54 protein-coding genes (2 of these 54 running past the window's edge) are annotated in these 57,671 nt (G+C 38.3%); 24 read left to right on the top strand and 30 right to left on the bottom strand.

The features are described 5' to 3' along the window. Window positions 1-1,354, bottom strand: partial view of a TonB-dependent receptor gene (locus LV716_RS09170; protein ID WP_163417442.1) — the 5' portion only. Its footprint begins 1,388 nt before the window's first position; the window shows 1,354 of its 2,742 coding nt (coding positions 1-1,354); its start codon is at window positions 1,352-1,354; the stop codon falls past the left edge of the window. A gap of 101 nt (window positions 1,355-1,455) precedes the next feature. Between LV716_RS09170 and LV716_RS09165 the strand changes: the two genes are divergently transcribed. Further along, entirely contained in the window at window positions 1,456-2,496 is a 1,041-nt protein-coding gene (locus LV716_RS09165) for an endonuclease/exonuclease/phosphatase family protein (protein WP_163417441.1), read from the top strand. A 30-nt stretch (window positions 2,497-2,526) separates the two neighbouring features. Here the strand turns inward: LV716_RS09165 and LV716_RS09160 are convergent, their stop codons facing one another. The 8 genes from LV716_RS09160 to uvrC form a co-directional block, all read right to left on the bottom strand. Beyond that, complete coding sequence (locus LV716_RS09160) at window positions 2,527-2,964, bottom strand: hypothetical protein (protein ID WP_163417440.1); 438 nt, start codon at window positions 2,962-2,964, stop codon at window positions 2,527-2,529. A 92-nt stretch (window positions 2,965-3,056) separates the two neighbouring features. Then, on the bottom strand, window positions 3,057-6,284 hold the full coding sequence (locus LV716_RS09155; protein ID WP_163417439.1) for a TonB-dependent receptor: 3,228 nt from the start codon (window positions 6,282-6,284) through the stop codon (window positions 3,057-3,059). A gap of 169 nt (window positions 6,285-6,453) precedes the next feature. Further along, window positions 6,454-8,091, bottom strand: a complete 1,638-nt coding sequence (gene pgi, locus LV716_RS09150; RefSeq protein WP_163417438.1) for a glucose-6-phosphate isomerase — start codon at window positions 8,089-8,091, stop codon at window positions 6,454-6,456. Window position 8,092: 1 nt separating this feature from the next. Then, on the bottom strand, window positions 8,093-9,370 hold the full coding sequence (locus tag LV716_RS09145) for a peptidoglycan DD-metalloendopeptidase family protein (protein WP_163417437.1): 1,278 nt from the start codon (window positions 9,368-9,370) through the stop codon (window positions 8,093-8,095). Between the two features lie 9 nt (window positions 9,371-9,379). Next, window positions 9,380-10,342, bottom strand: coding sequence for a tryptophan 2,3-dioxygenase family protein (locus tag LV716_RS09140; RefSeq protein WP_163417436.1), 963 nt, complete (start codon window positions 10,340-10,342; stop codon window positions 9,380-9,382). Between the two features lie 4 nt (window positions 10,343-10,346). Next, the gene (locus tag LV716_RS09135; protein ID WP_163417435.1) at window positions 10,347-11,126 is read right to left on the bottom strand and encodes a DUF3108 domain-containing protein; all 780 of its coding nucleotides are present in this window, start codon (window positions 11,124-11,126) and stop codon (window positions 10,347-10,349) included. 425 nt (window positions 11,127-11,551) lie between these two features. Continuing rightward, on the bottom strand, window positions 11,552-13,831 hold the full coding sequence (locus LV716_RS09130; protein ID WP_163417434.1) for a patatin-like phospholipase family protein: 2,280 nt from the start codon (window positions 13,829-13,831) through the stop codon (window positions 11,552-11,554). Window positions 13,832-13,834: 3 nt separating this feature from the next. Beyond that, window positions 13,835-15,625, bottom strand: coding sequence for an excinuclease ABC subunit UvrC (gene uvrC / locus LV716_RS09125; protein ID WP_163417433.1), 1,791 nt, complete (start codon window positions 15,623-15,625; stop codon window positions 13,835-13,837). A 566-nt stretch (window positions 15,626-16,191) separates the two neighbouring features. On the opposite strand from uvrC, the gene LV716_RS09120 reads away from it, so the two are divergent. After that, window positions 16,192-16,752, top strand: a complete 561-nt coding sequence (locus tag LV716_RS09120) for a 5-formyltetrahydrofolate cyclo-ligase (RefSeq protein ID WP_163417432.1) — start codon at window positions 16,192-16,194, stop codon at window positions 16,750-16,752. On the opposite strand, the gene LV716_RS09115 is transcribed toward LV716_RS09120, so the two are convergent. From LV716_RS09115 to ileS, 4 genes are read right to left on the bottom strand one after another with little or no spacing between them, the layout of a single operon-like run. Beyond that, window positions 16,749-17,384 carry a lipoprotein signal peptidase gene (locus LV716_RS09115; protein WP_163417431.1) on the bottom strand — a complete coding sequence of 212 codons (636 nt, stop codon included), beginning with the start codon at window positions 17,382-17,384 and terminating at the stop codon, window positions 16,749-16,751. The two genes, LV716_RS09120 and LV716_RS09115, sit on opposite strands and share 4 nt — an antisense overlap. A gap of 32 nt (window positions 17,385-17,416) precedes the next feature. Then, complete coding sequence (locus LV716_RS09110) at window positions 17,417-18,037, bottom strand: hypothetical protein (RefSeq protein ID WP_163417430.1); 621 nt, start codon at window positions 18,035-18,037, stop codon at window positions 17,417-17,419. Between the two features lie 30 nt (window positions 18,038-18,067). After that, window positions 18,068-18,451 carry a TraR/DksA C4-type zinc finger protein gene (locus LV716_RS09105; protein ID WP_163417429.1) on the bottom strand — a complete coding sequence of 128 codons (384 nt, stop codon included), beginning with the start codon at window positions 18,449-18,451 and terminating at the stop codon, window positions 18,068-18,070. A 5-nt stretch (window positions 18,452-18,456) separates the two neighbouring features. Next, a complete protein-coding gene (gene ileS / locus LV716_RS09100) occupies window positions 18,457-21,858 on the bottom strand; it encodes an isoleucine--tRNA ligase (protein ID WP_163417428.1) in 3,402 nt (1,133 codons plus the stop codon). Between the two features lie 182 nt (window positions 21,859-22,040). Between ileS and LV716_RS09095 the strand changes: the two genes are divergently transcribed. After that, window positions 22,041-22,394, top strand: a complete 354-nt coding sequence (locus LV716_RS09095; RefSeq protein ID WP_163417427.1) for a hypothetical protein — start codon at window positions 22,041-22,043, stop codon at window positions 22,392-22,394. Window positions 22,395-22,462: 68 nt separating this feature from the next. On the opposite strand, the gene LV716_RS09090 is transcribed toward LV716_RS09095, so the two are convergent. The 4 genes from LV716_RS09090 to LV716_RS09075 form a co-directional block, all read right to left on the bottom strand. After that, entirely contained in the window at window positions 22,463-24,877 is a 2,415-nt protein-coding gene (locus LV716_RS09090; protein WP_163417907.1) for a TonB-dependent receptor, read from the bottom strand. Window position 24,878: 1 nt separating this feature from the next. After that, complete coding sequence (gene recO / locus LV716_RS09085; protein ID WP_163417426.1) at window positions 24,879-25,598, bottom strand: DNA repair protein RecO; 720 nt, start codon at window positions 25,596-25,598, stop codon at window positions 24,879-24,881. A gap of 180 nt (window positions 25,599-25,778) precedes the next feature. Further along, window positions 25,779-27,122, bottom strand: coding sequence for an NADP-specific glutamate dehydrogenase (gene gdhA / locus LV716_RS09080; protein ID WP_163417425.1), 1,344 nt, complete (start codon window positions 27,120-27,122; stop codon window positions 25,779-25,781). A 132-nt stretch (window positions 27,123-27,254) separates the two neighbouring features. Beyond that, window positions 27,255-28,409 (bottom strand): cystathionine gamma-synthase, encoded by a 1,155-nt coding sequence (locus tag LV716_RS09075; RefSeq protein ID WP_163417424.1) that lies wholly within the window; start codon window positions 28,407-28,409, stop codon window positions 27,255-27,257. Between the two features lie 85 nt (window positions 28,410-28,494). On the opposite strand from LV716_RS09075, the gene LV716_RS09070 reads away from it, so the two are divergent. Next, window positions 28,495-29,238, top strand: coding sequence for a DUF3298 and DUF4163 domain-containing protein (locus LV716_RS09070; RefSeq protein WP_163417423.1), 744 nt, complete (start codon window positions 28,495-28,497; stop codon window positions 29,236-29,238). 54 nt (window positions 29,239-29,292) lie between these two features. Here the strand turns inward: LV716_RS09070 and LV716_RS09065 are convergent, their stop codons facing one another. Next, window positions 29,293-29,844 (bottom strand): conjugal transfer protein TraO, encoded by a 552-nt coding sequence (locus tag LV716_RS09065; protein WP_163417422.1) that lies wholly within the window; start codon window positions 29,842-29,844, stop codon window positions 29,293-29,295. A 163-nt stretch (window positions 29,845-30,007) separates the two neighbouring features. Here LV716_RS09065 and LV716_RS09060 point away from each other — a divergent pair, with 163 nt between their 5' ends. The 4 genes from LV716_RS09060 to LV716_RS09045 all read left to right on the top strand — a co-directional run bounded on the left by LV716_RS09060 (window position 30,008) and on the right by LV716_RS09045 (window position 32,484). Then, window positions 30,008-30,310 (top strand): helix-turn-helix transcriptional regulator, encoded by a 303-nt coding sequence (locus tag LV716_RS09060; RefSeq protein WP_163417421.1) that lies wholly within the window; start codon window positions 30,008-30,010, stop codon window positions 30,308-30,310. 190 nt (window positions 30,311-30,500) lie between these two features. Next, window positions 30,501-31,193, top strand: coding sequence for an aspartate/glutamate racemase family protein (locus tag LV716_RS09055; RefSeq protein WP_163417420.1), 693 nt, complete (start codon window positions 30,501-30,503; stop codon window positions 31,191-31,193). Window positions 31,194-31,240: 47 nt separating this feature from the next. Further along, window positions 31,241-31,594, top strand: a complete 354-nt coding sequence (locus LV716_RS09050) for an arsenate reductase family protein (protein WP_163417419.1) — start codon at window positions 31,241-31,243, stop codon at window positions 31,592-31,594. Beyond that, window positions 31,591-32,484 carry a DMT family transporter gene (locus LV716_RS09045; protein ID WP_163417418.1) on the top strand — a complete coding sequence of 298 codons (894 nt, stop codon included), beginning with the start codon at window positions 31,591-31,593 and terminating at the stop codon, window positions 32,482-32,484. Before LV716_RS09050 ends, LV716_RS09045 begins: the two co-directional genes overlap by 4 nt. 15 nt (window positions 32,485-32,499) lie before the next feature. Here the strand turns inward: LV716_RS09045 and LV716_RS09040 are convergent, their stop codons facing one another. Continuing rightward, window positions 32,500-32,973 carry a thioesterase family protein gene (locus LV716_RS09040; protein WP_163417417.1) on the bottom strand — a complete coding sequence of 158 codons (474 nt, stop codon included), beginning with the start codon at window positions 32,971-32,973 and terminating at the stop codon, window positions 32,500-32,502. Window positions 32,974-33,090: 117 nt separating this feature from the next. Here LV716_RS09040 and LV716_RS09035 point away from each other — a divergent pair, with 117 nt between their 5' ends. Continuing rightward, window positions 33,091-34,065 carry a nitronate monooxygenase family protein gene (locus LV716_RS09035; protein ID WP_163417416.1) on the top strand — a complete coding sequence of 325 codons (975 nt, stop codon included), beginning with the start codon at window positions 33,091-33,093 and terminating at the stop codon, window positions 34,063-34,065. 7 nt (window positions 34,066-34,072) lie between these two features. Here LV716_RS09035 and LV716_RS09030 read toward each other — a convergent pair whose 3' ends face one another. Together LV716_RS09030 and LV716_RS09025 are read right to left on the bottom strand one after the other, a co-directional pair. Continuing rightward, the gene (locus tag LV716_RS09030) at window positions 34,073-35,728 is read right to left on the bottom strand and encodes an FAD-dependent oxidoreductase (protein WP_163417415.1); all 1,656 of its coding nucleotides are present in this window, start codon (window positions 35,726-35,728) and stop codon (window positions 34,073-34,075) included. Window positions 35,729-35,731: 3 nt separating this feature from the next. Beyond that, window positions 35,732-36,007, bottom strand: coding sequence for a UBP-type zinc finger domain-containing protein (locus tag LV716_RS09025; RefSeq protein WP_163417414.1), 276 nt, complete (start codon window positions 36,005-36,007; stop codon window positions 35,732-35,734). A 90-nt stretch (window positions 36,008-36,097) separates the two neighbouring features. Between LV716_RS09025 and LV716_RS09020 the strand changes: the two genes are divergently transcribed. From LV716_RS09020 to LV716_RS09010, 3 genes are all read left to right on the top strand, one after another. Continuing rightward, the gene (locus tag LV716_RS09020) at window positions 36,098-37,114 is read left to right on the top strand and encodes a bestrophin family protein (RefSeq protein ID WP_163417413.1); all 1,017 of its coding nucleotides are present in this window, start codon (window positions 36,098-36,100) and stop codon (window positions 37,112-37,114) included. Further along, a complete protein-coding gene (locus LV716_RS09015; RefSeq protein ID WP_163417412.1) occupies window positions 37,114-38,073 on the top strand; it encodes a YheT family hydrolase in 960 nt (319 codons plus the stop codon). Before LV716_RS09020 ends, LV716_RS09015 begins: the two co-directional genes overlap by 1 nt. A 132-nt stretch (window positions 38,074-38,205) precedes the next feature. Continuing rightward, a complete protein-coding gene (locus LV716_RS09010; RefSeq protein ID WP_163417411.1) occupies window positions 38,206-38,685 on the top strand; it encodes a c-type cytochrome in 480 nt (159 codons plus the stop codon). A 74-nt stretch (window positions 38,686-38,759) separates the two neighbouring features. Here LV716_RS09010 and LV716_RS09005 read toward each other — a convergent pair whose 3' ends face one another. Beyond that, entirely contained in the window at window positions 38,760-39,902 is a 1,143-nt protein-coding gene (locus LV716_RS09005) for a hypothetical protein (RefSeq protein WP_163417410.1), read from the bottom strand. Window positions 39,903-40,016: 114 nt separating this feature from the next. Between LV716_RS09005 and LV716_RS09000 the strand changes: the two genes are divergently transcribed. From LV716_RS09000 to LV716_RS08985, 4 genes are all read left to right on the top strand, one after another. Then, complete coding sequence (locus LV716_RS09000) at window positions 40,017-41,297, top strand: hypothetical protein (protein WP_163417409.1); 1,281 nt, start codon at window positions 40,017-40,019, stop codon at window positions 41,295-41,297. 10 nt (window positions 41,298-41,307) lie between these two features. After that, the gene (locus LV716_RS08995; protein ID WP_163417408.1) at window positions 41,308-42,021 is read left to right on the top strand and encodes a membrane or secreted protein; all 714 of its coding nucleotides are present in this window, start codon (window positions 41,308-41,310) and stop codon (window positions 42,019-42,021) included. A 34-nt stretch (window positions 42,022-42,055) separates the two neighbouring features. Then, window positions 42,056-42,415: a YciI family protein gene (locus LV716_RS08990; RefSeq protein WP_163417407.1), complete on the top strand. Its 360-nt coding sequence runs from the start codon at window positions 42,056-42,058 to the stop codon at window positions 42,413-42,415. A 69-nt stretch (window positions 42,416-42,484) separates the two neighbouring features. Then, window positions 42,485-43,009: a DinB family protein gene (locus tag LV716_RS08985; RefSeq protein WP_233759268.1), complete on the top strand. Its 525-nt coding sequence runs from the start codon at window positions 42,485-42,487 to the stop codon at window positions 43,007-43,009. Between the two features lie 2 nt (window positions 43,010-43,011). Here the strand turns inward: LV716_RS08985 and LV716_RS08980 are convergent, their stop codons facing one another. Then, complete coding sequence (locus tag LV716_RS08980; RefSeq protein ID WP_163417405.1) at window positions 43,012-44,595, bottom strand: SulP family inorganic anion transporter; 1,584 nt, start codon at window positions 44,593-44,595, stop codon at window positions 43,012-43,014. A 255-nt stretch (window positions 44,596-44,850) separates the two neighbouring features. Beyond that, window positions 44,851-45,771: a nicotinic acid mononucleotide adenyltransferase gene (locus tag LV716_RS08975; protein ID WP_163417404.1), complete on the bottom strand. Its 921-nt coding sequence runs from the start codon at window positions 45,769-45,771 to the stop codon at window positions 44,851-44,853. Window positions 45,772-45,896: 125 nt separating this feature from the next. Here LV716_RS08975 and LV716_RS08970 point away from each other — a divergent pair, with 125 nt between their 5' ends. Further along, window positions 45,897-46,898 (top strand): NAD(P)H-dependent glycerol-3-phosphate dehydrogenase, encoded by a 1,002-nt coding sequence (locus tag LV716_RS08970; protein ID WP_163417403.1) that lies wholly within the window; start codon window positions 45,897-45,899, stop codon window positions 46,896-46,898. A gap of 2 nt (window positions 46,899-46,900) precedes the next feature. On the opposite strand, the gene LV716_RS08965 is transcribed toward LV716_RS08970, so the two are convergent. Next, window positions 46,901-47,434, bottom strand: coding sequence for a LytTR family DNA-binding domain-containing protein (locus tag LV716_RS08965; RefSeq protein ID WP_233759267.1), 534 nt, complete (start codon window positions 47,432-47,434; stop codon window positions 46,901-46,903). A 340-nt stretch (window positions 47,435-47,774) separates the two neighbouring features. Here LV716_RS08965 and LV716_RS08960 point away from each other — a divergent pair, with 340 nt between their 5' ends. After that, window positions 47,775-49,100, top strand: coding sequence for an alpha/beta fold hydrolase (locus tag LV716_RS08960; protein WP_163417401.1), 1,326 nt, complete (start codon window positions 47,775-47,777; stop codon window positions 49,098-49,100). On the opposite strand, the gene LV716_RS08955 is transcribed toward LV716_RS08960, so the two are convergent. The 3 genes from LV716_RS08955 to LV716_RS08945 all read right to left on the bottom strand — a co-directional run bounded on the left by LV716_RS08955 (window position 49,097) and on the right by LV716_RS08945 (window position 51,518). Next, entirely contained in the window at window positions 49,097-50,764 is a 1,668-nt protein-coding gene (locus tag LV716_RS08955) for a glycerol-3-phosphate dehydrogenase/oxidase (RefSeq protein WP_163417400.1), read from the bottom strand. The genes LV716_RS08960 and LV716_RS08955 overlap by 4 nt on opposite strands. Window positions 50,765-50,851: 87 nt before the next feature. Further along, the gene (locus tag LV716_RS08950) at window positions 50,852-51,160 is read right to left on the bottom strand and encodes an antibiotic biosynthesis monooxygenase (RefSeq protein WP_163417399.1); all 309 of its coding nucleotides are present in this window, start codon (window positions 51,158-51,160) and stop codon (window positions 50,852-50,854) included. A gap of 1 nt (window position 51,161) precedes the next feature. After that, entirely contained in the window at window positions 51,162-51,518 is a 357-nt protein-coding gene (locus LV716_RS08945; protein ID WP_163417398.1) for a hypothetical protein, read from the bottom strand. 61 nt (window positions 51,519-51,579) lie between these two features. Here LV716_RS08945 and LV716_RS08940 point away from each other — a divergent pair, with 61 nt between their 5' ends. The 6 genes from LV716_RS08940 (at window position 51,580) to LV716_RS08915 (ending at window position 56,472) form a co-directional block, all read left to right on the top strand. Further along, window positions 51,580-52,113: a CvpA family protein gene (locus LV716_RS08940; RefSeq protein ID WP_163417397.1), complete on the top strand. Its 534-nt coding sequence runs from the start codon at window positions 51,580-51,582 to the stop codon at window positions 52,111-52,113. 186 nt (window positions 52,114-52,299) lie between these two features. After that, on the top strand, window positions 52,300-52,812 hold the full coding sequence (locus LV716_RS08935) for a CAP domain-containing protein (protein ID WP_163417396.1): 513 nt from the start codon (window positions 52,300-52,302) through the stop codon (window positions 52,810-52,812). A 119-nt stretch (window positions 52,813-52,931) separates the two neighbouring features. After that, entirely contained in the window at window positions 52,932-53,471 is a 540-nt protein-coding gene (locus LV716_RS08930) for a 3-hydroxyanthranilate 3,4-dioxygenase (RefSeq protein WP_163417395.1), read from the top strand. A gap of 5 nt (window positions 53,472-53,476) precedes the next feature. After that, window positions 53,477-53,848 (top strand): DUF1304 domain-containing protein, encoded by a 372-nt coding sequence (locus tag LV716_RS08925; RefSeq protein ID WP_163417394.1) that lies wholly within the window; start codon window positions 53,477-53,479, stop codon window positions 53,846-53,848. A gap of 75 nt (window positions 53,849-53,923) precedes the next feature. Continuing rightward, window positions 53,924-55,477 (top strand): aldehyde dehydrogenase family protein, encoded by a 1,554-nt coding sequence (locus tag LV716_RS08920; protein ID WP_163417393.1) that lies wholly within the window; start codon window positions 53,924-53,926, stop codon window positions 55,475-55,477. A 437-nt stretch (window positions 55,478-55,914) separates the two neighbouring features. Continuing rightward, window positions 55,915-56,472: a hypothetical protein gene (locus LV716_RS08915; RefSeq protein ID WP_163417392.1), complete on the top strand. Its 558-nt coding sequence runs from the start codon at window positions 55,915-55,917 to the stop codon at window positions 56,470-56,472. Between the two features lie 30 nt (window positions 56,473-56,502). Here LV716_RS08915 and LV716_RS08910 read toward each other — a convergent pair whose 3' ends face one another. Then, a complete protein-coding gene (locus LV716_RS08910; RefSeq protein ID WP_163417391.1) occupies window positions 56,503-57,498 on the bottom strand; it encodes an acyl-ACP desaturase in 996 nt (331 codons plus the stop codon). A gap of 56 nt (window positions 57,499-57,554) precedes the next feature. After that, window positions 57,555-57,671: the end of a metallophosphoesterase gene (locus LV716_RS08905; protein WP_163417390.1), read on the bottom strand. 609 nt of this gene lie beyond the right edge of the window; only the last 117 of its 726 coding nucleotides appear in the window; its start codon lies off the right edge, out of view — the gene reads right to left on this strand; the stop codon is at window positions 57,555-57,557.

The following is a 57,671-nucleotide window of genomic DNA, read 5'->3' as shown; positions in this document are numbered from 1 at the left end:
CCGCTACCACATCATCATAAAGTAAATAGGCTGCTTTTCCTTCTGAAGAAGTATTGGAATTGACAGTATAGATTTGAGACCACTGGATTTGTGGATTTTCCATGAGCCCATTTTTTGCTAAAGAGGCATTGGTAAAATCGGCACCAATGGAACTATTGATATAAAAACTTGGCAAATATCTGTAATAGGTGGGATCTGGGTTTGGAGCATTGTAGTAGCCTAACCTACTCCTACTGTTTGTTCCAAATTGATACGCAATGCCCGTTGTCAACTTAAATCTATCTGATTGCAGAAAATGATTCAGCATAACTAACGGTTCAAAAATGGTGCGTTCCCTCGAATTTCTTATGTTCCCATCTTGACTTCCCCAATAGGGATTGTAACGGTTTCCCATCAAATCAAAGACTTCTTCTGTAACCGCAGAGGAACGACCACGTCTATTTTTTGCCACTATAGCCGTCAATGCGAGACTATTTTGGTCATTCAATTTGTATTCCAACGCACCAAAAAAAGAATAGGCATCGTATAAAGTGCCTTCCATATAGCCCGTCTTTGCCCATCTTCTAGATGAAGAAATGGTATAAGCCAATCCGTTGGCCTGCACTCCAGAGTTATATGTTGCCATAAGCCGTCCCCTATAAGTGCGATTAGATGCGGAACTTGAAACACGTATTCCCGGTCTTAGTTGTGAAGGTCTGGTATTGATATTGGTATTTCCCAATATCCCTCCAAAAGTGTACCGGTTCGGTGCCAGTCCACTTGAGAACTCTTGGTTTCGGATAACATCGTTCAATCCACCCCAGTTGTTCCATTGCGGCCTACCATCAAAAAACTTGTTCATAGGAATGCCATTGAGCAGTACTTCACCATAACTGGAATCGTATCCCCTTACCCTGAAAAATGCTTGCCCAAAATCGAAGGCGGCCCGATTCAAAAAGATATCCTTTGTGGATTGCAATAAACCTGATGCGCCCGAGACAGCTGCATCATCCTCAGCCAGGTCATTATCCGTTAAGGTGATGAGATTAGCCGTCTTTTCTAAAGTAATGTCCTTTTCCAAAAAGATATCTCCCAAGTTTATGGGCACTCCATCTAAAACAATCATAAATTGTTTGGATAAAAAATCAAGTGCTGAGATTTTTAGGTATTTTTCCCCTATTAAAGAAGTCGTTACTTCAAAATGCCCTTCGTTATCCGTAAAAAACTCTTTGGACGAGCCATCAATCTTAATTACAACATTCTGAACTGGATTTTTTGTGGCAGCATCTTTTATGCTTCCAGAAATGGTAGTGACTCCTTGCCCCCTCAAAAATGTGGTACAACAGAGCACCACCAAGAACAACGAGATTCTCATAGGCTTTGCAGTAGGTTACTTTCGTAAAATTGGGGTTATTGTCTTTATTCTTTGTAAGAAAAAACAATCTTACTTATTTTCGGATTAAAATCAAAATATAAATGAAGTTTTTACGATACCTACTAGTAAGCCTCGTTGTGCCCTTTCTTGCCCAATCCCAAAAATCCTTTACCATACGGACCATTGCTTTTTACAATGTTGAAAACCTTTTTGATACGGTAAATGATACCTTGGTCTTTGATGATGAAAGAACTCCCGAAGGAAGCTATCATTGGAACCAGAAACGATACGATAAGAAAATTGAACACATCTCAAAAGTATTGTCCGAAATTGGAATGGATGTAACGGAAACATCCCCAGATGTCATTGGACTGTGCGAAGTTGAGAACAGACAGGTTCTCGATGATTTGATAAACCATCCCAATCTACAGGATAAGGAATATGGCATTGTACATTTTGATTCTCCCGATAGGCGCGGTATTGATGTTGCGCTGCTGTATAAAAAAGCTGCTTACCTACCCACTTCTTTTAAAAGTCATAGGCTTTTGTTGTTTGATGGGATAGGGGAAAGAATATATACGAGAGATCAGTTGGTCGTAGGTGGCGTGCTGGACGATGAAGCACTTTATTTTATCGTTAACCATTGGCCTTCTAGGAGAGGTGGGTCGAGTAAAAGCAAGCCCAACCGTGTAAAAGCAGCCTTATTGAACAAGCGTATTATCGATTCCATTCAAAAGCTACATTGGGACGCCAAAATCATAAGCATGGGCGACCTAAATGATGATCCTAGGGACGATAGTCTAAAAAAGATATTGAAAACCTCTGGTAAAGCAACCCAACTGGACAGTCTTACACTTTTTAATCCTATGGAACGGCTTTACAAAAAAGGACTGGGGTCGTTGGCTTACCGGGATAAATGGAATCTTTTTGACCAGTTTTTTATGACCTCTAATCTTATCCACAAAAGTGAAGACGTATATTTTTATTGGAAAGCTGGAATATTTTCTCCTGATTATTTGAAAACCTCTGATGGCAAGTTTAAGGGATATCTCTTTAGAACGTATTCTGGTACCAGTTACACAGGAGGGTATAGCGACCATTTTCCGGTGTATTTGTTTTTGATTAAAGAAGCTAATCACTGAGAGATTACCACCTACGCGGGAATGACAAAACTAATTGAACCACTGTGCCCAGGGAATACGGCTTAGAATCAAAAGCAATCCCAAACCATAGAAAATAGCGATACTTTTAAACTTTGCACTGCTTTCCAGCTTCTTTTTATGGCGTGACCATCCTATGGTTATAAAAGCGATTGCAATGATGTTGATCAAGGGATGTTCCAAAGCCAACAGACGAGCAGCTGAGTTTAAACCTCCCATACCCAATACCTGTATCGCCTTTAGGCCATTTGCAGATACAAAGTAAAGAATTAGGCCAATTAAAAGTTGAATATGGCTCAAAATCAATGCAAATAGACTAATTCTTAAGTCTTTCTCCATGGCAAACTCTTTTTTTCCAAGCCACCCTATTAAGGCATTGAAAAATGCGAAAATCAATATGGCCAATACCACATAGGCGAGATAGGAATGTACATTTTGAAGAATTTCCATAGGTTTGGTTTAGGGATTAAAAATAGTGATTTTTAGGGATAAAAAAACCCTTGCCAATGGCAAGGGTTTTTAAAATCTTATAAAATTAAGAATTAGTTGAAGCTATAACGTATTCCTAACTGCATTTGCCATCTTGATGAAACCAATCCTGCATCATCAATGATGTTTTTTGTGTCTTCTGCACCTGGCTCAAATGTAAACTCGGGCGTTGTACCATCATCAGCAAAACCTTCAAAGTTAAGTAGTTGTACTTGGTTAAAATTGGTAAAAGTTCTTACTCCCCATTCCTTGTTCAACAAATTAGTGAAGTTAAAGATATCTGCCGTCAGTTCAATTTTGTGTACATTTTCTCCAAATTTAATCCCGAACTCTTGGGCAAATTTTAAATCAATGATATGTGTCCAATCGGTACGACTTGCATTTCTCTCAGCAAACTGTCCACGTCTACTTTTCAAATACTCATCGCCTTCTATTGCAGCATCGAGTGCTTGCCATTGTTGATTCGCTGTAAGGACAAGATTGTCGTCATCGTCAAATAGGTCAACGAGTTGTGCTTCAGATTCATTTCCTGGCACATATACCAAAGCAGAAAAGCTTCCTGTATCTGACAATAGTCCACTACCATTATAAACGTAGCTCAGAGGTGTTCCTTCAGCTCCTTCATAAAATAGACCTATTCTGGTTTTAATATTATCCGTCCATTTAAAGGTAAGTGTAGAATTAGCAATAATCCTGTGCCCTGGAGAGAAATCAGAAGTTGATAGGTCAGGGCGATTAGATCCGTTTACTGTTTCTAAATTTCTCCATTGCGAACTGTTTTGCGAACTGGTACCATCAAAAAGTCCATCTGAATCACCATATGAATAGGAAACTTGAGTGTTTGCATCAATTTTAGGACTATAGAAATTCTTGCTCAACGTTCCCGTTATATTGTAAGAACTACCTGCACTGGTATTTGTACCTAAATAAATAGCGTCATAAGTAGAGTCTACTCGACTAAATCTATAATTAGGTCTAGACCCCGCACCTGTTGTCGTGAATTGTGGGCCTTCTAGGTTTAAATTCTCGTAAAAAACGGTATTAACGTTATCGTTCCAAATGAAGTCCGCGGAGAAAACCATATCCCAGGGTAACCTTTGGTCTATAGCGATATTCGTTTTGAATATCTGAGGAAGTTTAAAGTTCTTTGCAAATAAATCGACTTGGCCACCAACCGAACCTGAACCTTGTGGAGGATCTTGCAATTGCGTGTTAGGATCAGGATTAAATACAGGTACTGGACCGTCACTTGAAGTTCTTTGTATGAATCCGGTCGACACTCCATTGTTTGTATATTGTCCACCTGGCCAAACCAATGGAACTCTAGAAGTAAAGATTCCCAAACCACCTCTTATTTGTGTAGTTTTATCTCCATTTACATCCCAATTAAAACCAACTCTTGGAGAAAAATGCACATTTGCATCGATTCCTTGGCCTACACGGGCTCCTTGCAAATCCTTACCATTAGCTTCAAGAATAGCTACTGTTCGTGTATTGAAATCTTCATTCTCCAAACCATCTTTCCAATAAGGAACATCAATACGGGCTCCCAATGTAAATCTAAAATTATCCGTGATATCAACTTCATCTTGAATATATAATCCAAATTGAAAAATATCAAACTCCGCAGCACCTTCTGATTCATCTCCAAAACCACCTATTAAGGAATATCCATGACGATATCTATTGGCTAGTTCCCCATTTAAAAAATCATTCAGGCTATTAAATCTATAGTCCCCAAAGTTTTGACGGAAGAATACATTTCTCACAGAGGTAAATTCGTTGTTCGTACCTATTGTTATTGTATGGCGTCCTGAATAGATTTGAAAGTTATCTGTAATAGTGAAAATGTCCTGATCTAATACGTTTGCCGTTGAAAACGGTTCTGAACCAAAGAAAATTGAAGTACTTGAGGCATCAAAAATCTGAACGGAAGGAAAAGGGTTTCCAAACGGATCTCTGTCGTCACGGACCCTCGTATATCCCAATACGAAGTTATTGGACATGTTATCCCCAATCTGAGAATTCAATTCTAAAGCAGATGAGTTCGTAATAGATTCAAAATTAATTGATCTATTTAAAAAGTTGATTGTACCTTGATTTGAAGCAGCAGCATCGAACTGCACAGCTTTTACATAGCTGTGTCTAAAAGAAAGCTTGTTACTTTCATTGATATTCCAATCAATCTTGGCAATCAGTTTATCACTTGTCAATGATTCGATACTGTTTTCAAAAGTACCTGGGTTATAGCCAAAGTTATTAACTAAGAAATCAGATAATCCCAACAGATCACTTTCAGTAGCAGCTCCTCGATACGTGTCAATATCAAAAGGTTGAGGAGTTTCAACTTCCTGTCTTTCGTAGTTCACGAAAAAGAACAATTTATCTTTTATTATTGGACCTCCCAATCGAACACCATATGTATTTGCTGTAAACTCGTCTAGCTTTTCTCTTTCGCCATCATCACCTGTCAAATCAACAGGAGTTTTTCCCGAAAAGTTTTCATTCCTGAAGAGAGCATATGCAGAACCAATGATTTCGTTTGTTCCCGATTTTGTAGTGGCATTAATGCTACCTCCTGCAAACCCTGATTGTCTTACATCAAAAGGGGCAATATTAATTTGGAAAGACTCAATAGCATCTAAAGAAATGGGGCTTACTCCTGTTTGCCCACCATTTGTGCCATTGCCAGCCAAACCGAATGCATCATTATTGATAGCGCCATCTATGTAGATTGCATTAAAACGGTTGTTCTGTCCACTAATAGATATAACATCATCACCCGTAACCTTTGCTTGTGGTGTTAATCGTGCAAAATCGGCAATGTTCCTAGATATTGAAGGAAGTGTATTCACTTGCTCACTAGAAACGTTGGTTTCTGCTCCCGTTTTACCAGAATCAAAAGCACCATTAGACTGAGCAACAATAACAACCTCATCCAATGCAGTAGCAGATTCAGAAAGCTGTGCACTGAATCTTTCGGTCTGACCCAAGCCTAAATTGATATTATCTCTGACATCATCGTTGAATCCTACGTAAGATATAGTAATTTTGTACGGTCCTCCGGTCCTCATACCAGAAATACGATAAAAACCATCAAAATCCGCAGCAGCTCCGTAGGTTGTTCCTGATGGAGTATGCACTGCGATTACGCTTGCACCTGGTAAAGGCTCACCAGTTGCATCGGTTATTTTACCACCAATTGCAGACGTGGTTACACCCTGTGAAAATGCCATTGTAGCCGTTAGCATGGCGAAAATGACCAAATAAATTTTCTTCATCTTAATAAATGTTTATTAGTGTTTAATTAGCGTAGCAAAAGTCTCGCTTTTAATTCTTACAAATATTAAGATAACGTTAAGAAATACGGTATTAAAAAGTGTAGCGTTTAAAACTAAGAAGCTTTAAATCAGCATATTAAATATTTTATAGATTTTACGAAATTCTAAATCAATTCTTAAAAAATTGCAAAAGATTTAATGTAGAACTGTCATGTTTGCCAATTTCTGGATTTTCAATATCCGAAAGGATATTTTTTGCAAGTTGCTTGCCCAATTCCACGCCCCATTGGTCATAGCTGTAAATGTTCCAAATAATACCTTGAACAAAGATTTTATGTTCGTACAACGCAATAAGTGATCCCAAACTTTTAGGAGTAAGTTTATTAATCAGGATGGTGTTGGTAGGCTTATTCCCTTGAAAAATTTTAAACGGCAACAGTGCCGCTAGCTCTTCTGGATTTAAGTCTTGGCTTTGAAGTTCTTTTTTTACCTCTTCTTTGGTCTTACCGTTCATTAGGGCTTCGGTCTGGGCAAAGAAATTAGCCATTAATTTGTTATGATGACCTACATCGCCATGCAAAGATTCCTTAAAACCGATAAAATCCGTTGGAATCAGTTTTGTGCCTTGATGAATGAGCTGAAAAAAGGCATGCTGGGAATTGGTTCCCGGTTCTCCCCAGATAATAGTTCCGGTTTCATACGATATTGGATTGCCAGACCTATCCATACTTTTGCCGTTACTTTCCATAATACCTTGTTGTAAATAGGCCGAAAAGCGACTTAAATATTGTGTGTAAGGTATTATTGCTTCAGTCTCTGCCTCAAAAAAGTTATTGTACCAGACACTTATCAATGCCAATACCACAGGAATATTTTCTGAAAATGGTGCGGTCTTAAAGTGCCCGTCCATTTCGTTGGCTCCTGACAGCAGTCCATTAAAATGTTCATAGCCAACACCCAAGGCAATGGACAATCCTACGGCACTCCAAAGTGAAAAACGACCGCCTACCCAATCCCACATGGGGAAGACATTTTCGTCAGCTATTCCAAATTCCTTTATTTTTTCAGTATTGGTGGATACTGCCACAAAATGCTTTGCAATATCACTTTCGGAGGCATGTTCCAAAAACCACTTTTTAATGGTCATGGCATTGCTCAAAGTCTCTTGTGTAGTAAAGGTTTTGGACACCACAACGAATAGTGTGGTTTCTGGATTCAATGCTTTCAACACTTCGTTTACGTGATCGCCATCCACATTACTGACAAAGTGCATTTTTAAATGGTTGCCGTAGTATTTGAGGGCTTCAACGACCATTGCGGGCCCTAAATCCGAACCTCCAATACCTATATTTACTACATCTGTGAAACTCTTTCCCGTATATCCTTTTCGCTCTCCAGAAATTACAGCATCTGAAAAAACCTTTATTTTTTCTTTTACCTCATATACTTCTGGGACAACATTCGTTCCATCAACATACACCTCATCGTCCTGCTTAGCTCGTAATGCCGTATGCAAAACTGCCCTTCCTTCTGTTTGATTAATGGTATCTCCCTTAAAATAACTTGAAACCGCATCTTTTAAACCAACTTCTTCAGCCAGTTCAAATAACAATTTGAGTGTTTTCCCAGTAATACGGTTTTTCGAATAGTCAATCAGAAAATCGTTCCATTGTATGGTTAACTTCTCGCCCCTATCTTGTTCTGAGGCAAACAATTCTTTAAGATGTATGTTCTTATTTTCTTTGTAGTGGGCTAAAAGAGCGTTCCAAGCTTCTGTAGTAGTTGGGTCGATATGGGGTAATGCCATTTTATTTGTTAAGTGTTATCAAATTTTCTTTGGGTTCTGGATTTGGAGTCATGAACTCGATACAGTCCAATTGTGCTTTAAGAGGGGTAATGGTCGCTATATAATCCGTTCTAAGGGAATCTGCAATAGGTTCGGCCGCTGGCAACTTTTCTCGTAACGGGTCTACTTGGCTGCCGTTTTTCCAGAATCTGTAACAGACATGGGGTCCACCTGTATTTCCTGTCATTCCTACCCATCCTATTACGTCACCTTGCCTAACAAACTCTCCTTTTTTCACTTTCTGATTCCTCATGTGCAGGTACTGAGTGCTGTAGGTACCGTTATGTCTGATCTTTACATATTTGCCATTACCGCCCCTTCTTCTTGATTCTGTCACGGTTCCATCTGCGGTGGCAATGATGGGAGTACCTATTGGCGCGGCATAATCCGTTCCTTTGTGCGGTCGCACCTTGTATCCATAATATGCAATTCTTCGTTTTAAGTTATATCTGGATGATAATCGATACCCAAATTTTATTGGAGCTTTTAAAAATGTACTTCGTAGGTTATTGGCTTCTTCATCAAAGTAGTCCGTCATTTGTTTTAGGGAATCCGCTTCATAAGCAAAGGCGTAAATTGGTTTCCCCTTATGTTCAAAAAAAGCTGCCTCGATAGGTTCTGCGCCTGCATAAATGGAATCATTGATATAGCGTTCCTTATAGATTACCTTGAATTTATCACCTTTTTCCAATCTAAAGAAATCAATGCTCCACGCGTATATCTCGGAAAGGTTCAACGTAATATTGTAATCTATGCCCTGATCTAAAATTGCTTCTGACAATGATGTCTCTATGATTCCCGAAGCTTCACGTTCTACATACTTTACTTTCTTTTTACTCTTGTATGCACGTACGCTATCCCTCAAGTCCACTACGGTATAGTTGATACGATCATTTTGGTAAATGAATACTTCTGCAACTTCTGATGTGTCCTTCGACTTTAAAATCACATATGGCTTGCCGACCATTATTTTTCGAACATCGAAGGTATCCTTAAAATTTTCAGATATATTATAAATTTTGGGGTAGTCCACTTTGTTCTTTAGCATCAGCTCCCCAAAACTATCTCCGTTGCGTACAGTATCGTGGACCACATTGAACTCCTCTAAATTAAATCCAAAGTGCTTTACAACTTGTTTTTCAAGTGGTTCTTCTGGCGCCGTGTCCTGCACCAATACTTTTTCTTCTTTACATGACACTACAATCAAAAGTGCCAACAGTGCCCCAAAAAATTTCTGCATTGTTATTGATTACGTATTCGTTGGATTAAATATATGGTCTACCCACTGTTTCCCCCACATATTTCTTTCCTCTTCTGAGTGCAAAGTTGGGAAAAAAATTATTTTCTGAAAACTAGGTGGCAAATAAGCTTTCCAATTGGTACCACCAGTAGCATCTACATTCTTTCCTTCTTTGGCTAAATATCTATATGCTGAACCCATGTGCATCAATGGCCAATTAACGTTAGCGTTAACATCCAAGTCTTTTAAAGCGCTTATTAGCGTTTCATTTTCTCTTGATGCTGCAGGCAGTTGAAGGTACTTGTCATAAATAGTACTGTTTTTGACTTCATTGGATATCCGTAAGAGTCTAGGGGTATATCGAAACTCAAATTGTTTGAGTGTCAATGTCTTTTCTCCGGTAACAATATCGGTAGCCCCTTTTTTCCAATAGATATGTTCAAAAAGTTCTTCAATGTTATTTTTTGCGGAAAAGGAATCCCGTTCTGTATGATGTACCAAATTTTCCAAAGATGTTGCATAAATCTCAATCATTCGGTATTGCGCCGATTGAAAACCGCTGGCAGGTAGGAGTGCCATACGGTAACGCAAAAACTGTTCCCGTTGCATTCCATTGATCATAATCTTAAATGAAGATATCAATGCTTGGAAGTAACTGTTGATGCGATTTGCCTTTTCTACAAAGAAATCGAGGTTCTGTGATTTATCCTCAACAATTTGCTTTTGCTCGTGCAGGATAAGCTTAAAATACAGTTCCGTAATCTGATGGTACATGATGAATATCTCTTCATCTGGAAAGTGTGTCCTTGGGACTTGGATACTAAGCAAGGTATCTAAATGGATGTAGTCCCAATAGGTAAGATACCTCTGATAAAGAAGCCCATCGAGATAAGAGCTTAAGTCTTGACCAGAATCTTTGAACTTCTCTTCAAGCTTATTGATTTGGGATTCAATTCGCTCATCATGCTTCATTAAACTATTTCATTATTATTTTAAACTGGTTTTTGAGGCCATTGTATCCATCTAAATCAGCTTTTAGCGATCCTACGGCCAAATCGGCCTTTATTCTGATCGGAATTTTGTTCAAATCGTTTGAAACCCACAAGGTGAGACTTTCTTTTTCCTTAAAAACGCGACCTGATTGAACAATGGGTCTAAATTTAAGACATTCTACTTTCCCAAACTTGGTACGAATGATTTCTTTTCCCAAAAATTTCAGTTTGAATTTGTAAACCCCATCATCGTCAAACAGCATATCCATATTTATCGATTTACCAACTTCAAATTCATCTAGACTATACCTGTTTCGTAAATAATAAGAAGCTGATATTAAATCCTGAATATCATCGTTTACAGAGAAGTTAAATTCTTTACCATTTTTGTTATCTTTCAAAATTGCCTTGTCCTCGTTGTAGAAAAAGTCAATTTCTATGTCTTTTGTATATCCGCCTTCATTAGTTTTTCTTATAAAACGATACGGCTTCCCATCTTTTCTTCCAAAATAACTTTCGAACGTGTTGTCAACCTTAAAAAAAATACTTGCAAACCCTGTAGTCTTGCCTCTACCTACAACATGGTATACGGGGATATCGTCTATACTATCGTTGGTCAAGTTTAAGGTAGCATAGCTTGCATTTAAGAATCCGTAATGAATACGAAATTTAAGCCATTCCCCAGCTTTGTATGCAGGACGTACATTTTGCGCTGTTGCATGCATTGCAAACATTAAGGAAAAAAGTATAGCTATCTTTTTCATAAACTGTAATGTTTTGATAAAATTACTAAAATCACTCTTCCAGCAAAGTGAGTTTACATTTACATAAACAAAACTTGTTCCAAAATAGTATAAAAAAAAAGCCCAGTTTCAAAACTGGGCTTTTCCTAAATAACCAACCAAACTTTAAATTATGAAAAACCAATACTTAAAGTTATAAGGGAACCACCCCTTATGTTTTATAAAGATACATCAAGCTTTTGTAGGAAAATAAGTTTTTAACGGACTTTAACTATCCTTTTCTATTTTTGGCGAAAATCCAAGAAATAATTAGTATTGCATTAAGAAAAAATCCTAATTTTTTTATGGTTTTCCCTAGTTTTCAATGTGCTAAATCCTTTTTTTAAAGGGTTTGCTAAAAACAGGCTCAAAAGCGCTATGTAAGAAAAGTAACAACTAGAGCTGTTTCAAAACCAATATCCAACACTTATGAATACATTGCTATTGTCCATCTCTGGAGTCCATGAATAAAATATTTGGACCGGTCCTAAAAAAGATTCATAACCATACCCTATTCCGTATCCTGAAAAAGTTGGTTCAGAGAACCATTCCCCTGTTCGGAACAAGTCATCATCCACATTTGCAAAATTTGCAGAAAACATAAAATGGTTTTTGGGAGCAAAGTTATAATCCAACCTGCCATAAGCTTTTACGAAACTGTTTCCTGGTAGACTTAAAAAGTCGTACCCAAAAAAGGGAATGAAATTATTTACAAAATCATTTCCGTACCCTCCCAGAACAAAATCAAAAGAAGTAACATTGGAAGTTCCCAGCTTAAAACCTCCTTCAGCCTCTAGGTTAAGGCTTACTTTGTCAAAAAGATTGAATGCAGTACCAAGTCTGGCCTTACCTACTGAAAATTCCTTAAAATTTTCATTGAAATCCGAGGAAAGTAAATAAAAATGGAAATCACTGTCAAAGAGAAGACCTTTCGTAGGAAAGTATTTGTCATTATAGGTATCCAACGTTATCTTTCCGTAAGCGCTGAAATAATTTGAATTATCAAAAAAAGTACGATCAGAATCTATGGGAACAAAATCGTCCTCATCATTATTGACCAATTGATTTATGGTACGGGTACTATATCTTAAAAGTTTATGCTCCAAGCCTAATGTAACTGCAAATTCTTCCTGTAAAACCGTCTGCATGTAAATTTGATTGGTAAGGTCTGCCACGTCCAAATTGATTTCGCGAATGTTTGGATCACTTGGTATATTAGGAATATCAAAATTTGACCTGAGCAATTCAAAATTCACATTGGTCTCAAAGTTGGTAAATTCAGATTTTACACCAAAACTCCAATAAAATCCTTTATCCAGATAATATTCTAAATTATATCTAATATTATCGCCCAATATAAAATCGAAGGAGGCAACATCGTCTTTAAGCAGAAAGTTCTTTTTGGTAAGGTTTATCAAGGCAGCACTCTTGTACAAATCATCATAATGTGCGGACAACTTTAAAAACATTTTGGTTTCGGTCTCCTCCAGTTTCAGTATCAAATCCGTTCCCAAGCCATTAGATTCTAAATGATATCGTATTGTTTTAAAGTTACCTGTGGCCGATAAATTGCTTATTCCCTGTTTAACTTCTTCAAAAGAGATCTTCTCTGCCAAATCAAACCTGAGCTTTCCTTTTATATAGCCTCTCGTATACCTGTCATTACCTCTTATTATCAATCTATTTATGGTCAAACTGTCTGTTGGTTCAATCCTATTTTTCAATACAGGAGCGTTACCTTGGTCCTGTGCTATTTTTTGTAGTTCAGCAAACTTTTTTATAGTAGCATCTTCACCACTTAGAACAATATCTTCACTACTATCAAAATCAATCACAGAAAAATTGTCAATGTTTGGTCTGATATAGAGATCAGTATCATCGACTTTCTTTTTCATGTCGTTGACTGTCCTATAATTATTTATCTGAAGTAAAATCTCTGTAGCAGAGGATAGAGCTTCTCTATCGGACAGACCATGTTGGACATCCACCCCAATAATCAAATCCGCCCCCATTTCCCGTACTTCATTTATGGGGTAATTGTTCACGACCCCACCATCTATCAAAATTTTTCCATCTATTTCGGAAGGTTCGAACAGTGAGGGAAAAGTTCCGCTTGCCATTATGGCCTCTGGCAAATATCCTTTATCCAGTAGCACTTCTTCCCCAGTCTCCACGTTTGTGGCGATACACAGAAAAGGGATGGGCAAATCTTTGAAATCTTCAACATCTTTTACATGAAAAAGCAATTTCACCAATTCATTGTAGATATTTTGTCCTCCAGAAATTGCCTGCGGAAAGGAAACATGAAAATTTGTGAAAGGAAGGCCAAGCGCGTATCGTTCGGAATCATCTTTCTCGTAAAAAGTCTTGGCTCCCCTGGGAACTTCGTCCTGAATTAGTTTCGTAAAATCAGTTACCCTGAAGATTGAATCCAACTCGGTAGCAGAATAGCCAGAGGCATAGAGCGCCCCTACAATAGCTCCCATGCTTGTACCTCCTACATAGTCCACTTTGACCCCTGCTTCTTCGATAATCTTTAATGCGCCAATATGTGCCAGCCCCTTGGCACCACCACCACTAAGCACTAAACCAACCTTAAAATCCTCTGGTTTTTCTATAGTTTGGGATATGCCTAGAACACTAAAGAAGATAGTAAGCAGTATAGTTATGTTACGTTTTATTCTCATTTGCTAGTGAAAAGACTTATAAATTTTTTTTGCCTTTGCCATGCCTACCGACTGGGCAAGATTTTCAATAGAGGCTTCTTTAATTCGCTTTACCGACTTGAAATTTTTCAACAATTGTTCTGCGGTCTTCTTACCAATACCCTCTATATTCTCAAGCTCTGAGTTTATAGCTCCCTTGCTTCTTCTATTTCTATGGTGTGTAATTCCAAACCTATGCGCTTCGTTTCGTAATTGCTGGATAATCTTTAAGGTTTCGGATTTTTTATCCAGATACAATGGTATTGGGTCTTCTGGAAAATAAATCTCCTCTAGACGTTTGGCTATGCCAATTATAGCAATTTTTCCACGAAGGCCCAATATGTCCAAACTCTTGAGCGAAGAAGACAGTTGTCCTTTTCCACCATCTATAACAATAAGTTGTGGCAAAGGCTCATCTTCATTGAGCAATCTTTTATATCTTCTAAAGACCACTTCTTCCATACTGGCAAAATCATCTGGCCCTTCCACTGTCTTTATGTTAAAATGCCTGTAATCTTTCTTTGAGGGTTTGCCATTTTTGAAAACCACACAAGCGGCTACTGGATCGCTTCCTTGGATATTCGAATTATCAAAGCACTCTATGTGGGTCGGTTCTTTTGAAAGTCTTAAATCAGCCTTCATCTGGGCCATTATTCTCTTGGTATGCCTATCTGGATCTATAATTTTTATCTGCTTGAACCTATCCTGTCTAAAAAATCTCGCATTCCGTTCAGAAAGTTCCAATATCCTTCGTTTGTCCCCAAGTTTAGGTAGTGTTATCTTAATATTCTCTTCAACTGCTACTGGAAAGGGCAAATAAATCTCTTTGGATCGTGAGTTAAACCTTTGCCGAATTTCAATAATGGCCAATTCTAACAACTCCTCATCCGATTCCTCTAATTTCTTTTTGATTTCCATGGTATGGGACCTTATAATAGAACCATGGGAAAGTTGTAGAAAATTTACATAGCCATGGGTTTCGTCGGAGATAATCGTAAATACATCAACATTGTTGATTTTTGGATTGACCACCGTCGATTTTGCCTGGTAGTTTTCCAGAATCTCTATCTTATCCTTTACAAGTTGAGCTTTCTCAAACTCCATATTGCCGGCAAGCTCCTTCATTTGGGATTTAAAATAGTTGAGGGAACTTTTGAAATTACCTTTAATGATTTCCCGAATGTCATCAATCTGCCGATGGTAATCCGTTTCTGATTGTAATCCCTCACATGGTCCCAAGCAATTGCCCAAATGAAACTCAAGGCATACCTTATATTTGCCCGAAGTTATCTTCTCGTTGGAAAGGTCATAATTGCAGGTCCTAAGTGGATATACGCCCCTTACCAGATCAAGGAGAGTTCTTACAGTTTTCATGCTGGTGTAGGGTCCATAATATTCAGAACCGTCCTTAATATGTTTTCTAGTTGGAAAAACCCGTGGAAAGCGTTCGTTCTTAATACAGATCCAAGGATAGGATTTATCGTCCTTGAGCAAAACATTGTATCGGGGCAACAGTTTTTTGATAAGATTGTTTTCCAAAAGCAACGCATCGGATTCGGTAGGAACCACAATATGCTTGACCGATGCTATCTTTTTTACCAACACTCTGGTCTTACCATATTCCTGTTTTTTGTTGAAATAGGAGGATACCCTTTTTTTTAGATTCTTTGCTTTGCCCACATATAGAATTTTATCATCAGAATCATAAAACTGGTACACTCCCGGATTATTTGGAAGGACGCTTATTTGAATATGAATGGATGAAAGGTTGGACATAAAACCTTGGTAATTGACCTGAAAACAAAATTAGGGTTTTATACCAGTGTTTTATAGTTTAAATTGATGGATCTCTTGTTAGTTTTTACTATTCAAGGGTTTTGGTTTATGAATGGCATGTTTGAGCGCCTGGAATATTCACTTTTATAAAAAGAAATCATTTTTTCTACCAGTATTGAATTGCCCTTTACAAGATATACATGGTTAAGGCAATTTTTTTTGTAATCTTTTTCTTTTTTACTAAAATCGCATTCTTCTTTAAAAAGAGCTTTAATGTCTTTTTTTTCAATAACTTACATTCTTAATACTCTTTTAAAAAAATGTCTTTAGTGTTAAACAACTATTAAAAAAGATGCATTTCGTCGATAAAATGTGCATTTGGTAGTCAAGTTTTCAATTCTTTTACTTACATTTAACCATATAAATACAATTCTTATGGAGAACTATGTAATCGTTTTGGGAATGTATTTGATTTTGATGCTTTTCTTCAAAATCTTCTTTTCTGTGTCAACCAGAAAATAGAATAAAGGGTTCCCCAAAACACCCCAAAAAAATTTCAGCATTTAATGTTGAAGCATGAGCTAAGAAAAAAATATAAAGATTTGAGACAAGAGCTTTCGCTCGAAGAAGTTTCAGATTTGAGTATAACACTTGCGAATAGAATACTTCAAATCCCTATTTGGGATTTTTTTTATTTCCATATTTTTTTGAGTATTGATGAACAGAAGGAAATTGATACCCAACCTATACTGGCTATCCTTCAGGGGAAAGACAAAAACGTGATTATACCCAAGGTGAACGGGGAAAACATCTTAGAAAACTATTTACTTTTGGACAATACAGTTCTTAAGAAAAATAAATGGGGGATTCCTGAACCAGTGGATGGAATTATAGTTCCAGAAAACAAAATTGATGTTGTTTTTTTACCATTATTGGCCTTTGACTTAAAAGGAAACCGTGTTGGTTATGGTAAAGGATACTATGATACCTTCTTAAATAATTGTAGAAAAGAGACCATTAAAATAGGTTTATCACTTTTTGAGGCTGAAACCAGTACTCATGAAACCCATGAACATGATGTGGGATTGGATTATTGCGTAACACCAGATAGGGTTTACAAATTCTAATCCGCTGACTTAGCTTTTATACTTTTGGGAAAAGCTTTTTTATTAAATACAATCAAAATTCCAACACCCGTGCTGATTGCAGTATCGGCAATATTAAAGACAGGTTCAAAAAAACGAAACTTATTTCCCCCTACGGATGGAACCCATTCTGGCCAAGTTGTATCTATTAGTGGAAAGTAGAGCATATCTACAACTTTACCGTAAAAAAGGTTCCCATAAGGTTCACTTGAAAACAGTGTAGCCACTTGGTTACTGCTGCTGTCAAAAATAATTCCGTAAAAAACGGAATCGATAATATTCCCCAAAGCCCCGGCAAAAATGAGGGAAACGGCTAAAATTAAAGTTTTTGGCGATTGCTTTTTTATAATATCCCAAAGCCAATATCCAATACCAAAAATGGCAAAAAGTCTAAAAATAGTTAGCACCAACTTTCCCGTTGATTCCGATATTGGTAAAATATCACTGAGCTTGGTTCCCCAAGCAGCACCTTCGTTTTCAATAAAAAGAATTCTAAACCAGTCAAAAACCAATGTAGATTCACCCAGAACAAAATTAGTCTTGACATAGATTTTGCTTATCTGGTCAACTACAAGAACAATGATGATGAGCGATAGGGACTTCTTTAAATTCATGCTTTTAAAAACAGATTGCAAAAATATGGATATTATTTCGTTTTCTTTAGATAGATATTGCCTTCGACCGTATTCAGTACAAATACATTATCCCCTTTAGGAATAGTCTCGCGACGCACTTCGCCATACGTACTTTTTGCCACAACATCCCCATTCGAAGTAGAAAGAAAAATGTTTCCTTTTTGAGTATTGACTTCAACAGTTTCCCCAACGTTTTCTAGCGAACATGTACCATCGGCCAATTTTATCTTGAGTCTTTTATAGTCCCCTTCGGCTAAAACATTACAATTGGTTCCATAAACGGAAACATCTTTGTATTCTGGCAAACTTATATTCAGTTCTATAGAAATGACCTTATGTGCACTTAGTTTATCATTGGGATTAGTGAAGTTGGGCTGAAATCCTGTACTTATTAATACAGTGGCCCCCTTTTGCTCAATAGTGACCAATAAATCTTTGGAATACTCTCCTTCCATGCTCCCAGCAATAGTAACCTCTTCTTTTTTAGAGGTACCAATACTAACCTTATAACAATTTTGGGAGTCAATTTGAATAAATTGCGTTTCAGGATTGATAAAGGCTTTTTTTATCAACTTCTGACCATTCATGGCACAGAAAGAAAAAACACTAAAAAAAAAGAGCAGCGTTCTCATAAACAAAAAACGCCTTTCGGCGTTTTTTTATTATTTCTGCATGTTTTTAGCTTCAATACTGAGCGTAGCATGTGGAACCAATTTTAACCGTTCCTTGTTGATCAGTTTTCCGGTTACGCGACAAATGCCATAGGTTTTGTTCTCTATTCGTAATAGAGCATTCTTTAAATCCCTAATGAATTTTTCCTGACGGATTGCAAGTTGGGTATTCGCTTCTTTGCTCATGGTTTCGGAACCTTCTTCAAAAGCCTTAAAAGTTGGCGAGGTATCATCTGTACCGTTGTTGCCATCGTTCATATAGGAGCTTTTTAGTAAGTCCAAATGGTTTTTCGCCTTATCTATTTTCTCTTCGATTAGCACTTTAAATTCTTCCAAGTCGCTATCTGAGTATCTTATTTTTAAATCTTCTGCCATGTGTTCTAGTGTTTTTGGATAAACAATTTTGTATTCACTTCATCGAAAGCAATTGCGACGCCTTCGTCTAATTTTTCTTCAAAATTAAGTTCTGCCGTTAGTGTTTCCGTTTTTATATAATTCTCGTTACTGGAGACCGCATTTTCCACAAAACCATCTTTCAAAATCTTAATATCTATTTTATCGGTTACCTCAAATCCAGATTCCTTTCTCAGATTCTGGATTCTATTGACCAATTCTCTGGCTATTCCTTCCTTTCTTAAATTTTCATCTATGGTCACATCCAAAGCAACCGTTAAAGAGCCAGAACTTGCAACCAACCAACCCTCTATATCTTGCGAGCTAATCTCTACATCGGATAACTGTAAATTAATACTTTTATTTTCCAATGCAAGCATTAATTCGCCTTCTTGTTCAATTTTTTGGATATCTTCTTGACCTAGTTGATTTACTGCCGCCGCAATAGCTTTCATATCCCTGCCAAATCTTGGTCCTAAAACCTTAAAATTAGGTTTTATCTGTTTTACCAATATTCCAGAAGCATCATCCAACAGTTCAATTTCCTTTACATTCACTTCCGATTTTATGAGTTCGGAAACTGCCTCGATATCTTCTTTCTGTTCATTGTCCAGAATAGGAATCATGATTTTTTGTAAAGGCTGACGTACCTTTATTTTCTCTTTCTGACGGATGGATAATACAAGTGAAGATACTTTTTGGGCCAACTGCATTTTTCGCTCCAACTGCTTATTCACCATTGCGGCATCAAAAACAGGAAAGTCAGCAAGATGAACGCTTTCAAAATCCTCTTTCTTGGTCGTTGCATTCAAGTCTTGGTACAATCTATCCATAAAGAAAGGTGCAACGGGCGCAGATAGTTTCGCTACGGTAAGCAAACAGGTATATAAGGTCTGGTACGCCGAAATTTTGTCTTCTTGGTAGTCGCCTTTCCAAAAGCGTCTTCTACTAAGCCTTACGTACCAATTACTAAGGTTTTCCTGAACATAATCCGAAATCATTCTTGCCGCCCTCGTAGCTTCATAATCCGCATACGCCTCATCCACTTTCTGAATCAGGGAATGCAACTCAGAAAGAATCCATTGGTCTATTTCTGGTCGCTTGGCCAATGGTATTTGTGCTTCGGAATAATCAAATTCATCAATATTGGCGTATAAGGCCATAAAGGAATACGTATTATAAAGTGTTCCAAAGAACTTACGTTTCACTTCCACAATACCATCTATATCAAACTTGAGATTATCCCAAGGATTTGCATTGGAAATCATGTACCATCGGGTGGCATCTGGCCCGTGTTCTGGTAAAACTTGAAAAGGATCTACGGCATTGCCCAACCTTTTAGACATCTTCTTGCCTTCCTTATCAAGTACCAAACCATTGGAAACCACATTTTTATACGATACCGTATCAAAAACCATGGTTGCAATAGCATGTAAAGTATAGAACCAACCCCTTGTTTGGTCCACGCCTTCGGCGATAAAGTTAGCAGGGAATGCTATACCACCATCTATCAATTCTTCATTTTCAAAAGGGTAGTGCCATTGTGCGTAGGGCATGGAACCACTATCAAACCAAACGTCGATCAGGTCCGACTCCCTTTTCATTGCTTTTCCGGAAGGCGAGACCAAAGTAATTTGATCTACTATGTTTTTATGTAAATCGATTTTATCATAGTTGGACTCGCTCATATCGCCCACTACAAAATCTTCAAAAACATCTTTTTCAAGCAATCCAGCTTCAACGGCTTTCACCATTTCTGTTTTCAGTTCTTCTACAGAACCGATCAATAATTCTTCGCTCCCATCTTCGGTACGCCAAATGGGCAACGGAATCCCCCAATAACGGGAACGGGAAAGATTCCAGTCATTGGCATTCAACAACCAATTTCCAAAACGACCCTCCCCTGTGGCCTTTGGTTTCCAATTTATGCTTTGGTTCAGCTCGAACATACGGTCCTTAACATCGGTAACCTTAATAAACCACGAATCCAAAGGATAGTAAAGAATAGGTTTGTCCGTACGCCAGCAATTCGGATAACTGTGCACATACTTTTCAACCTTAAACGCTTTATTCTCTTCTTTTAGTTTGATGGCAATCTCAACATCAACGGAACGCTCAGGTGCCTCTCCTTCGTTATAATATTCGTTTTTTACGTATTTACCGCCAAACTCCTTAAGTTCTGGTCTAAATTTCCCTTGTAAATCGACCAACGGAACCGGATTGTTATGTTCATCCAAAACCAGCATTGGTGGGACTTCTGGTTTTGCCTGTTTTGCTACAAAAGCATCATCTGCACCAAAGGTAGGAGCAGTATGCACAATTCCAGTTCCATCTTCTGTGGTTACAAAATCGCCGGCAATGACCCTGAATGCATTCTCTGGGTTTTGATAGGGCTGAACGTAATCGATAAGTTGTTCGTATTCGATACCTACTAAATCAACTCCTTTTGTTTCAGCAATGATTTGGTAAGGTATTTTTTTATCCGCAGTTGTGTAGTTAGCAAAATCCTCCTCACTTTGCGCCTCATAGAATTTGCCGCCAAATTGCTTCCCGACCAAGCTTTTTGCCAAAACCACATAGCTAGGCTCAAAAGTATATTGATTGAAGCTTTGAACCAGAATATAGTCAATCTTTGGTCCTACGGTCAACGCAGTATTTGATGGCAGTGTCCAAGGTGTGGTCGTCCATGCCAAAAAATAGGCCTCCCCATCGATACCATCAAAAATAGCAGGCAATGTTTCTTTTTTTATCTTGAATTGAGCCGTAACCGTAGTATCCGTAACATCTTGATACGTGCCCGGTTGATTCAACTCATGGGAACTTAAACCTGTTCCCGCTTTAGGAGAGTAAGGCTGTATGGTGTACCCTTTATATAAAAGTCCTTTGTCGTAAATCTGTTTTAGCAACCACCAAACAGATTCCATATACTTGGATTTGTAGGTAATATATGGGTCATCCATATCTACCCAATATCCTATTTTCTCGGTCATCTCATTCCAAACATCTGTGTAACGCATGACCGCTTTTTTACAGGCAGCATTATATTCCTCGACCGAAATCTTTTTACCAATATCTTCTTTTGTGATGCCCAGTTCTTTCTCAACACCAATTTCGATGGGCAATCCGTGGGTGTCCCACCCCGCTTTCCGCTTTACCTGATGTCCTTTCATGGTTTTGTACCTAGGAAAGATATCCTTAATGGTACGAGCCATTACATGGTGGATTCCAGGCATTCCGTTGGCAGACGGAGGCCCTTCGTAAAAAACATAGCTTTCCTTTCCCTCTCTGGTAGAGACACTTTTTTCAAAAATCCCGTTTTCTTTCCAAAAGTTCAGTATTTCTTCTGATACTTTAGGTAAATCCAATCCCCTATATTCAGCAAACTTCATATGTATAGCTACTTCTTCTAGATTTCCAAGTTTGCAAAATTAAAAATTTACTGGGAATTATAGCTTTCCTAATCAGGTATTTGAATTTGTATAAAATGCTTAATCTAAATATGATACACCGTAAGTTCCCATTTAAACCAAAATATATATCTTCACAGTATTAACACTAAACCATTTTTAAAATGAAAAAAGTATGTATTGCAATTGTTGCGTTATTGATATCCGCAACTACAATGGTATCCTGCAAGGAAGCTTCGGATAAAGCCAAAGAGGCTACAGAGGAAGCAGCTGGGTCTTTAGAAGAGGCTGGCAATGATTTGAAAAAAGCGGCCGATGACGCAGCCGATACCATGAAGGAAGCTGGGGAAGACATGAAAGCTGCTGGTGAAAAAGCTATGGACAGTATTGAAAAAGCTGGTGAAGAAACCATGAACAAAGCCAAAGAAATGGGCGAAGACATGAAAGATACTGCCAACAAAACAGCAAATGACCTTAAAAAGGCCGCAGAAGATGCAAAAGAAAAAGTAGAGCACTAAACTGCCTACAAGCAAAGACAATTGAGGGCCTCCAAAAAGAAATTTCTTTTGGAGGCCCTTTTTTGTTTTCAAAAACTATATCCCAATCCTAAAATGAAATTTGTACCGGGAGCCACGATACCTGAAGAATACGTTCTATAACGCTGATTTGTCATGTTTTCCAAGCTTATTGTTGTCTTTAAAGCATTGGATATTCTATATTGTGACCTAAAATTTAAGGTGTACCAAGAAGGTGAAAATGGGTTGCCGTTTTCATCGGTAGCATAAATAAACTCTTTGCTGCGTTCCGAGAATGCCAAATCATTAAAACTGATTTCACCATTGTAATTTAGAAAGAAATCTGTTTTTAATCGCTGGTTCTGCCATACCAAATGAAAGTCTCCAAATGTTGGCGCCACGTGTCTTGCAGGTGAATCCGTACCATCTTCATCTTCTTCGATACCTTCGGTAATGGTAAGATTTGAAAAAAAGGACCAATTATCGCTCAAGAAAGCTTCCATACTTAGTTCAAAACCGTACACGTAAGCTTTTGCTGCATTTTGGATAGCTTGTACATTGCTCAATTCATTATTGTATATGATCTCCGATGCCCCATTGAACTCATAATCTCTTCTTACCAAAGCATCTACCAAATAGGTGTAATATGCCGCTCCTTTTAATACCAACCTATCATTGAAATTTTTTCGAACACCCACTTCTGCATTGTAAGCATATTCAGGTTCTAAATCTGGATTTGGAACTACCACAGAACCGGGTTCAGAGTCAAACACTTTTCCAATATCATCTATGTTCGGAGCTCTAAAACCTGTGGAGCCGTTCAACGTAATTTGAAGATTGGCTTTTGGAAACCAGCTAAACCCGACACTACCTGTGAAAGCGCCTGTTATCAAGTCCGCTTCATCAAAAGGAAATTGAAAGAAAGTCTTGTCAAATTGGGCATCTACCCAAACTTGGCTATATCGAGCTCCGGACAATAAGGTAAAATTCGGTTTCAGTTGCCATTCACTATTTAAGTACCCTGCAAAAGTCTGCCAAGTAGCTCCATCTGGGTATCTTGATGCCGCTGCGGTAACTTCATTAGTTTCTATATTTGTTTGGGTTCCTTCAGAATTTACTTTGTTAAAGATATACTCAGCACCATAATACAATCTAAGATCTCCAATTTTTTTGTTTTCAAAGTCCAGGTTTACGGATAGTGCATCTAACTTTTCCTCTGTAGTAAACCTATCATCCTCTTGAAAACCTCTTTCATTTCTGCTTTCTTCAAAATGCTGATAGGCTGCGGTTAGTTTAACGCCATCATAGAATTTGTTCTTTCCTTTTTTGGTCAATTGAAAATTTCCCATGAACCACTTTTGAGGACCATAAAACCACTCTGCAGAACGTAGCCCATCTCCATCACTGTTAGGGCGAATCAACCTATCGTATCTAGAGAAATTGGAAGTTTCCGAGTAATACAGTCCTAAATCATAGTTCCAGGTAGTATTGGGTTTATAGGTAAACTTTTGAAGAAAATTTATTTGATCATATCCAGAAGTAACCTGTTTTCTAGGGTCATCGTTTTGTACCAATACATCCACCCCATTTTCCCTTCTTACAAAAGTGTTCCGCAGGTACGAATCGCGACCGTGCTCTCCCATGACCAAGTCATCAAAATCATTATACGTGAAACTGGTATACGATGCCCATTTCTTTTTGCCTATGTTAAAATCTAAGTGCGTAGTACTTTCATTGTTTGCTGAAGCAAATCTATAATTGGCATTTCCTGAAAACGTGAGACTATCCGTAAAGGAAAATCTTGGCTTTTTAGTGAAAAAATTCATCACACCCCCAATGGCATCGCTTCCATAAATAACAGAGCCGGGGCCAAAGATTACTTCCGTATTTTTTATGGTAAAGGGATCTACAGAAATCACATTTTGAATATTTCCATCTCTAAAAATGGCATTGTTCATACGAACTCCGTCCACAGACAACAATAGTCTGCTTGTTGCAAACCCCCTAATCATAGGGCTACCACCACCAAGTTGACTCTTTTGAACAAAAACCTTTCCGCTATTCTGGAGTAAGTCAGCCGATGTTTGTGGTGCGGTAAAGGATACGGTTCTTGCATCAATGGATTCAATCTTTTGCGGAATATCTTTTTTTTGCTGTTCCCATTTAGACACGGACATCACTATTTCTTGTAGTTCTTCCAGTTTTAAATCTAAATAGACCCGGTTTCCTTTCTTGGCTATTTGTGCCTTGGTCGTAGCATAGGTCTGGTAACTAATATGCTTAAACAGTATCGTTTCGTTTTTGGAGAAAGCTTTTAAGTCGCATTTACCGTCAAAGTCAGAAATCGTTGTTTTGGATTTATCCTTATTGTACACCGCAATATTGGAAATTGGATTACCCGTAACCGCATCCACAACCTTGATTTCCTGAGAAAAAATGGTACAGGAAATCAATAAAAAAAAGAGGATAAAACCTTTGCTGTGCATACTATTCAAAAACTGCGTTTAAAACCGCCAAAGACTTCGGTTTCCTGAAACCGTGCAAATGTAATTCAAAATATAGAATAACTTTTTTTAGGAGCTCTTGTCGCTGCGATTTACCCATTTGTATCGCATTTAGTGCATCAAAATTTATGCCTAAAAACTTCTTGAAATGAATTAAGTCCTCATCTTGAATCAAAGGGTTGAGGGTAGGTGTTTTGGAAAAGCTTCCTTCCATTAAATCAAAAAAAAGTGCATCTTGAAAAGAAGTGTCCGGATAGAATCCTAGGTACTTGGTTATGTTCAGCAGAAACAAAATATGAAAATTGGAGTTTGAAGGATGCTCATCCAGCCAGTACAATGCATATTCAAGATATTGAAAAAGGGCTTTGTCCTCTTCTTGCTCTTGAATACTATTTCCCAACATTTCCGCTAAAAAAAGTACCATACTATTTTTGATGATATCGGTATGGAGTGTTTTATAAGGGTGGATTACCCTAACTTCTCGTATGCTTTCCAGTGTCCCCTTATTCTTATGTACCGCTACAATCTCCAACTGCATTAATGGAAGAAAATATGCAGCTTTAACCTTGCCCCTTTTTGAACTCAATACCCCTTTTAATAAATAGGACTTTAAACCATCAGAAGCAGTAAAGGCTTTAACGATAAGGCTGGTGTCACCATATTTTAACGAAGAAAGTACTATTGCCCTTGTAGTTACCTGCATTTACCGAAGTTGAATCTAGATAAAGATAATCTGAAAAAGTTTGAGGTACGAATTAAGAAATCAGATGTAGTTAGTTCGAAATATTTTGCAAGAAAAGCTTATGTCATCAAACAAAAAGACCCTTCGGATTTTAAAATCCGAAGGGTCTTCATTCGTACTTCGTATTTCTAATTTTGTACCTTAGATTACGCCCTGCGCCAACATCGCATCGGCTACTTTTACGAAACCGGCAATATTTGCTCCTTTTACGTAATTACAATATCCGCCTTCTTCTTTACCGTACTCGATACAAGAATCATGAATGTCTTCCATAATACCTTTAAGGCGTTCGTCCACCTCTTCTCTTGTCCAGCTTATACGCAAAGAGTTCTGCGACATTTCCAATCCTGAAGTGGCGACACCACCGGCATTGGAGGCTTTACCCGGAGCAAATAGTATTTTTGCATCGTGGAAAGCATGGATAGCTTCTGGGGTCGATGGCATATTGGCACCTTCGGCCACTGCTACACAGCCATTTTTTATTAAAGTTGCTGCGTCGTCTCCATTTAGTTCGTTCTGCGTTGCACATGGTAAGGCAACGTCACATGCAACCTCCCATGGTGTTTTACCTTTATAGAACTCTGCAGAAGTGTACTTATCCGCATATTCAGAAATTCTTCCTCTTCGATTGTTCTTAAGGTCCATGACAAAGGAAAGTTTTTCACTATCAATACCATCTTTGTCATAAATGTAACCGCCCGAATCAGATAACGTCAATACTTTTCCACCTAACTGTAACACTTTTTCAGCTGCATATTGTGCAACATTTCCCGATCCCGAAATAACCACTTTTTTACCTTCAAAAGAGTCGTTGTTCGTTTTCAGCATACTATCTGCAAAATATACGGTACCGTAGCCCGTAGCTTCTGGACGAATTAACGAACCACCCCAAGAGATACCCTTACCGGTAAGGACCCCGGTGAATTCGTTTCGTATCTTTTTATATTTTCCGAACAAAAACCCGATTTCACGGGCACCAACACCAATATCACCGGCAGGTACATCGGTATTTGGGCCAATATGACGGCATAACTCGGTCATGAAGGAATGACAAAAACGCATTATTTCATCGTCCGATTTACCTTTTGGGTCAAAATCGGAACCTCCTTTTCCTCCGCCCATGGGAAGGGTGGTCAAGCTATTTTTGAAAACTTGCTCAAAAGCCAAGAATTTCAAAACGCTGGCATTGACCGTTGGGTGAAACCTTAAACCTCCTTTGTAAGGCCCAATAGCCGAATTCATCTGAATCCGATATCCACGGTTTACATGAATCTCACCATCATCATCTACCCAAGCTACGCGAAAAGAAATTAAACGCTCTGGCTCGACCATGCGAAGTAAAATGTTCTTTCCATGATAGATATCATGCTTTACGATATAAGGTATAACGGTTTCCGCAACCTCTTGTACCGCTTGGATGAATTCTGGTTCATGACCATTTCGGGTCTTGACCTCATCCATAAATGCTTTGATTTTTGCTTCCATAAAACGGATTACTAGTTTGTTATCCCATCGACTCTGCTCAGGGCTGTTTTTAATAAATTAGGAATTTGACGGCAAAATTATACTATTTACATAATTAGAATGTGCCTTTTTTAAAAATTTTGCAAAATTTTACTACCCTATCGCCTGTTCCAAGTCTGCTATTAAGTCATCAGCATCCTCTATTCCCACACTTAACCTGATCAACGCATCCACTACACCACTTTTCTCCCGTTCTTCTTTTGGAATACTTGCATGTGTCATACTTGCAGGATGACCCGCTAAACTTTCAACTCCGCCCAAAGATTCTGCAAGCGTAAAAACTTCTAATTTCTCAACTATTTTAATCGCATCTTCATAACTACTTCCATCTGGAACAAAGGAAATCATTCCGCCAAAATCATCCATTTGGGCTTTGGCCACATCATGGTTTGGATGTGTCTCAAATCCTGGCCAATATACCTTTCCAATTTTTGGATGCTTGACCAGGTATTCTGCAATGGCCTTTCCGTTTTCGCAATGCCGTTGCATACGGACGTGCAATGTTTTTATGCCGCGTAGTGTTAAAAAGCTATCCATAGGACCGCATACCGCACCACTTGCATTTTGAATAAAATACAGTTTGTCAGCCAAGTCTTTATCCTTGACGACCAGGGCACCCACAACAATATCGCTATGACCTCCCAAGTATTTTGTGGCCGAATGCATCACAATATCAGCTCCTAAATCCAAGGGTCGCTGTAAGTAAGGAGTGGCAAACGTATTGTCTACCGCTAAAAGTAAATCATGCTTTTTGGCTAAAGCCGATATTGCTTTAACATCAATAACGTTCATCATAGGATTGGTAGGAGTCTCAACCCAAATAAGCTTTGTATTATTGTTGATGCGTTCCTCAATTGCGGCAACGCTTTGCATGCCTATAAAATGGAACGTAATCCCATATTTTTCAAATATCTGTTTGAACAAACGATAACTACCTCCGTAGAGATCATTGGTTGAGACTACCTCATCGCCTGGATTCAAAAGCTTTATAACTGCATCAATAGCAGCAAGTCCACTTGCAAATGCAAGTCCATATGTGCCGTTTTCAATACTCGCTAAAGAATTCTCCAATGCAGTTCTTGTTGGATTGGCACTACGGGAATATTCAAACCCTTGATGTCCTCCTGGAGTGGTTTGGGCATAGGTCGATGTTTGATAAATCGGTGGCATAACCGAACCATAAGCTTTATCTGGGTGTTGTCCCCCGTGAATGGTCTTACTGTTGAATTTTAAGTCTTTTTTGCTCATTTTTTCTAAATCTGCGTACAAATGTATCGTTATCTTTTGGAGTAATCAACGATGTATTATTTTTGAAGCCCCTAAAACCTCCAATATGAAAAAATCTATAGGCATACTCCTTCTTGTATTGATAGCCATTGGTTGCGAAAACAGTGATAAACTTACTTTTGAACCCTTACAAATAGTTGGCGAGGATTGTGCAACTTGCCCCAAAATCGACATTGACGTTCCCAAGGCCATTGACGACACTGCAATTGCAAATACGATAAACCGTAGTACCGAAGAAGAAATCATCTCATATCTTTCTTTTGATGAGGAAGAGGATATTGAAACCCTGAACGATGCAATCGTATCTTTTACTAAAAGTTTTGAAGAACTGGCTACCAGATTTCCTGAAGACACCGTTGGATGGGAGGCTAAAGTGGATGGCGAAGTTGTTTACGAAGACCAGAATATCTTGACACTTGCGATGAAAACCTATATTTATACGGGCGGTGCACACGGGTATGGCGCAACTACATTTTTAAATTTTGATAAGATAAAGGGAACAGAGTTGGAAAATTGGGAGCTTTTTGAGGATTTAGAAGACTTTCAAAAATTGGCGGAAGCTAAGTTCAGAGCTCAGGAAAGTATTCCGGAAAAAGGTAACATTAATGTTACAGGATTTATGTTCGAAGATGATGAATTCCATTTGGCCGAAAATATTGGATACACGGAAGATGGAATCCAATTTGTATACAACCAGTACGAAGTGGCTTCCTATGCAGATGGTCCTATTCTTTTAACCTTACCCTTTAAAGAAATAAATAAGTATTTGAAAAATAAGGTGAAATCCTGATCCCAATAGGTTTTTCAATATACTTTTTCTAGATACTTAGGCTAATCAAAAAGCCTAATCCAAATAATACCGCAGTCCCACACCTACCAAGAGCGCAGTTTCATTAAGGTCGCTATTGAAATGATAGAATCCCGTAACAGGAAGAATTATTGAAAACGTATCCGACAGGAAAAAATCCAGTTCAAAAGTGGCAAAGCCACCATAGATAAAGCTACTTTCCGCTTCAACTGCATCGAAGGGGAAATCGGTTTCCCCATCATTGATATGCTTATAGCCCAAAGAGGGACCACCCCCAAAATAAATAAAGAATCCCCTATTTGGCGATGTTAACACTGTTGTAAAATAGCCAAGGTCCAACAAATAGTCTTCATACGGAAACTCAAGACCACCGTCTGGCTGTTCTTTTGTTGAGGCAAAAACAAACGATACCCTAAAAAAATCCGTAGTGTTGTGATAGTAATTGATATTGGCGTTTAAACCATATCCGTTCGTTTTGTAGCTTGGCACTACATCAAAGAAAAAGTCACTTCTTTGTGAATAGACATGTTCAAAGGAAATCATGAGCATAGCCAAAAATGCCAAATAATGTAGGCAGTTTTTTTTCATATCGATAAAGATTTGGGGGGCTTGCTGCTTGTACAAATATAATTGGATTATGTAAAATCCCAATTTTCTATGTGATATACTTTTTAAAAGAGAACTTGCAATAAAATGAAAATTAACATATCTATTTATTTAGATATATAAATATTTAATTTATATTTGCCTTATGAATATTGTTGAAATCAGCAAAGTGTTATCCAATAAAACAAGGGTCAACATTCTAAAATGGTTGAAGAATCCTGAAGCGAACTTTCCTCCGCACCAGGATATCGACCATTTTGATGATGGGGTCTGTGTGGGTTTTATACAGGATAAAACCGGTTTATCACAATCCACTATTTCAACCTATTTGAACGCTATGCAAAATGCAAATCTGGTCATTCCTACACGACATGGAAAATGGACCTATTACAGAAGAAATGAAAACATAATCCAAGCGTATGTTGAAACCTTAAAAACTGAATTATAAAATTTAAAATATCATATCTATAATTAGCGAAATATAAATTTGATAATCATGGAAAACGCTATAGACTGTACTATTGAATACGATGACTTGCTAAGAGAGAAACCAAATGGCTTTCTTAAAAAAAGAATTACACATTTTCTAAGTTCTTTCAAAATTGAGAGAGCTGAACAGCTATCTAAAACGAAATAATATGAAAACTATAGGACTTATCGGAGGTATGAGTTGGGAATCCTCTAAGATATACTATCAATATGTAAATGAGATGATAAAGGAAAAGCTGGGCGGTTCCCACTCTTCAAAAAGTATACTCACCTCAGTGGACTTTGATGAAATTGAACGTTATTCCTTCTCTGGCGAATGGGATAAGATTGGTGACCTCATGGCAGTACATGCTAAAAAACTCGAAAAGGCCGGGGCAGATGTAGTAGTACTCTGTACCAATACCATCCATTTAGTAAGTGAAGTCATTACCCAAGCAATCAACGTTCCTTTTTTACATATTGCGAACGCAACTGGTGAGGCTATTGTAAAATCTGGAATAAAGAAAGTAGCACTTTTAGGAACAAAGTTCACCATGGAAAAGGATTTTTACACCAAAATCCTTAGGGAGCAGTACAATTTAGAAGTATTGGTACCAGAAGCAGAAGATATGGACATACTCCAATCCATTATTTATAATGAGCTCGTAAAAGGGATATTTAAGACCGAATCCAAGGAAATCTGTTTGGAAATCATCAAAAAAATGGAAGCTCAGGGTGCCGAAGGTGTAATTTTAGGGTGTACCGAACTCCCATTACTCATTCCAGATAACGAAGTAGCTATTGCAACTTTTGATACTACCAGAATCCATGCACAAAAAGCTGTAGATTTTACACTTTCTTAGCTAGGCATAGGTTACTTTTGATTTCTTAAAAAGAAGATAATCCTATAATGAAAAAAATTTATCATTTGGGTAGTTGCTCTACCTGCAAGCGCATTTTAAAAGAATTGGAGCCACTTGATAACGTTGTTCTGCAAGAGATTAAGTCAGAACCCATAACAGCCAATCAATTGGAAGAAATGAAAAACATGTCAGGTAGTTACGAAGCTTTGTTCAGCAGAAGGGCGATGCTCTTCCGTCAAAAGGGATTGCATGAAAAGGAGCTTACCGAAAACGATTATAAAAATCTTATTCTTGAACACTATACCTTTCTTAAGAGACCTGTTATGCTTTTTAAAGGTGAAATCTTTATTGGAAATTCCAAAAAGGTAGTTGAAGCCGCCAAAGGCAAGCTGCACTCATGAGCAAAAGAACCCTTGCCATTTTAGCTGCCATTGGCGCTACAATTATCTATGGTATAAACCATACCGTAGCCAAAGGAGTCATGCCAACCTACATAAAACCTTTCGGGTTTATTATGCTCAGGGTAATCGGTGCAGCTGTTTTGTTTTGGGGTATTTCCTTTTTTGGACCAAAGGAAAAAATTGAACGAAGGGATTGGGGAAGAATTCTTGTTTGTTCCATTTTGGGAATGGTCATCAATATGTTGGCATTCTTCAAAGGGCTGCAACTTTCCACTCCAATAAACAGTGCCGTTTTAATTACCATTACCCCTATTATCGTTGTACTTCTATCCGCATTTTTCTTAAATGAAAAAATAACCTTGAACAAGGGGCTTGGTATCATACTGGGCTTCATCGGTGCAGTGGCGCTCATACTTTTTGGCGCAGAAATACGTCAAGATGCCCCAAATATTCCTTTGGGTAATTTTCTTTTCATTGTCAATGCAACTTCATTTGGAGCTTATTTAATCATCGTTAAAAAACTGATAGAAAAATACCATCCGTTTACCTTAATGAAATGGTTGTTTACCATTGCCATTATCATCAACTTCCCGATTACACTTCCAGAACTTTTGGAAATGCAATGGTCGACCATGCCACTCTGGGCCTACGGCGCTATTGCATTTGTAATTATCGGCACTACTTTTATGACCTATCTTTTTAATGCTTTTGCCCTAACCGAGCTAAAAGCTTCAACCGTAGGGGCCTTTGTATACGTGCAACCGCTATTCGGAATATTGTTCGCTTTGGTTTCAGGAAAGGACCAACTTACATTGATTAAGGTTTTGGCCACACTTTTGGTCTTATTGGGGGTTTATCTGGCAAGTAAGAAACCAAGGCCAAAACTTTAGTGATTAATTTTCACTTTATAGATTTTTCGGAACCCTAAAAAACTTCCGCGTATCCTCCTTTGTCAAAATCTTGAACTCATCCGATTTTTCCATTGTGGCAAAAGCATCCAAAAAGACTTGAGGTAAATCTGTTAAACGACGTTCCTTTAAATCCATCCAAGCACCCATCATTTCACAACGGGCAAAGTTTTTGCCATTTGCATCATAAAAATCATGTTGGAATTCAAAAAACATCCCGTTTTCGCTCATACCTTTAAAACCAAGAGAAACCTTTACCGGTTTTCCAGGGAAAACTTCTTTGAAGTAATACATGTGCTCATAGAAGACTACCGGACCAATATTATATTGCGCCATGGATTTTTGGTCAAAGCCCAACTGTCCCAAATAAGCCATACGCGTATGACTCATAAAATTGATATATGCCGAGTTGGCTAAATGGCGATTGGCATCCAAATCGCTCCATCTTATTTCAAATTCCTTAAAAAACATAGTTGATTATTTTGTTATGCATGCATAATAATTGTAAAATTACCATAGTTTTGAAAATCTTGTCTAATCCAATCGTGGAATTAATCTTATTTTTAAAGATACTTTAACACAAAGCACATGAGCCATAAAGCCGAATTCATCAAAGACCTTTCATTACCAGCCGTAGCAGCCCCAATGTTTCTTATCTCTGGCCCAAAATTGGTCATAGAATGTTGTAAAAATGGGATTGTTGGTACCTTTCCTGCATTGAACCAAAGAACAAGTGAAGGGTTTGAAGAATGGCTCATCCAAATCAAATCAGAGTTGCAACAATTTGAAAAGGAGACCGGAAAAAAACCGGCCCCTTTTGGTGTAAATCTCATTGTACACCCCACAAACCCTAGATTAGAAGCCGATGTTAAGCTCTGTGTAAAACATCAAGTGCCGTTGGTCATTACCTCCTTGGGAGCAGTGAGCCAGGTTGTGGATGCCATTCACAGCTACGGCGGTTTGGTGTTCCATGACATTATCAAAAAAAGACATGCCGAAAAAGCAGCTGGGGCTGGTGTGGATGGATTGATTCTTGTAGCTGCCGGGGCAGGCGGACATGCAGGCAGCATAAACCCTATGAGTTTGGTAGCAGAAATAAAGAAATTCTTTGATAAGACCATATTGCTTTCAGGGTGCATCAGTACGGGTAGGGATATTGCCTCTGCCATGCAGATGGGTGCAGATTTGGCATATATGGGAACCCGGTTTATAAATTCCGAAGAGAGCAAGGCGCCAGAAGAATACAGAAAAATGATCATTGAAGCCGGAGCAAGCGATGTGGTGTACACTGCAGCCATATCTGGAGTACATGCCAATTTTTTAGCGGCAAGTCTGCAGGCAGCGGGAATCAGCGAAGAAGACTTAAAGAAAAATCACAAAATAGACTTTGGAAAAGAATTGGACACAGAAGCCAAAGCCTGGAAAACCATTTGGTCCGCAGGACAGGGTGTAACCACCATCGAGGATACAATGCCAGTTACTAAATTAGTGGATACCCTTAAATCCGAGTTTAAATCAGCAATAGAGGAACAGTCAAATTTGTTGGAAAGATATCCAAAGTAATCGACTGTTACGCTTCAACGGCTTCTACATCTTTTAAATCTGCTAAAAACTGATGGACTTGGCTCACGCACATGGAGCCTTCCCCAACTGCTGAAGCAACCCGTTTTACCGAGCCTTTTCTAACATCGCCCACAGCAAAAAATCCAGGAATACTGGTTTCTAAGGATTGTGGCTCCCTTCCGGAATAAATGGCACATTTGTGCAGTTGTTTCTGTTGAATACCGGGTCCTGTGCAAATAAACCCTCTTTCATCCGTTACAACCAGACCTTGTAACCATTCCGTACAGGGTTTAGCTCCAATAAAAGTAAATAGATTGGTAATGTTCTTTTTTGTTTTTTCACCTGACTTGTTTTCCAAAATCAGCGACTCTAAATGATGTTCTCCATGTAATTCGGTAACCTGCGTGTTGAGGTGTACGAATATGTTTTCGGCCGCTTCGATTCGCTGTACTAGGTAATCGCTCATTTTTGCACCTAAATCTCCCCCTCTCAAAACAACATGTACTTCCTTGGCATGGTCTGCCAGAAACAAGGCTGCTTGACCGGCGGAATTTCCACCTCCAACTACCCCCACTAGTTCATTTTTACAGGATGCGGCATTCATTCCAGTAGCCGAATAGTAAACACCACTACCTTCATATTTTTCAATATTATCAATGGGCAGGCTACGATAGTTTGCACCTGTCGCGGCCATAATCGCCTTTGTTTTTATTTGTTTGTCATTGGTTGCATGCAATATAAAATGGCTACCGGTATGTTCTATTTTTTCCGCCTTATGGGGAATTGAAATATTACAGCCAAACTTTTGTGCCTGTACGTAGGCCCTGTTTGCCAAATCGTTTCCGGATATCCCTGTGGGAAACCCCAAGTAATTCTCAATTTTAGAGCTTTTCCCTGCCTGTCCGCCAGGTGCCTTGCTATCAATGGTGACTACACTCAATCCCTCAGAGGCGGCATACACGCTACCCGCCAAACCAGCAGGTCCAGCACCAATTACAAGGAGATCAAAGACCTTGTCCTCAAAGTCCATGAGCACCCCTGAATACCGCGCCAGTTCTTCCAACGATGGATTCTGACACACCTTGGCCTCACTATTGATCAAAATAGGAAGATCTTCTTTGGATAGATTAAAGTTCTCTAAAAGCTCAAGTGCCGAGTCTGAAGTGTCCACATCCAAAAAATTATACCAGATATGATTTTTATCCATAAAATCACGGATGGCATAGGTTTCCTTTGAATTTCCTGAGCCTACAAGTTTTATACCTCCGGTAAACTCGGTAAGCACGGTTTCTTGGCGCAACAGGAATGCATTCAATAATACATCACTAATATCGCTATGCCTTGCAATGGCTTCTTTTAATTTTTTTGGAGTTATTCGTAGCACTGTAGTATTCTCTTTTGTAATGGCATGAAATTGTGCTCCACGGTTGGAGAGCATGCCACTGTCTCCTGTAAACTCATTTTTTTGATGGACAACGATAACTCCATTTTCGTTATAAGGGTCTTCTATCGAAACCTCTCCTTCCAGCACCACGAAAAAGTCATATTGTAAATCGCCCAGAGCAAAAATCTTTGTTCCAAGAGGGGGATTCTCAACTTCACCATAGGTTTTTAAAACATTGATTTGTCTTTGCGTAAGTTCAGGAAAACGTGGGTCTTTCATTTTTTAATATTTTGATAGTGTTTTATGGACGTAGCACCACATCCAATTTTCATTGGGTTCTGCAGAGCTTGCAACGGGATGCTTTTGTGAAGCTGAATGCTTACTTGCATGTTTATTTGGGGAACTATCGCAGCATAATGTTACTCCACATTCCTGACAAGTTCGCAAATGCAACCAGCTATCACCGATCTTTACACATTCCTCACATTCATATGCTCTTGCTTTCTTTACATCGGAAATTGCCACGAGATGTTCACATTTTTTTATACGTAAGCCCATTACTTAAAAATACAATAAACTTTACTTTCAAGATTTAAGTTAAAGTCAAATTTGAAAGATTTAAGTATTTTTAATTTCTAATCAACTGCCATGTATATAAAAAGAAATATTGGGTTTGGACTTCTTCTTAGATACGCATGGAAAAACCTTATTTTTTTCTCTCTTTACGCAACTATAGTCTATGCCCTCTATTTTGTTTTAGGATGGACTTTTATCGACTTGCCGTTTCAACCAATTTCGGTCATAGGTATTGCCGTTTCTTTTTATATAGGATTTAAAAATAGCCAAAGCTATGATCGGTTTTGGGAAGGCCGAAAAATATGGGGCGGTATTGTTAACTATAGTAGGACCTGGGGTATTCGAGTACTTTCATTTGTACATTCAGACAATCCTGAAAAAGATAAGGAAATCCAAAGAGTAATGATCCACAGACATATTGCTTGGCTCAATGCTTTGCGAGTGCAGTTGCGGCAACCCAAATCTTGGAGCATCAAGGAAAATAAATCCGTGGAAAAAATCTTTGACAAGCATGCTGAACGAAATATTTCATGCAATGAAGCTTACAATTATGTTAGCATGCGCGAGTTCAGTGATTTGAGAAAGAGGGTAAATCCTGCAACGCATTTAGTTAAAAATCAAGCACAGGATATTACCCAGCTCAGAAAAGAAAACATTTTGGATAGTTTTCAAGAATTGCAGCTACAGGGTGTTCTTGAGGAGTTTTACAATTTGCAGGGGAAATGCGAACGCATTAAAAACACTCCTTTTCCCAGACAATATGCCTATTTTTCTAAAATATTCACTTGGATTTTTATCTTGTTGATTCCTTTTGGTTTGCTCAATGTTTTTAAGGGACACAACGAAATGTACGATTCAAGCGGAGTGGATTGGCTTATTTTTTTACAAATCTTTTTCTCGATATTGATTTCTTGGATTTTCACCACTATGGAAATTGTGGGCGATAATAGCGAAGATCCTTTTGAAGGGAGGGTGAACGATGTACCAATGACTGCCTTGTGCCGCACTATAGAGATTGATTTACGCGATATGCTGGATGAAGAGGAACTTCCAGAACCTGTACAAGCTAAAGACAATATTTTGTATTAATGCCTTGTATCTCTAGCTCTTATCATCCATCATTTTTCTTGAAAAACGGACATCTTGCCACAATTTATGCGGGTCTTGTTAGAAAAGTCAACGATGTTATCCAAAAAAGGGAGCGTATTTTTTTATCTGATGGAGATTTTCTGGATTTGGACTGGAGCTATGGTTCGGCTACAACAGAACAGCTGGTAATTCTATTGCATGGTCTCGAAGGAAATGCCCAGCGTCCTTACATTACAGGAAGTGCCAAATTACTAAACCAGAACGGATTTGATGTGTGTGCTGTAAACCTACGTGGATGCAGTGGCGAGCCGAATACGCTCTATCGTTCTTATCATTCTGGAGCAACAGAAGATTTGGCCGAGGTCATTCAACATGTCATAAATTCAAGAAAATATTCCCAAATCTATTTAAAAGGATTCAGTCTTGGTGGAAATCTACTCCTAAAATATCTAGGTGAAAGAGCCCTGGTTCCAAAAGAGCTAAAAGCTGCCGTTGCAGTTTCCGTCCCTTGCGATTTGGAGGAATCGGCTAAAGAAATCATGAAACCAAAAAATGTATTGTATGCAGCACGGTTTAAAAAGAACCTATTGGCCAAGCTCAGGCAAAAACAAATACTATTTCCTGAATTAGTGAACGATTCCGATTTAGTTACCATTAAAACATTGTTGGATTTTGATGATTTTTACACAAGCCAGGCACATGGTTTCCATAATGGATTGGATTATTATACAAAATGTAGCAGTCTTCAATTTTTAAAAAACATTACTGTTCCAAGTTTGATCATCAATGCCAAAGACGATTCTTTTTTGGGTGAAGCTTGTTATCCTTTTCAGGAAGCGGACAAAAACAAAAACCTGTATTTGGAAGTCCCCAAATACGGAGGGCATGTAGGGTTTTGGGGCGAAAAAAATATCACATATACAGAAAAAAGGGCGCTTGAATTTTTTACTTCAACATAAAAAATTCACAGCCTATCCTTTTACATGTTTTTCTATGTGTATTGACTCTAAATAATGAACCTTTCAAGAAATCAGAAACATAGTACCTCTTTATTAATTAATTTAGTAGCTAGTTCTATTCAATTTGATACAATGAAAAAAGTAATCCTACTCCTTACATTGGGAGTTTTTGTTGCCAGTTGTGGCGGAAAAAAAGAAGAAAAAAAAGATGGTTTTGAGGTAAGCCGAACCAAATCCGAAGACAAAAAAGCGCAAGCCAGTGAAGCAATACCAATAGATTTGGACAACAAAGGGGTTGGGCCTATTAAAAATGTCGACTTACCAGATGAAATCGATACCGAAATGGCTTCTCTTGGAGAGGCTAAGTTCAATGCTATTTGTGTGGCCTGCCATATGGTAGACCAACGTATGATCGGCCCTGCAATGGAAGGGGTTTTAGAACGCCGTAGCCCAGAATGGGTCATGAACATGATATTGAACCCAGATGGTATGCTACGCGAAGACCCTATAGCAAAAGCCTTACTGAAAGAGTATAATAATGCTATAATGCTTAACCAAAACCTTTCAGAAGAGGAGGCTAGAGAACTTTTGGAATACCTTAGAACTTTATAAAAAAATACATGCTTAAAAAATGCCGTTACCTATCATACAAGGGTAGCGGCATTTTTTACGTAAATATTGAATCATCATTCTTCTATTAACCTTGCGATAAACCCCCAGTTCATTGCCTGATTTCTTCCTAGGTAAGGCGGATTCCCAGATGAGTTCTGCCATTCATCATCAGAACGAATCCAAAAGACCAATTTGTTTTCACCTTTATTCAGATTGAGTTCTAAAGTTTCCTCCCCATCGATTACCCGCATAAAATTATGCATATCCAGTTCACGACCATGAAAAATTATCTTATCATTTAGGGCGATAAGCAACACCTGGGTATAATCGTAAGCCAAAGTAACCTTCTTAGCTGCATCTGATGATATTGTGGTTTTGGCAAAAACAGCTTTTCCAGGATGGTCATAATAACGGGCCAGATTTATGATTCCCGTTTTATCTGCTTCAGCGGTTTTCCATTTGTGGTTTTTTTCTGCTTTTTCAAACAACTTAAAATATTGACTTTGCGAATGAATATTTCCATCCATCTGTTCAGAAATACTCCATTTTTTTAAATAGTCCCTGTTCAATTCTGGTTTTTCGATTTGAAATGGTTTCTCTAAAGGTGATACTTCAATATTGCTAAAATAGGCTTCAGCAAAGCTGGTCTTTAAAAAAATGGTCCCGGTATCCAATTCGGTCTGTAAAAGCGCTACTTCCATGTTCGGTTCTTTTTTATCCCCAATAAATATTCGCATGTTTTTTCCAAAAACTTCAATTCTTACATGGAACCATTCTTTTGGTTGAAACTCTCCTGCCGTCTCATAAACGGGTTGATTGTACAATTGCCACGGGTGTGAACCATTGAATACAGGTATGTACTGAATGGCATTGTCTTTGCCACCGGAAAATACGCGAAAATATAAAAATTCATAGTCCCATAGGTCTTTGGCCCTAAACCCAAATCCGGGCATTGCTTTTCCTGCAATATCCATATCCAGTACAAAATTAGTATGGGCGCTGTTTTTTAGTTTTGCTATTTCATGTCTACCCAAATAAATGGCATCTTTACTTTTATACTTTATTATCTTCAAATCCAACTCTTGATTATTTTCATTATCCACAACCATCCAATGTTCTGATGTTAATGGTATATTTTGGGCACTGAGCGTTTGGACAAAAATTGAACAGATTATTGCTATAAAAGTTTTAACTTGAATGGATTCTTTATAATGCATAACTTAGAAATTGAAAATTTTAATTTTATGCAATATTGAACCTTCAGCCAGTATTTAAACCATCAAAAACCGTTTATATAGGGGTCATTTTTCGTCCATTTCACTAATTATACCATGCAAGCAGCAGAAAGAGATTCCATAATATGTTGTATCACCTTAATTGAGCGGCGTTTTTTTCCTGAGCAATTTGCATTGGGAGAAAAACCAAGACAGCGTGATCTGGAATATTTGATAGAGCTGATGGAGGAAAAATCAAATATTCGAATAAGTCTTTCAACGATGAAACGGCTTTGGAAAAATGAGTTCAATCAAATTCCACATTTAAATACCCTAAATGCCCTAGCTTCGTTAATTGATTATGATAGTTGGAATGCTTTTAGGCAAGATGAAAATACCGTAGTTAAAACATCACTGCAAAAACCAAGTACAAGAAGTCTACCTATTAAAAAATACGCGCTTTTTTCGTTGTTGGGCGTGCTGGTATTTATCTCAGCCTTTATATTTATTTCCAATCGAAACAAGCCGATATCAATTCCTGATAATATTATATTTTCGGCCAATAAAACGGTAGCGCACAATGTTCCAAATTCAGTTATTTTCTCATACGACCTAAAAGGTATTGAAGCTGATAGCTTTTTTATACAGCGCTCTTGGAATCCTACTCATAAAAAGAGTATCGACCCCAGCAAAAAAACTTTTTCCGAGATGTACTACTATCCTGGTTTTCATTGGGCCAGGCTAATTGCCAATGATGAAGTCATTAAAAAAATAAGAATCAATGTAAAAACAGATGGTTGGTTTGCAACTGCCAAGGCAAATCGATTGGATTCCATTCCGTTTTATCCTGACCAATCGCAATTAATAAATGATGGCAGTTTTAGGGTGGGCGACAACATATTCGAAAACTCAAAAATAGATATTAATAAAGGCTTAATTGTTTCCTATTTTAATATACGGGAGTTTAGTGGCTTATTATCTGGAGAATATATCTTGGAAACAAGAGTCAAGTTTGATGCTATTGCCGGTATAGTTTGCCCATACATGGAAGTGAAAGTTATTGATGAAAAATCCTCTTGCTGGTTGGGCATAACGGATAAAGGCTGTGTAAGCAACTTAAATATAAAAGTGGGCGATACCATTTTAGCTGGAACCGAAAACGATTTTTCCACCTTGGGCACAGATTTATCCGAATGGCAAGATATCCGATTGGAGAGTTCCAATGGACGTTTTAAATACTTTTTGAACGATGCTCTTGCCATAGATGAACCTTTTGAAGATGACCGAGGAAAGGTCATGGGGCTTATCCTTACATTTACGGGGAAAGGCGCAGTAGATTTTGTACGCTTAAAAAATGGAGAAGGTGAAGTAGTTTATACGGAAGGATTCGACAACTAATTATAAAGTCATGGGAAGATACTTTTTACTATTACTTATTGGAATTCTTGGGGTATCCGCAAATGCACAGACCTTGATAGGTGCTTGGGAAAACACAAGTTTTTCTTCTGAAGGAAACTCCTTGAAAAATATCCTTATCATTTCTGAAGCGTATTACGCATCAACGTGGTTCAACACCAAAACAGGGGCCTTTGTGAGCACAGATGGGGGGCAATGGGCTTTGAAAGGCGATGAAATCACACATACTATTGAATTTGACTCTGGTGATTTAGAACATATTGGTGCCATAGTATCTTTTAGAATTGAGCTGCCCCAAGACAAATTGAAGATTAAGGGAAATGATAGCGCATGGACTCGAATTGATGATGGTAGTCCAGGTACCTTGGCAGGAGCTTGGTTAATGTCCGGTCGTAAACGCAATGGGGAATTCCAAACCAGGGATACCGACCGACCGCGTAAAACCATGAAAATACTTTCGGGAACCCGTTTTCAATGGATTGCGTACAACACGGAAACCAAGGAGTTTATGGGTACGGGTGGTGGCTCATACACCACGGTTAATGGAAAGTATACCGAAAATATCGAGTTCTTTTCACGAGATGATTCAAGAGTAGGCGCAAGTCTTCAATTTGATTATAGTGTAAAAGATGGAGATTGGCATCATTCTGGTTTTAGCAGTAAAGGTGACCCGCTTTATGAGGTTTGGAGTATTCGAAATCAATAATGGCTATATTTATTGGTAATCAAAACCTAACGCCATGAAAAACTTTTTAATCTTCATTGCTTTCTGTTGCCTTTCAACTTGGATTCATGCACAGGATACCGCGACAGAAAAACATTTTATCGCTTTATATACTGTTGGTGAAGGTTGGGATATGGAAAAACAGCCTGCTGAACAACCTTACTTTAAAGAACATTCAGCGTTTCTATCCCAATTGCGAAAAGAAAAAAATATTGTAATCGGTGCCCGTTATAGTGATACAGGTATGTTAGTTTTAAAAGCAAAAGACTTAGAAACCGTAAAAAAACTATTAAACCAAGATATTGCAATCCAAAATAAACTGTTTAATCTGATCATACATCCCTTTACTCCATTTTATAAAGGATGCGTTGAATAATACACAATCATGAAAAGACTTTTTCTTTACACTTTACTTTTTGTAACATTTTGCATTCAAGCCCAAAATATGAAACTCCCCTATGACGAGATTCCAGAATATCCTGAAAATTATGATTCAGGAAACATCATGACCAGAATGATCGATGGTCTTGGTTTTCGCTATTATTGGGCAACTGAGGGATTGACACAAAAAGACCTGGACTATAAACCTTCAAAAGAAAGTAGAAGTGTTCTGGAAACCTTACAGCATATTTGTAGTATGTCCGAAATGATATTGAACGCTCCGCAGGCCAAACCAAATATCCAAAAGGATTTCACCGTTTATTCTTATGACGAATTACGTAAAATGACTTTGGAAAACCTTAAAGGTGCAAGTAATTTAATGGCAGGCAAACAAGCTAAGGACTTTGAGGATTTTCAGGTAATCTTTCAGCAAGGAGAAAAACAGACGCCATTCCCGTATTGGAACTTGATCAATGGAATGCTTTCCGATTGTATTTACCATGCAGGCCAGATAACCATGATGCGTAGGGTTTCCGGTAACCCTATTAATCCTAACATTAGTGTTTTTACAGGTAAAGTGAGGAAGTAAGCCTATATTAAAGCATCATCCACAACGACCTTATAGGTAGGGTCTTCTAGAACATTGACCTCAATGATATCCTTGGCATTGTCCAAAAGCCGAATACAGTCTTTGCTCAAATGTCTTAGATGTACTTTTTTTCCCGCCTTTGCGTAACGCTCCGTTAATTTGTTCAAGGCTTCTATACCAGACATATCCGCTACACGGCTCTCCTGAAAATCGATGATGACCTCGGTTGGGTCATTTTGAATATCAAACTTTTCAGCAAACAGCGTTGTCGAACCAAAGAACAAAGGGCCATAAATTTCATAATGTTTGACACCGTTGTCATCCACATATTTTCTTGCGCGAATTCGTTTAGCGTTTTCCCAAGAGTAGGCCAAAGCAGAAATAATAACTCCAAACAGAACAGCAATGGCCAAATTATGGGTAATGGCAGTAATTAGGGTGACCAACACCATAACGATTACGTCTGAGTTTGGCATTTTTCTAAAGGTTTTAAAGCTCGCCCATTCAAAAGTACCAATGGCAACCATGAACATTAATCCTACTAATGCGGCCATAGGCAATTGCTCTATCAAGCTGCTACCGAACATGATAAAAACCAAGAGCATAACGGCTGCCGTAATACCAGATAATCTTGCTCTTGCTCCGGAAGAAGTATTGATCAGACTCTGCCCGATCATGGCACAACCACCCATCCCAGATAAGAATCCCGATAGAATATTGGCAGTACCTTGCGCTACACATTCCTTGTTTCCACTACCGCGGGTTTCGGTTATCTCGTCAATGATGTTCAAAGTCAATAAGCTCTCAATAAGTCCTACTCCTGCCACAATACCCGCATAAGGAATAATGATCATAAACGTTTCCCATGTAAACGGAATCTTGGGAATTGACAAAGGAGGGAAACTTCCTTTTATGGTCTCCCCTTCGCGCATGGTATCCGCAACCGTAAGTGTATCAATGCCAAAACCGAGTACGATGGCCGATACGACCACAATCGCCAAAAGGGATGAAGGAATCATTTTTGTTAGCTTTGGAAAGCCCCAAATAATCAACATTGTCAATAAGGTTAAACCCAGCATTGTAAGTAATGATGTGCCCGATAACAGCGTATCGGTTCCTTTCTCATAAAAGTTTGGAAACTGCGCCATAAAAATGATAATCGCCAGTCCGTTTACAAAACCGAACATTACGGGATGTGGAACAAGACGGATAAATTTTCCCAATCGCAGCACTCCGGCCAAAATCTGAAGTATTCCAGCAATAATGACCGTGGCAAAAACATAGTTCAATATCGTTGTAGGCTCTATTCCAGGGAAAGTCTTTTTAAGTTCCAAGATCAATCCAACAAAAATAACGGCAACAGCACCCGTTGCTCCAGAAATCATTCCCGGGCGACCACCCAAAATTGAGGTGACCAATGCCAACACAAAAGCAGCATATAGTCCGGTGAGGGGTGAAAACCCGGGAATCAATGCAAAGGCAATAGCTTCTGGCACCAATGCCAAAGCTACGGTCAGACCAGATAAAATTTCGGTGCGGTAGTTTACCTTTTGGGAAAAGTCAAAAAGATTAAGGTACTTTTTCATCTCTTAATTTAAAGCGCGCAAAAATACTATTAATCATTGGTTTAGCCTGAAATGCTAAAAGAATTGAGAATTTGGCAATTTAACAGAGAAACACTGGTAATGCAATAATCATTCATCTGAAGGGCTTGTCAACTTGATGAATCTGAACATGGTATCAAAAAAGAACCGCCCCAAGTAAACTACTCGAGGCGATTCTTAACTAAATAACCAACCAAAAAACTTGTTTAAATAGTCGAACACTATTCTTGTTCCTTACTATTTTTTCTGTCGGGTTACGTTCATTATGGAATTTTTAACCTTTGAACGTTTCTTACCAACAGCAGAACTCGATTTTAAATATTGCGTGTACCCTCTTCCTGTAAACTCATACGTCGTCCCACTTGCAACATGATACAATTCAATTGTACTATCATTAATAACGTAAAGCTCAAAATAATCATTGCCCAAGAAGTCATAATCCAGTGTTAAAGTTTTGAGAGTAGCATCGTTGGCTACATCGAACACCGTATAGTCACCTTCATAGTCCCATTGCAAATTCACCAATGGTATTCCTATGGCATCCACAGAAGACCTAAAGAATCCATTATTGTTATCCGGTAAAAACTGAAGGTAATTTTCATCATCAAACTCGTTCAACGCTCCCAATTCACTGGTAAACGTTTTTTCCCACGCACTATATTCCTGCAGAAAGGAATTGATATTGTCATAAAACACCATGTCATAATCAAAATTGTTACGCTGAAATCCCCTTAGAATATATGAAGTGTCCGAGCGTGAATCATACAACTCCAATGTATTGTTATTTACGGCAAAAACATCCAATAACCAAAGTTGGTCAATATCATGATCAATCTCAACTACACCGTTCAGTGTTGCGTAAGAACCAACATCTATCCCTAATCCATTCCCTGTTTTCCCAATACCCACAATGTTGTTATTGGCATACAGAACACCTCTGTTAAAAGAAACTGTGAAAGCGCGTTGTAAAAAAGGTACCTCCCCATTTCCTCTTGTGGCGTTGATATCCACATACCATAAGTCGTACGATTCCAATACCAATGCAGTATTTAAAGGTGACGCTTCAATAAAGTCATCTTCAATGATTACTTCTGTATAACATGAACTTGCTAAAAGTCCAATGAATAAAATTCCGAATAGTAGTTTTGCATTTTTCATACGCTTTGGTTTTTGGGTTCGATTAATTAAAACCAAGCACCATGCCAAAAATTATAACCTTTTGATAATCAGTATTTAATATTACAATTGATATATTGTTTAGCTTTGCCAGCTAAATTTGATGAATGGAAAGAAAACTTAGGTTTGGAGTTTTGGGCGGCGGTAGTTGGGGAACAGCTATTGTAAAAATGCTTTCTGAAAACTTGGAGAATGTTGCATGGTATATGCGAAGTGTATCTGCCATTGAACATTTAGAGAGAGAAGGGCACAATCCAAATTACATAAGTTCTGCAGAATTCGATGTTTCAAGATTGCAACTCAGCAATGATATGAATACAATTATTGAAGCTTCCGATATCTTGATATTTGCAATTCCCTCTGCTTTTTTGGAAAGTGAACTCAAAAAGTTAACGGCTTCCTTTGAAGATAAAATAGTTTTTTCCGCCATAAAGGGTATTGTACCTGAAAGTGGTTTGATCGTAGGTGAGCATTTTCACGATATCTATCAGATTCCGTTTAAAAACATAGGGGTCATCACCGGGCCTTGCCATGCTGAAGAAGTAGCCATGGAGCGATTATCCTACCTCACCATTGCTTGTGCCGATTCCGACAAAGCTGAATTAGTGGCCGACCAATTGAAAAGTCATTACATACGCACAAAAATTTCCGATGATATTATAGGAACAGAGTATGCTGCCATGCTGAAAAATATTTATGCTATTGCTGCCGGGATTGCCCATGGCCTAGGCTATGGGGATAATTTTCAAAGTGTACTCATGAGCAATGCCATTCGTGAGATGAAAAGTTATATAGCCAGCGTATACAGGATGAAACGCAACATCAACGATTCTGCATATCTGGGCGATTTATTGGTTACAGGGTATTCTACCTTTAGCCGCAATCGAATGTTCGGAAACATGATAGGCAAAGGATATACCGTAAAAAGCGCCATGATGGAAATGAATATGGTTGCCGAGGGATATTATGCTACCAAAAGTGCTTATCTGTCCAACGAGAGCCGCGAAAAAAAATCCAAAACACCGATAATCAAAGCGGTTTACAATGTGCTTTATCAAGAGAAGAATCCGAAAAAAGTCTTTAAAAAACTAACCGAGAAACTGGATTAATATTATAGGGACAACAATTCGTCCGGTACGTTTTTACCCCTTGGAATTGATGTATCCGCTATATCAATAGAAAGAGCATCATATGATTTTATGTGGTTTTTGTTTACGATATAGGATTTATGGACTCGGTCAAAGTTTTGCGGAAGCTTCTCCAAAGCAGCTTTAATTGTTCCATAACTGGTAATCTTAGTTTTATTGACCAAATGATAGGTTACGTAATTACCCAAACCTTCTACAAAGAGGATTTTGTCCATGGGAATTCTATAGGTCTTTCGATTTGAGCGAATTTCCAGAATCTCATTTTTGTCCTTTGTGTTTTTTTCACGCTCAATAACCCAGAGTTGGAATATTTTGATGCTCAAAACCAAAAGTGCCGTAGTATTTATCAATACGACAGCCCTCACCAATAGCATAATATTGAACAACCCCGTACTAGAATCATTCAATAAAAGTTCTTCATAAAACAGATGTATAAAGACTCGTTGCAGTATCCCACCACAAAAAAGAACCAATGTATAACCTAGTAAGAAAAGCATGTACTTTTTTTGCATCAAAAACTTTGGCAGTAAAAAATAAATAGTGGTATAAACGGCCAAAATACGAATAGGCAGTAATATAAACTCTAGGTAAAACGAGGCCAAATAACCTTTATCCCCAACCCAAATAACCCCGAACAGGAGATAATACAGCATCCAAAATATTACGTGGGTCGCTATCCTTGAATTAAACAGATACAAATTGTGTTTTTGTTCCATTGTTGTTTTTTCAAATCATGAAAATCTTTCTTTTCACATAAAAAACCGATACTTTGATATAAATGGGAAACGAGCTAAAAATAGACATTCTAATTTTAACCAAATCCTAAAAATCTCAAAGATGAATCTTAAAAGAAACGTTGGTTGTTCACTAATTGCAGTTGTTCTATTCTGTTCTTCCATACAAAGCCAGGTCTTGGAACGAAGGGCTTCTTGGGAAGCTGATATAAGTGGTCCTAAAGAAAGTCCGGGAGCAGAAATTATAAGTATAAATGAAAATAGTCCTTTGGCAAAAGCTGGTTTTTTAGTAAAAGATTTACTCGTAGAAGTAGACGGTATCGTACTAACGGATGAAAATATATGGAGTGATATATCCTATGGGCTGAGAGCGAATAAAAAAACAAAAATAAAAGCTGTTCGCAACACCAAAGTCATAGAAGCAGAAGTATTCTTCCATCCTCTTGGGAGAGAAAAGCACACAGATTTGGATACGTTTTATGAGGAAATCACAAGTTCTTATGGAATTACACAAAGAACCATTATCACCAAACCTAAAAAATCTGGAAAACAGCCAGCAGTAATTCTTATAAGTGGCCTTAGTTGTTCCAGCATTGAAACGTATAAAGGGCGAAGAGGCAATAATTGGGGGCAGACCATCAAGGATTTGGTGGAAAAATCCGGTATGGTGGTCATGCGTGTTGAAAAACCGGGAGTTGGTGATAGCGAAGGTGATTGCAGTACTTCAGATTTTTTAATGGATTTGGAAGGTTACAGAGCGGCAATCAAAAACTTAAAATCAAAGTCCTACGTAGACCCTTCAAGAATTGTAGTTTACGGCTCCAGCATGGGAAGCGCATTGGCGCCGTTACTCGCCAATGAATTTAATCTGGCCGGGGTTATTTCTGATGGAACCTTCTTTAAAACATGGTACGAGCATATGCTGGAGATTGAACGCCGCATTCTAAGTTTTAAAGGTAATACCGAATCCCAAATTGTTGAAAAAATGAACAACTATTATATTCCATTGTATCATGGCATGCTCATAAAAAAGCAGAGCTATCAGGAAGTAATCAATGACTATCCCGCTCTTGCCGAATACAACTATCATTCCCCAGAGCATATGTATGGACGCTCAATGGCATATTACCAGCAGCTACAAGATTTTGACCTTGCCGGAGAATGGGAAAAAATAACAGTCCCTGTTCGAATTTTAAGGGGCACCAACGATTGGATTATGTCCGAGTTTGATAATAAAATGATTATTGAAGTATTGGAACGCAATGGACATAAAGACCATATTCTCTACGAGTATCCTGATTTAGACCATTGGAATACCATACATAAAAGTCCAAAGGATTCTTTTGAAGGAAAACCTGGTAAATGGGATGAGGGCACCATAAACCTTATTATAAAATGGGCGCAAGAAATTGTTAGATCGACCGTTTAAACCCTTTCAAGAGAAAAGTTGGAATGGGAGTCCAATTCTTCTTCCAGCTTTTCCTTAAAAGAAAGTATTTGAGCATCGTCGTAATTGTATGCGTTTTTGAATTCTTCTAGAACGGGTTGCATGTAGTTACGAATGCTCTCTATATCGAAATAAAGCCTTCCCGTTCTTCTAATAAAGAAATCCATTGGGTTTAGCGCCATTTCATAGGCAATAGAAAACTGCACCTCTGCGAGAAGCATTTTCAAAAAGACATCTTCCTGCTGTAGTTCAGCATAGTTTTTCAAGATAGCTTCGGTTTGTTTTCCATAGTTGGTTACTAGGTACCAAGCATCGTAATCTGTAAATCCATCGGTCTTGATTCGTTCAAAAATTTCATCAATATATTTTTTGACCTGCTTGAATTTTTTGAAATCGCTTCCGCAAAGTGGAATCTTATCTGTTTTACATTCAGGAACTTTAATTTCATGGTCCTCTTCCATTTTCTTCGCTATGCGGTTGACGACACGCTCGGCCATTTTGCGATAGCCCGTTAATTTGCCGCCAGCAATACTTACCAGTCCGGTATCCGATGTAAAGATTTCATCTTTTCTGGAAAGTTCAGATGCGGATTTTCCTTCTTCATGAATCAATGGTCGCAGACCTGCCCAAGATGAGATGATATCCTCCATCTCCAAATTAATATCTGGAAACATATTATTGACAGCAGAAATTAAATAAATGGCATCCGCTAAATCAGTTGTGATATTGTCCTTGTCTAGATTGAAATTGGTATCGGTCGTACCAACATAAGTGATTTTACCTCTTGGGATGGCAAACATCATCCTACCATCCGGAATATCAAAATACACCGACTGCCTTACAGGGAGCTTCTCTCTTGGGAAGACCAAATGAACCCCCTTTGTCAAGTGTAAACGTTTCCCTTTTTTTGAGTTATTTACGCTTCTTAGTTCATCTACCCAAGGTCCTGCTGCGCTAATGACATACTTTGATTTAATTGTAAACTCTTCTCCTGTAGTCTCATCATTTACGATGACCCCAGCTACCTTATCACTGTCATAAAGGAAGTCTGTTACTTTAGCATAATTCAATGCTTCTGCACCGTGTTGAAGGCTTGTCTTAATATTTTCAATGGTCAGTCTTGCATCATCTGTTCGGTATTCTGCATAATATCCTGCCCCGTTCAATATTTTTTTTGGAAGGAGTGGTTCTAGTTTCATCGCCTCTTTTTTCTCCAACATTTGCCTTTTGTCATCTCCTGTAACCTGTGCGAGGATATCATACACTTTTAGACCAATGGATGTTAACCATTTTCCATAGGAACCTCCTTCGATAAGGGGAAGAAGCATTTTCTCTGGAAGCACTAAATGTGGTGCCAACTTATGCACAATGGCCCTTTCGGAACCAACTTCCTTCACCAACCAAAAATCGAACTGCTTTAAATACCTTAGGCCTCCATGAATAAGTTTGGTAGATTTACTGCTCGTACCAGAAGCAAAATCACCTTTTTCCAATAAGGCTACCTTCATTCCCCTTGAAGCAGCATCAAGTGCAATTCCACCTCCAGTAATTCCACCCCCGATTACAACAAGGTCAAAATGTTCTTTAGAAATTCTTTGGATGGTCGCTGTTCTATCCAGATTGGAAAATCGCATATTCTCTTTCATACCTATTGACAATTTGTGTAAGCCAAATATCAAAAATACATAAAATGTAAACGTTTACAGTGCTGTCAAATTAACTTTGCATTAATTCTACTTTGTAAACTCGTATTCACGCTCTACCAAACAAACTCTGACCTTGTACCAAGAATACCATTCCTTTATCCCTTTATTTTGGGCCACTTTATGGTCGATGTTTGCTTTCCAATTGGCAATGGCTTTCAAATTTTCCCAATAGCTGACAGTTATGCCCAATCCGTCCCTAGCACTTTCAACACCTATAAAACCGGGTTGTTGGCGTGCAAGTTCTTCCATTTGGATTGCCATTTCCACATACGCGTTATCTCCTTCGGTTCGGGTGCTGGTGAAAATTACTGCATAGTATGGTTTTTGCAGCTCCATTTTAGCTTATGTATTTTTTTTCAAGAAAATATTGGACCAGGGCTTCTTTCATTAAAACAGATTGTTCTCCAGCTTTTAATGGTGGCAACTGCTCTTTGACTTTGTAATGTGGCCAACCATCTTCATCAAAGAAATCAAAATCATAATATCCGTAAGGTTCCAGCAATCTACAAATGGCAATATGCATCAAATTGACTTTCTCATCTTTTTTAAAGCTCCTGTGAAAGCTCCCCAACTCCTGTACTCCTACCAAATAGATAATTCCGTCAATCTCTAAAGGGTCGCCATCAGAAAATTGATTGGATAGTTTATCCACTAACAGATCCCATCTTTCCTTAAGTTTTTCATCTCTGGACATATGCTTTTTTAGAAGCTTCAAAGGTACAAATCAATATCCTATATTTGTTGAAAACCCATTTATGAGCTTTTTGGATATTGTTATAGGTATACTTTTGGTCTGGGGTCTTTTCAAGGGTCTTAAAAACGGGCTTTTTGTTGAGATAGCCTCTTTAGTGGCCCTTATAGCAGGTATTTATGGAGCAATACATTTCTCCTACATTGCTGGAGACTATCTCGCGGAAAACATGAACTGGAGTGAGCGTTATATAAAAATTGCCGCTTTTCTCATTACTTTCTTTGCCATTGTTCTATTGGTTCATTTTGCTGGTAAGTTTTTGACCAAAATTGCCGATTTTGCCATGCTAGGCCTTTTGAACAAAATCGCTGGCGGTATTTTTGGAACCTTAAAGGTCGCCATTATTATAGGTGCACTATTGGTTTTTTTCGAAAGACTCAATTCATCGTTCAATTTTGTAAATGAAGAAACAAAGAAAGAATCCATCTTTTACGAACCTGTAAAAGAAATTGGTGCTATCGTCTTTGGACTTGTGCTCCAAGATAAGAAAGAAGCATCTTATGGGCCTGCTAATCAAGAAGATTCATCGCCCCTATAAACGGTTCTTTTTATCGATAAAAGGAAGCCGTGTTTACCATTCATCGATCCAAGGGATTCAAATTTGCCACTTATCGGATTATTCTGAATCCTATGGAACTTTTATGGTCGAGCTCTCCCCCATCCATAGTTTAGTTTCCAGAACACAGGAAATCCTTAGAACAGATTTCTACTAGTACCCCTGAAAATGAAAAAAAGATATTACACTATGTGTGTTGTGGCGTTAGCCGTGGCACTTACCACGTGCAGTAAAAGTGCATCAATAGAAGAGGAGGGCGTTTTAACCGAAGGTTTGGGCGAAAGCGAAAAAGTCGTTGTAGATGCCACGAAAATGGAAAAAGATCTTCTTGATTTGATCAATCAATACAGAGCAGAGACAGGAGCTGCCAAACTGCAATCCAGCTCATCGTCCTATAAATATGCAAAGGATCATAACGTTTATATGATCGGTCAAAACAAATTGAGCCATGATAATTTTGACTCCAGAGCTTCCAAAATAGCAAGTGAAATAAATGCTGTGGATATTGGTGAAAATGTAGCAAGACATTATGCTACTGCACAATCTGCATTGGAGGGTTGGTTGAAAAGTTCTTCGCACAAAACAACTATTGAAGGAGATTATACCCATACCGTTTTGAGTGTGCAGCTTGATAAAGAAGGTAGGCCTTATTTTACCCAGATTTTTATGAAGGTGAAATAACGTTATAGGAAGAAATATAGCGACCAAATGATTGAAGCTCTTGCCCTGCAAGGGCTTTTTTATTAAATGCCCTATGCAGCACCAAAGGTTTTTTATACCTTTCCTTAAATTCTTTGAATATGGCCATAAAAGCTCCTTTCAATCTTAACAAATGGGTAGCGGAAAATCGTGATACGCTTAAACCCCCTGTTGGCAATAAAAATCTTTATAAAGATGCTGGAGACTATATTGTGATGATTGTTGCCGGTCCTAATGCGCGTAAAGATTATCATTATAACGAAACCGAAGAGCTATTTTATCAGTTGGAAGGAAATATAGAAGTCCACATTCAGGAAGACGGGCAGAAAAAAACCATGAAATTGGGTCCGGGAGATATGTATCTCCATCCTGCTAAAGTTCCACATTCCCCTGTGCGTTATGAGGGTTCCATCGGACTTGTTGTTGAAAGAAAGCGCAATCATATGAATGTGGACGACGGTCTATTGTGGTTTTGTGATAATTGCAATAACAAACTCTATGAAGCCTATTTTACACTGCATGATATTGAAAAGGATTTTCTAAGTCATTTCAAATATTTTTACAGTTCCGAAGAATTACGTACATGTGATAAATGCGGAACCGTAATGCCAGTTGATGAACGATTTATAGCTAAAGAATAGCCATTATGATTTACGTTGCAAAAGTTTTTATCGTCCTAGTAGCAGTTCTGCATTTTTACTTTTTATGGCTGGAGATGTTTGCGTGGACAACAAAAGGAAAAAAGGTGTTTCGAAATTTTCCCAAAGATTTGTTTGAGCCAACTAAGGCGATGGCGGCAAACCAAGGGTTGTACAATGGGTTTTTAGCGGCCGGTCTACTATGGTCCTTATTTATCCAAAATCCAGATTGGCAAATCTATGTGGCTTTATTTTTTCTTGGTTGTGTTGTAGTTGCTGGGGTTTATGGTGCATATTCCGTTTCCAAAAAAATATTCATCGTACAGGCAGTTCCGGCAATTTTTGGTATTCTCTCGCTTTTGTTTCATTACTTCCTTTGAAAAATCCCTACTTGGCACATCAGGATTATTCGTAGTTTTGAAAAAATATAACAATTCACGAATAAAAAGTTATAAATGTCAAATATTGCAACTTCTTTTGGAATACACGAAGCACTAAAACAACTAGGGCTAACCGAAATAAACGAAGGTACATCTACGGGCACCAAGAATTTTGGGTCTGGCGAAACAATTTCTTCCTATTCCCCTGTAGATGGGTCGCTCATTGGGAAAGTAAAAACTACGACCAAAGCTGATTATGGGAAAGTAATGGATGCCGCATCCGCTGCTTTTAAAGATTGGCGTTTAAAACCTGCTCCACAGCGAGGGGAGATTGTAAGACAATTTGGGGAAAAGCTTCGCGAACTCAAAGAACCTCTTGGAAAATTGGTTTCTTATGAAATGGGAAAATCCTATCAAGAAGGATTGGGCGAAGTTCAGGAAATGATAGACATCTGTGATTTTGCAGTCGGACTTTCAAGACAATTGCACGGGTTGACCATGCATTCTGAAAGACCAGGGCATCGAATGTACGAACAGTACCATCCCTTGGGTGTAGTAGGAATTATTTCCGCCTTTAATTTTCCCGTAGCTGTTTGGGCCTGGAATACAGCGCTAGCTTGGGTTTGTGGTGATGTATGTGTTTGGAAACCATCGGAAAAAACACCTTTGTGCGGTGTAGCATGCCAAAATATAATCACACAGGTCTTAAAAGAGAACAATCTTCCCGAAGGTATCTCTTGTCTAATCAATGGCGATTATAAAGTAGGTGAGTTTATGACAAGTGACAATAGAATTCCATTGATATCAGCAACAGGTTCTATTCGCATGGGAAAAATTGTAGCGCAAGCTGTGGCCGCAAGATTAGGAAAATCTTTACTGGAGCTGGGCGGTAACAATGCTATCATCGTTACTCCTGATGCAGATATCAAAATGACCGTAATAGGGGCGGTATTCGGAGCTGTAGGAACCGCAGGGCAACGGTGTACGTCAACAAGACGACTTATTGTACATGAATCTGTTTATGACCAAGTGAAAAACGCCGTAACCGATGCCTACAAACAACTTAGAATTGGGAATCCCCTTGATGAAAACAACCATGTTGGCCCATTGATAGATGTTGAGGCTGTAAGAATGTATAACAGTGCATTAGAAAAAGCTGAAGCAGAAGGTGGAAGCATTTTAATTGAAGGTGGTGTTCTGGATGGCGATGGTTATGAAAGCGGGTGCTATGTAAAACCTGCCATTGTTGAAGCTGACAATTCCTTTAAAATAGTACAAGAAGAAACTTTTGCGCCTATTTTATATGTTTTAAAATATTCTGGCGGTGTAGAAAATGCCATAGCACAGCAAAATGGGGTCGTACAAGGGCTTTCATCGGCAATCATGACCAACAATCTACGTGAAGCCGAACGCTTTCTATCGGCTTCTGGAAGTGATTGTGGAATTGCCAATGTGAACATTGGTACTTCCGGGGCAGAGATAGGTGGAGCTTTTGGCGGTGAAAAAGAGACTGGTGGCGGTCGTGAAAGCGGTTCTGACGCTTGGAAGGTCTACATGAGAAGGCAAACAAACACCATCAATTACACTACAGAGCTACCGTTGGCACAGGGCATTAAATTTGATTTGTAAGAGAAAAGGCCGCTATTTTGGATGAACACAAATAGACGACCTTTCAAACAATTTAACTAACTAACTCAAACTTAAATCAAACCCTATTTCAATGCCGGATCTTTGTCGGGAGAAATAGGGTTTTTTACCTAATATTTATTGCTAATTTCAGTATAATTCTACAAGAATTTAAACACTGTAGTATCGTTGGTCTTAAAAAGTGTATGATTGGTCTTTTTATGTACATCTTTAGTTTTAAGAAATCTTCATCGTACAAACCCTGATCTTCTAATAACCTTATATTCTCTACTTTAAATTCTTTTTTTAACATTTTTTTAATATTTTGGTATTTTGAAAGAATTGCCCTTGGTAGTGGTCAGTATTACTTTTAAAGGCAATTGAGGGAATCAACAGCCAAAAGAATAACTAACACAACTTTTAACCAAAACACTAAAAAAATGAATTTTGAAGATTTTGATATCTGGCTCTGGATCATTCCTATATTAGTAGGGATTTTCGCTGGGATTCTAGGATATCTTATTGGAAAAGGAAAAAACGTTCCTTCAGTGGATTATTCTTCCGATATCAATGCGCTTGAGGTTCAAAATGCAAAGTTGAAGGCTGATTTGGATATTTGCAAAAAAAGGCTCGATGTCTCCAATACACCCAAAAAACAGAAGAGTTCTACCTCAATTGCTACCAAACCAGCAGTATTGGGTTTTGATAAAGATGCTGCAAAAATTGCACTTGGGAAAAAAGTAAAAGAAGATGATTTGAAAATAGTGGAAGGCATAGGACCTAAAATTGAAGGCCTGTTCCATAATTTTGAAATAAAAACTTGGAAAGCATTAGCCGAGACTTCCACGGATAAATGCCAGAAAGTATTGAACTCTGGGGGCGACCGTTACAGAATTCACGACCCTGCATCCTGGCCAATGCAAGCCAAGATGGCTTACAAAGGGCAATGGAAAGAACTGGCCGAATGGCAGGATAAGCACAAATCCGGTAAGTTCTAAACTGGCTGGCCCCTAACTCTTCAAAGTCAACTATAAAGTCCCGTTAGCTTCGACCCATTTAAATTTATATTGGTCTTGGCCAAATTGCATACGTTCCGAGATTCTTTGAAGTCGGTCAGGTAATTTCATTAAATAATCCCGAGCTTTTTCCGCTTGGTCAGAAAGTCCCCTTAAATTTCCTACGTCCCAATAATCATTCAACTTTTTTAGGATTTCAATATAATCTTGGGCCGTATAAACCCCAAGACGTTGTGCACAATTGGAAAAAAGTTCAAAAGCTGTACCGATACTCTCTCCAGATTCTCTTAAAAAGTGTGCTGGCATTACAATTTTTTTCTTCATCATGTCAGCAAAAGCCTGGACCATCCCATTGGGATCCTGCCCTAAAATAGTCTTTACAAACTCGCGATAGGCCAGATGATGTCTCATTTCGTCCCCAGCTATGATGTTGCACATTTTTCCCAAGACAGCATTCCCTTTCTGTTTTGCCATTTTACCCACACGCTTATGCGAAATATTGGTAGCCAGTTCTTGAAATGTGGTGTAAACAAAGTTTTTATACGGGTCCCTATCCGTACCAATATCAAATCCATCAGCAATTAAATGTTGGGTAGTGATTTCAATCTCACGCATATTGACCCTACCGGATAGGTATAGATATTTGTTGAGCACATCACCATGTCTATTTTCTTCTGCAGTCCATGCCCTAACCCATTTGCTCCATCCATTTTCTTTGCCGCTGTGTTGATCTATGCCTTCAACATCCATCAACCAAGATTCATAAGTTGGCAAAGCTTCTTCTGTTATGGTATCGGCTACGAGCGTTACCCAAAAATCATAACCAAGTTCCTTGGCTTCTTCTCGTATTTGTTCTGTTTCATTGAAGAAATTATCACTTTGGGAATCTGGCAAAAAATCACTCGGTTGCCATATCTCCTCTATGGGCACCAAAAATGAATCCATAAAACCCTTTACTTTTGGCTCTATGGCTTGCATTACTTCTAATCTTATATTTTTTAACGACATAGCATCTCTTTTAAGTAAAGGTCTTCATTAAAATTCAATAAAGCATCCATTTTATTCTAGTTTCTTCCCATTTCTCCTTTATAGAACGTATGCACGGCATCACTTTGCCAAAACTCCTTTGTTTCCACATCCATCATGGTCAATGCCCCCATAAAAGCAGCTCCTGTATCTAT

It is taken from the genome of Flagellimonas sp. HMM57 (assembly GCF_021390175.1).
GTDB lineage: Bacteria > Bacteroidota > Bacteroidia > Flavobacteriales > Flavobacteriaceae > Flagellimonas.
The sequence above is the reverse complement of the archived record's forward strand: the minus strand, read 5'-3'. Positions and strand labels throughout refer to the sequence as shown.

Excerpts from the sequence above, each read along its gene's own strand:
- LV716_RS09165 (WP_163417441.1), top strand. The coding sequence starts at position 1,456 with ATGAAGTTTTTACGATACCTACTAGTAAGCCTCGTTGTGCCCTTTCTT.
- LV716_RS09160 (WP_163417440.1), bottom strand. The coding sequence starts at position 2,964 with ATGGAAATTCTTCAAAATGTACATTCCTATCTCGCCTATGTGGTATTG.
- LV716_RS09155 (WP_163417439.1), bottom strand. The coding sequence starts at position 6,284 with ATGAAGAAAATTTATTTGGTCATTTTCGCCATGCTAACGGCTACAATG.
- pgi (WP_163417438.1), bottom strand. The coding sequence starts at position 8,091 with ATGGCATTACCCCATATCGACCCAACTACTACAGAAGCTTGGAACGCT.
- LV716_RS09145 (WP_163417437.1), bottom strand. The coding sequence starts at position 9,370 with ATGCAGAAATTTTTTGGGGCACTGTTGGCACTTTTGATTGTAGTGTCA.
- LV716_RS09140 (WP_163417436.1), bottom strand. The coding sequence starts at position 10,342 with ATGAAGCATGATGAGCGAATTGAATCCCAAATCAATAAGCTTGAAGAG.
- LV716_RS09135 (WP_163417435.1), bottom strand. The coding sequence starts at position 11,126 with ATGAAAAAGATAGCTATACTTTTTTCCTTAATGTTTGCAATGCATGCA.
- LV716_RS09130 (WP_163417434.1), bottom strand. The coding sequence starts at position 13,831 with ATGAGAATAAAACGTAACATAACTATACTGCTTACTATCTTCTTTAGT.
- uvrC (WP_163417433.1), bottom strand. The coding sequence starts at position 15,625 with ATGTCCAACCTTTCATCCATTCATATTCAAATAAGCGTCCTTCCAAAT.
- LV716_RS09120 (WP_163417432.1), top strand. The coding sequence starts at position 16,192 with ATGTTGAAGCATGAGCTAAGAAAAAAATATAAAGATTTGAGACAAGAG.
- LV716_RS09115 (WP_163417431.1), bottom strand. The coding sequence starts at position 17,384 with ATGAATTTAAAGAAGTCCCTATCGCTCATCATCATTGTTCTTGTAGTT.
- LV716_RS09110 (WP_163417430.1), bottom strand. The coding sequence starts at position 18,037 with ATGAGAACGCTGCTCTTTTTTTTTAGTGTTTTTTCTTTCTGTGCCATG.
- LV716_RS09105 (WP_163417429.1), bottom strand. The coding sequence starts at position 18,451 with ATGGCAGAAGATTTAAAAATAAGATACTCAGATAGCGACTTGGAAGAA.
- ileS (WP_163417428.1), bottom strand. The coding sequence starts at position 21,858 with ATGAAGTTTGCTGAATATAGGGGATTGGATTTACCTAAAGTATCAGAA.
- LV716_RS09095 (WP_163417427.1), top strand. The coding sequence starts at position 22,041 with ATGAAAAAAGTATGTATTGCAATTGTTGCGTTATTGATATCCGCAACT.
- LV716_RS09090 (WP_163417907.1), bottom strand. The coding sequence starts at position 24,877 with ATGCACAGCAAAGGTTTTATCCTCTTTTTTTTATTGATTTCCTGTACC.
- recO (WP_163417426.1), bottom strand. The coding sequence starts at position 25,598 with ATGCAGGTAACTACAAGGGCAATAGTACTTTCTTCGTTAAAATATGGT.
- gdhA (WP_163417425.1), bottom strand. The coding sequence starts at position 27,122 with ATGGAAGCAAAAATCAAAGCATTTATGGATGAGGTCAAGACCCGAAAT.
- LV716_RS09075 (WP_163417424.1), bottom strand. The coding sequence starts at position 28,409 with ATGAGCAAAAAAGACTTAAAATTCAACAGTAAGACCATTCACGGGGGA.
- LV716_RS09070 (WP_163417423.1), top strand. The coding sequence starts at position 28,495 with ATGAAAAAATCTATAGGCATACTCCTTCTTGTATTGATAGCCATTGGT.
- LV716_RS09065 (WP_163417422.1), bottom strand. The coding sequence starts at position 29,844 with ATGAAAAAAAACTGCCTACATTATTTGGCATTTTTGGCTATGCTCATG.
- LV716_RS09060 (WP_163417421.1), top strand. The coding sequence starts at position 30,008 with ATGAATATTGTTGAAATCAGCAAAGTGTTATCCAATAAAACAAGGGTC.
- LV716_RS09055 (WP_163417420.1), top strand. The coding sequence starts at position 30,501 with ATGAAAACTATAGGACTTATCGGAGGTATGAGTTGGGAATCCTCTAAG.
- LV716_RS09050 (WP_163417419.1), top strand. The coding sequence starts at position 31,241 with ATGAAAAAAATTTATCATTTGGGTAGTTGCTCTACCTGCAAGCGCATT.
- LV716_RS09045 (WP_163417418.1), top strand. The coding sequence starts at position 31,591 with ATGAGCAAAAGAACCCTTGCCATTTTAGCTGCCATTGGCGCTACAATT.
- LV716_RS09040 (WP_163417417.1), bottom strand. The coding sequence starts at position 32,973 with ATGTTTTTTAAGGAATTTGAAATAAGATGGAGCGATTTGGATGCCAAT.
- LV716_RS09035 (WP_163417416.1), top strand. The coding sequence starts at position 33,091 with ATGAGCCATAAAGCCGAATTCATCAAAGACCTTTCATTACCAGCCGTA.
- LV716_RS09030 (WP_163417415.1), bottom strand. The coding sequence starts at position 35,728 with ATGAAAGACCCACGTTTTCCTGAACTTACGCAAAGACAAATCAATGTT.
- LV716_RS09025 (WP_163417414.1), bottom strand. The coding sequence starts at position 36,007 with ATGGGCTTACGTATAAAAAAATGTGAACATCTCGTGGCAATTTCCGAT.
- LV716_RS09020 (WP_163417413.1), top strand. The coding sequence starts at position 36,098 with ATGTATATAAAAAGAAATATTGGGTTTGGACTTCTTCTTAGATACGCA.
- LV716_RS09015 (WP_163417412.1), top strand. The coding sequence starts at position 37,114 with ATGCCTTGTATCTCTAGCTCTTATCATCCATCATTTTTCTTGAAAAAC.
- LV716_RS09010 (WP_163417411.1), top strand. The coding sequence starts at position 38,206 with ATGAAAAAAGTAATCCTACTCCTTACATTGGGAGTTTTTGTTGCCAGT.
- LV716_RS09005 (WP_163417410.1), bottom strand. The coding sequence starts at position 39,902 with ATGCATTATAAAGAATCCATTCAAGTTAAAACTTTTATAGCAATAATC.
- LV716_RS09000 (WP_163417409.1), top strand. The coding sequence starts at position 40,017 with ATGCAAGCAGCAGAAAGAGATTCCATAATATGTTGTATCACCTTAATT.
- LV716_RS08995 (WP_163417408.1), top strand. The coding sequence starts at position 41,308 with ATGGGAAGATACTTTTTACTATTACTTATTGGAATTCTTGGGGTATCC.
- LV716_RS08990 (WP_163417407.1), top strand. The coding sequence starts at position 42,056 with ATGAAAAACTTTTTAATCTTCATTGCTTTCTGTTGCCTTTCAACTTGG.
- LV716_RS08985 (WP_233759268.1), top strand. The coding sequence starts at position 42,485 with ATGAAACTCCCCTATGACGAGATTCCAGAATATCCTGAAAATTATGAT.
- LV716_RS08980 (WP_163417405.1), bottom strand. The coding sequence starts at position 44,595 with ATGAAAAAGTACCTTAATCTTTTTGACTTTTCCCAAAAGGTAAACTAC.
- LV716_RS08975 (WP_163417404.1), bottom strand. The coding sequence starts at position 45,771 with ATGAAAAATGCAAAACTACTATTCGGAATTTTATTCATTGGACTTTTA.
- LV716_RS08970 (WP_163417403.1), top strand. The coding sequence starts at position 45,897 with ATGGAAAGAAAACTTAGGTTTGGAGTTTTGGGCGGCGGTAGTTGGGGA.
- LV716_RS08965 (WP_233759267.1), bottom strand. The coding sequence starts at position 47,434 with ATGCTTTTCTTACTAGGTTATACATTGGTTCTTTTTTGTGGTGGGATA.
- LV716_RS08960 (WP_163417401.1), top strand. The coding sequence starts at position 47,775 with ATGAATCTTAAAAGAAACGTTGGTTGTTCACTAATTGCAGTTGTTCTA.
- LV716_RS08955 (WP_163417400.1), bottom strand. The coding sequence starts at position 50,764 with ATGAAAGAGAATATGCGATTTTCCAATCTGGATAGAACAGCGACCATC.
- LV716_RS08950 (WP_163417399.1), bottom strand. The coding sequence starts at position 51,160 with ATGGAGCTGCAAAAACCATACTATGCAGTAATTTTCACCAGCACCCGA.
- LV716_RS08945 (WP_163417398.1), bottom strand. The coding sequence starts at position 51,518 with ATGTCCAGAGATGAAAAACTTAAGGAAAGATGGGATCTGTTAGTGGAT.
- LV716_RS08940 (WP_163417397.1), top strand. The coding sequence starts at position 51,580 with ATGAGCTTTTTGGATATTGTTATAGGTATACTTTTGGTCTGGGGTCTT.
- LV716_RS08935 (WP_163417396.1), top strand. The coding sequence starts at position 52,300 with ATGAAAAAAAGATATTACACTATGTGTGTTGTGGCGTTAGCCGTGGCA.
- LV716_RS08930 (WP_163417395.1), top strand. The coding sequence starts at position 52,932 with ATGGCCATAAAAGCTCCTTTCAATCTTAACAAATGGGTAGCGGAAAAT.
- LV716_RS08925 (WP_163417394.1), top strand. The coding sequence starts at position 53,477 with ATGATTTACGTTGCAAAAGTTTTTATCGTCCTAGTAGCAGTTCTGCAT.
- LV716_RS08920 (WP_163417393.1), top strand. The coding sequence starts at position 53,924 with ATGTCAAATATTGCAACTTCTTTTGGAATACACGAAGCACTAAAACAA.
- LV716_RS08915 (WP_163417392.1), top strand. The coding sequence starts at position 55,915 with ATGAATTTTGAAGATTTTGATATCTGGCTCTGGATCATTCCTATATTA.
- LV716_RS08910 (WP_163417391.1), bottom strand. The coding sequence starts at position 57,498 with ATGTCGTTAAAAAATATAAGATTAGAAGTAATGCAAGCCATAGAGCCA.